General features: G+C 70.4%; 47 protein-coding genes (1 of these 47 cut by a window edge). 19 read left to right on the top strand and 28 right to left on the bottom strand.

Translation table 11 applies throughout. The features are described from left to right. Positions 1-94: transketolase-like TK C-terminal-containing protein (locus AC3WRN_RS03280; RefSeq protein ID WP_492622037.1), on the bottom strand; the 94-nt coding region annotated here is incomplete at its 3' end. A 139-nt stretch (positions 95-233) separates the two neighbouring features. Further along, complete coding sequence (tkt, locus tag AC3WRN_RS03275; protein WP_492621868.1) at positions 234-2,240, bottom strand: transketolase; 2,007 nt, start codon at positions 2,238-2,240, stop codon at positions 234-236. 228 nt (positions 2,241-2,468) lie between these two features. Between tkt and AC3WRN_RS03270 the strand changes: the two genes are divergently transcribed. After that, on the top strand, positions 2,469-3,101 hold the full coding sequence (locus AC3WRN_RS03270) for an outer membrane beta-barrel protein (protein ID WP_492621867.1): 633 nt from the start codon (positions 2,469-2,471) through the stop codon (positions 3,099-3,101). A 208-nt stretch (positions 3,102-3,309) separates the two neighbouring features. Next, on the top strand, positions 3,310-3,909 hold the full coding sequence (locus AC3WRN_RS03265; protein WP_068097256.1) for an outer membrane protein: 600 nt from the start codon (positions 3,310-3,312) through the stop codon (positions 3,907-3,909). A 221-nt stretch (positions 3,910-4,130) separates the two neighbouring features. Here AC3WRN_RS03265 and AC3WRN_RS03260 read toward each other — a convergent pair whose 3' ends face one another. From AC3WRN_RS03260 to AC3WRN_RS03245, 4 genes are all read right to left on the bottom strand, one after another. Continuing rightward, positions 4,131-5,135: a class I fructose-bisphosphate aldolase gene (locus tag AC3WRN_RS03260; protein WP_068097259.1), complete on the bottom strand. Its 1,005-nt coding sequence runs from the start codon at positions 5,133-5,135 to the stop codon at positions 4,131-4,133. A gap of 133 nt (positions 5,136-5,268) precedes the next feature. Beyond that, complete coding sequence (locus AC3WRN_RS03255) at positions 5,269-5,709, bottom strand: energy transducer TonB (RefSeq protein ID WP_068097262.1); 441 nt, start codon at positions 5,707-5,709, stop codon at positions 5,269-5,271. Positions 5,710-5,827: 118 nt separating this feature from the next. Beyond that, positions 5,828-7,300, bottom strand: a complete 1,473-nt coding sequence (gene pyk / locus AC3WRN_RS03250; protein ID WP_492621866.1) for a pyruvate kinase — start codon at positions 7,298-7,300, stop codon at positions 5,828-5,830. A gap of 95 nt (positions 7,301-7,395) precedes the next feature. Beyond that, the gene (locus tag AC3WRN_RS03245; RefSeq protein WP_492621865.1) at positions 7,396-8,214 is read right to left on the bottom strand and encodes a S1/P1 nuclease; all 819 of its coding nucleotides are present in this window, start codon (positions 8,212-8,214) and stop codon (positions 7,396-7,398) included. Between the two features lie 147 nt (positions 8,215-8,361). Here AC3WRN_RS03245 and gap point away from each other — a divergent pair, with 147 nt between their 5' ends. After that, on the top strand, positions 8,362-9,363 hold the full coding sequence (gene gap, locus AC3WRN_RS03240) for a type I glyceraldehyde-3-phosphate dehydrogenase (RefSeq protein ID WP_068097268.1): 1,002 nt from the start codon (positions 8,362-8,364) through the stop codon (positions 9,361-9,363). Between the two features lie 139 nt (positions 9,364-9,502). Here gap and fdxA read toward each other — a convergent pair whose 3' ends face one another. Continuing rightward, positions 9,503-9,826 (bottom strand): ferredoxin FdxA, encoded by a 324-nt coding sequence (gene fdxA / locus AC3WRN_RS03235; protein WP_068097271.1) that lies wholly within the window; start codon positions 9,824-9,826, stop codon positions 9,503-9,505. A gap of 143 nt (positions 9,827-9,969) precedes the next feature. On the opposite strand from fdxA, the gene azu reads away from it, so the two are divergent. Next, complete coding sequence (gene azu, locus AC3WRN_RS03230; RefSeq protein ID WP_068097274.1) at positions 9,970-10,416, top strand: azurin; 447 nt, start codon at positions 9,970-9,972, stop codon at positions 10,414-10,416. Positions 10,417-10,505: 89 nt separating this feature from the next. Beyond that, the gene (locus AC3WRN_RS03225; RefSeq protein ID WP_492621864.1) at positions 10,506-10,925 is read left to right on the top strand and encodes a group III truncated hemoglobin; all 420 of its coding nucleotides are present in this window, start codon (positions 10,506-10,508) and stop codon (positions 10,923-10,925) included. 81 nt (positions 10,926-11,006) lie between these two features. Here AC3WRN_RS03225 and tpx read toward each other — a convergent pair whose 3' ends face one another. Both tpx and AC3WRN_RS03215 read right to left on the bottom strand, forming a co-directional pair. Next, on the bottom strand, positions 11,007-11,507 hold the full coding sequence (gene tpx, locus AC3WRN_RS03220) for a thiol peroxidase (RefSeq protein ID WP_492621863.1): 501 nt from the start codon (positions 11,505-11,507) through the stop codon (positions 11,007-11,009). 26 nt (positions 11,508-11,533) lie between these two features. Continuing rightward, entirely contained in the window at positions 11,534-11,971 is a 438-nt protein-coding gene (locus AC3WRN_RS03215; RefSeq protein WP_492621862.1) for a CopD family copper resistance protein, read from the bottom strand. Positions 11,972-12,209: 238 nt separating this feature from the next. On the opposite strand from AC3WRN_RS03215, the gene AC3WRN_RS03210 reads away from it, so the two are divergent. From AC3WRN_RS03210 to AC3WRN_RS03180, 7 genes are all read left to right on the top strand, one after another. Further along, the gene (locus AC3WRN_RS03210; RefSeq protein WP_492621861.1) at positions 12,210-14,492 is read left to right on the top strand and encodes a nitric-oxide reductase large subunit; all 2,283 of its coding nucleotides are present in this window, start codon (positions 12,210-12,212) and stop codon (positions 14,490-14,492) included. A 72-nt stretch (positions 14,493-14,564) separates the two neighbouring features. Continuing rightward, positions 14,565-14,969, top strand: a complete 405-nt coding sequence (locus AC3WRN_RS03205) for a SirB2 family protein (RefSeq protein WP_492621860.1) — start codon at positions 14,565-14,567, stop codon at positions 14,967-14,969. Beyond that, the gene (locus AC3WRN_RS03200; protein WP_492621859.1) at positions 14,966-16,921 is read left to right on the top strand and encodes a pyridoxal phosphate-dependent decarboxylase family protein; all 1,956 of its coding nucleotides are present in this window, start codon (positions 14,966-14,968) and stop codon (positions 16,919-16,921) included. Before AC3WRN_RS03205 ends, AC3WRN_RS03200 begins: the two co-directional genes overlap by 4 nt. Positions 16,922-16,935: 14 nt before the next feature. Then, complete coding sequence (locus AC3WRN_RS03195) at positions 16,936-18,054, top strand: PLP-dependent cysteine synthase family protein (protein ID WP_492621858.1); 1,119 nt, start codon at positions 16,936-16,938, stop codon at positions 18,052-18,054. Beyond that, a complete protein-coding gene (locus tag AC3WRN_RS03190) occupies positions 18,051-18,815 on the top strand; it encodes a prephenate dehydrogenase/arogenate dehydrogenase family protein (protein WP_492621857.1) in 765 nt (254 codons plus the stop codon). The genes AC3WRN_RS03195 and AC3WRN_RS03190 overlap by 4 nt, the downstream gene beginning before the upstream one ends. Before the next feature lie 170 nt (positions 18,816-18,985). Then, positions 18,986-19,393, top strand: coding sequence for a DUF2946 domain-containing protein (locus tag AC3WRN_RS03185; protein WP_492621856.1), 408 nt, complete (start codon positions 18,986-18,988; stop codon positions 19,391-19,393). A 67-nt stretch (positions 19,394-19,460) separates the two neighbouring features. Then, the gene (locus AC3WRN_RS03180) at positions 19,461-21,605 is read left to right on the top strand and encodes a TonB-dependent copper receptor (RefSeq protein ID WP_492621855.1); all 2,145 of its coding nucleotides are present in this window, start codon (positions 19,461-19,463) and stop codon (positions 21,603-21,605) included. 61 nt (positions 21,606-21,666) lie between these two features. On the opposite strand, the gene AC3WRN_RS03175 is transcribed toward AC3WRN_RS03180, so the two are convergent. The 6 genes from AC3WRN_RS03175 to AC3WRN_RS03150 form a co-directional block, all read right to left on the bottom strand. Then, complete coding sequence (locus AC3WRN_RS03175) at positions 21,667-22,164, bottom strand: DnrO protein (RefSeq protein ID WP_492621854.1); 498 nt, start codon at positions 22,162-22,164, stop codon at positions 21,667-21,669. Positions 22,165-22,245: 81 nt separating this feature from the next. Next, positions 22,246-25,509, bottom strand: coding sequence for an efflux RND transporter permease subunit (locus AC3WRN_RS03170; protein WP_492621853.1), 3,264 nt, complete (start codon positions 25,507-25,509; stop codon positions 22,246-22,248). After that, a complete protein-coding gene (locus AC3WRN_RS03165) occupies positions 25,506-26,603 on the bottom strand; it encodes an efflux RND transporter periplasmic adaptor subunit (protein ID WP_492621852.1) in 1,098 nt (365 codons plus the stop codon). The genes AC3WRN_RS03170 and AC3WRN_RS03165 overlap by 4 nt, the downstream gene beginning before the upstream one ends. A gap of 35 nt (positions 26,604-26,638) precedes the next feature. Beyond that, positions 26,639-27,928, bottom strand: a complete 1,290-nt coding sequence (locus AC3WRN_RS03160) for an NAD(P)/FAD-dependent oxidoreductase (RefSeq protein WP_492621851.1) — start codon at positions 27,926-27,928, stop codon at positions 26,639-26,641. Between the two features lie 92 nt (positions 27,929-28,020). Further along, the gene (locus tag AC3WRN_RS03155) at positions 28,021-28,461 is read right to left on the bottom strand and encodes a DUF302 domain-containing protein (RefSeq protein WP_235604410.1); all 441 of its coding nucleotides are present in this window, start codon (positions 28,459-28,461) and stop codon (positions 28,021-28,023) included. Between the two features lie 13 nt (positions 28,462-28,474). Further along, the gene (locus AC3WRN_RS03150) at positions 28,475-28,681 is read right to left on the bottom strand and encodes a YgaP family membrane protein (protein ID WP_492621850.1); all 207 of its coding nucleotides are present in this window, start codon (positions 28,679-28,681) and stop codon (positions 28,475-28,477) included. Between the two features lie 155 nt (positions 28,682-28,836). Between AC3WRN_RS03150 and AC3WRN_RS03145 the strand changes: the two genes are divergently transcribed. Continuing rightward, positions 28,837-29,223 carry an ArsR/SmtB family transcription factor gene (locus AC3WRN_RS03145; RefSeq protein ID WP_492621849.1) on the top strand — a complete coding sequence of 129 codons (387 nt, stop codon included), beginning with the start codon at positions 28,837-28,839 and terminating at the stop codon, positions 29,221-29,223. Positions 29,224-29,232: 9 nt separating this feature from the next. On the opposite strand, the gene trhA is transcribed toward AC3WRN_RS03145, so the two are convergent. From trhA to AC3WRN_RS03080, 13 genes are all read right to left on the bottom strand, one after another. Next, positions 29,233-29,892, bottom strand: coding sequence for a PAQR family membrane homeostasis protein TrhA (gene trhA, locus AC3WRN_RS03140; RefSeq protein WP_068097323.1), 660 nt, complete (start codon positions 29,890-29,892; stop codon positions 29,233-29,235). 67 nt (positions 29,893-29,959) lie between these two features. Then, complete coding sequence (gene fabB, locus AC3WRN_RS03135; RefSeq protein ID WP_492621848.1) at positions 29,960-31,168, bottom strand: beta-ketoacyl-ACP synthase I; 1,209 nt, start codon at positions 31,166-31,168, stop codon at positions 29,960-29,962. 1 nt (position 31,169) lies between these two features. Beyond that, on the bottom strand, positions 31,170-31,685 hold the full coding sequence (gene fabA, locus AC3WRN_RS03130) for a 3-hydroxyacyl-[acyl-carrier-protein] dehydratase FabA (RefSeq protein WP_068097328.1): 516 nt from the start codon (positions 31,683-31,685) through the stop codon (positions 31,170-31,172). 65 nt (positions 31,686-31,750) lie between these two features. Next, positions 31,751-33,235, bottom strand: coding sequence for an L-aspartate oxidase (locus AC3WRN_RS03125; protein ID WP_492621847.1), 1,485 nt, complete (start codon positions 33,233-33,235; stop codon positions 31,751-31,753). Beyond that, positions 33,232-34,257, bottom strand: a complete 1,026-nt coding sequence (nadA, locus tag AC3WRN_RS03120) for a quinolinate synthase NadA (RefSeq protein ID WP_492621846.1) — start codon at positions 34,255-34,257, stop codon at positions 33,232-33,234. The genes AC3WRN_RS03125 and nadA overlap by 4 nt, the downstream gene beginning before the upstream one ends. A 135-nt stretch (positions 34,258-34,392) precedes the next feature. Then, positions 34,393-34,830 carry a putative zinc-binding protein gene (locus AC3WRN_RS03115; RefSeq protein ID WP_492621845.1) on the bottom strand — a complete coding sequence of 146 codons (438 nt, stop codon included), beginning with the start codon at positions 34,828-34,830 and terminating at the stop codon, positions 34,393-34,395. Continuing rightward, positions 34,827-36,080 carry a hypothetical protein gene (locus AC3WRN_RS03110; RefSeq protein WP_492621844.1) on the bottom strand — a complete coding sequence of 418 codons (1,254 nt, stop codon included), beginning with the start codon at positions 36,078-36,080 and terminating at the stop codon, positions 34,827-34,829. Before AC3WRN_RS03110 ends, AC3WRN_RS03115 begins: the two co-directional genes overlap by 4 nt. Then, entirely contained in the window at positions 36,061-36,345 is a 285-nt protein-coding gene (locus tag AC3WRN_RS03105) for a DUF2249 domain-containing protein (protein ID WP_492621843.1), read from the bottom strand. The genes AC3WRN_RS03110 and AC3WRN_RS03105 overlap by 20 nt, the downstream gene beginning before the upstream one ends. 65 nt (positions 36,346-36,410) lie before the next feature. Continuing rightward, positions 36,411-37,661, bottom strand: a complete 1,251-nt coding sequence (locus AC3WRN_RS03100) for an alginate export family protein (protein WP_492621842.1) — start codon at positions 37,659-37,661, stop codon at positions 36,411-36,413. A gap of 200 nt (positions 37,662-37,861) precedes the next feature. Beyond that, positions 37,862-38,434, bottom strand: a complete 573-nt coding sequence (locus AC3WRN_RS03095) for an SCO family protein (protein ID WP_492621841.1) — start codon at positions 38,432-38,434, stop codon at positions 37,862-37,864. 10 nt (positions 38,435-38,444) lie between these two features. After that, positions 38,445-39,209 (bottom strand): formylglycine-generating enzyme family protein, encoded by a 765-nt coding sequence (locus AC3WRN_RS03090; RefSeq protein ID WP_492621840.1) that lies wholly within the window; start codon positions 39,207-39,209, stop codon positions 38,445-38,447. Between the two features lie 2 nt (positions 39,210-39,211). After that, a complete protein-coding gene (gene nirK, locus AC3WRN_RS03085; protein ID WP_492621839.1) occupies positions 39,212-40,738 on the bottom strand; it encodes a copper-containing nitrite reductase in 1,527 nt (508 codons plus the stop codon). 127 nt (positions 40,739-40,865) lie between these two features. Next, the gene (locus tag AC3WRN_RS03080; RefSeq protein ID WP_068097357.1) at positions 40,866-42,113 is read right to left on the bottom strand and encodes an NnrS family protein; all 1,248 of its coding nucleotides are present in this window, start codon (positions 42,111-42,113) and stop codon (positions 40,866-40,868) included. 198 nt (positions 42,114-42,311) lie between these two features. Between AC3WRN_RS03080 and AC3WRN_RS03075 the strand changes: the two genes are divergently transcribed. From AC3WRN_RS03075 to hlyD, 6 genes are all read left to right on the top strand, one after another. Further along, a complete protein-coding gene (locus AC3WRN_RS03075) occupies positions 42,312-43,073 on the top strand; it encodes a glucose 1-dehydrogenase (RefSeq protein ID WP_492621838.1) in 762 nt (253 codons plus the stop codon). A 26-nt stretch (positions 43,074-43,099) separates the two neighbouring features. Further along, positions 43,100-43,537 carry a universal stress protein gene (locus AC3WRN_RS03070; RefSeq protein WP_068097363.1) on the top strand — a complete coding sequence of 146 codons (438 nt, stop codon included), beginning with the start codon at positions 43,100-43,102 and terminating at the stop codon, positions 43,535-43,537. 52 nt (positions 43,538-43,589) lie between these two features. After that, complete coding sequence (locus AC3WRN_RS03065) at positions 43,590-46,106, top strand: cation-translocating P-type ATPase (protein ID WP_492621837.1); 2,517 nt, start codon at positions 43,590-43,592, stop codon at positions 46,104-46,106. Between the two features lie 260 nt (positions 46,107-46,366). Then, the gene (locus AC3WRN_RS03060) at positions 46,367-46,975 is read left to right on the top strand and encodes a TetR/AcrR family transcriptional regulator (protein WP_492621836.1); all 609 of its coding nucleotides are present in this window, start codon (positions 46,367-46,369) and stop codon (positions 46,973-46,975) included. A 151-nt stretch (positions 46,976-47,126) separates the two neighbouring features. Then, positions 47,127-47,552: a hypothetical protein gene (locus AC3WRN_RS03055; RefSeq protein WP_492621835.1), complete on the top strand. Its 426-nt coding sequence runs from the start codon at positions 47,127-47,129 to the stop codon at positions 47,550-47,552. Positions 47,553-47,579: 27 nt separating this feature from the next. Next, positions 47,580-48,138, top strand: the 5' portion of a protein-coding gene (gene hlyD / locus AC3WRN_RS03050; protein WP_492621834.1) for a secretion protein HlyD. It continues 467 nt past the right edge of the window; 559 of the gene's 1,026 nt are visible here — the first part of the coding sequence; it begins with the start codon at positions 47,580-47,582; its stop codon lies beyond the right edge, outside the window.

The following is a 48,138-nucleotide window of genomic DNA, read 5'->3' as shown; positions in this document are numbered from 1 at the left end:
CCGCCTCCACCGCCACGCGGGCGCGGCACCAGGAAGGCAGCACGCCTTCGCGGTATTCCAGCGGCTGCGCATCGAACGCCTCGGTGCACGGCATCGACACCACGCGCACGGCCACGCCCTCCCTGCTGGGCCAGCGCGCCTGCTGCTCGCCTGATCCGTCACTGTAGGAGCGCACCCTGTGCGCGAATGCTTTTCGTCACGTGGCGGAAAAGCATCGCGCACAGGGTGCGCTCCTACACGGTGCGCTTCACCGCGTCGACCAGGTGCGCGACGGTGAAGCCGAAGTGCTCGAACAGCTGCGGCGCGGGGGCGGAGGCGCCGAACGTGGTCATGCCGACCACCTCGCCGTCCAGGCCGACGTACTTGCGCCAGAAGTCGGCACTGGCCGCCTCCACCGCCACGCGGGCGCGGCACCAGGAAGGCAGCACGCCTTCGCGGTATTCCAGCGGCTGCGCATCGAACACCTCGGTGCACGGCATCGACACCACGCGCACGGCCACGCCCTGCTGGGCCAGTGCGCGCGCGGCTTCCATCGCCAGTTCCACTTCCGAGCCGGTGGCGATCAGGATGGCCTGGAACCTGGTGTCCAGCGGATCGGACAGCACGTAGCCGCCGCGCGCGATGTCGGCCACTTGCTGCGCGCTGCGCTGCTGGTGCTTGAGGTTCTGCCGCGAGAACACCAGGCAGGCCGGGTTGCCCTTGCGCTCGATCGCCGCCTTCCACGACACCGCCGATTCCACCGCGTCGCACGGGCGCCACAGCTGGTTGTTCGGGATGCAGCGCAGCGAGGCCAGGTGCTCCACCGGCTGGTGGGTCGGGCCGTCCTCGCCCAGGCCGATCGAGTCGTGCGTGTAGACATGGATCGCATGGGCCGGGATCAGCGCGCTCATGCGCACCGCGTTGCGCGCGTAGTCGGAGAACACCAGGAACGTCGCGTCGTACGGGATGAAGCCGCCATGCAGGGCCAGGCCGTTGGCGATCGCGGTCATGCCGAACTCGCGCACGCCGTAGTAGACGTAGTTGCCCTTGCCGCCGGCGCTGTCGCCGGTGGCGGCGTCGAGGCTGCCCTTCCACTTGGTGAGGTTGGAGCCGGCCAGGTCGGCCGAACCGCCGATCAGCTCCGGCAGCAGCGGCGCGAACGCCTCGATGCTCATCTGGGAAGCCTTGCGCGAGGCCACTTCGGGACCGTCGGCCTGCAGCTTGTCGATGAACGCCTGCGACTTCGCGGCCCAGTCGGCCGGCAGCTCGCCGCGCATGCGGCGGTCGAACTCGGCGGCCAGCTCCGGATGGGCAGCGGCATAGGCCGCGAACGCCTCCTTCCAGGCCTGCTCGCTGGCCGCGCCAGCCTTGCGGTGATCCCAGCCGGCATAGATCCCGGCCGGGATCTCGAACGGCGCATGGTGCCAGCCCAGCTGTTCGCGGGCGGCGGCGATCTCGTCCTTGCCCAGCGGCGCGCCGTGGCTTTCCTCCTTGCCCTGCTTGTGCGGCGCCCCGAAGCCGATGATGGTCCTGGCGCAGATCAGGGTGGGCTTGTCGCCTTGCGCGGTAGCCTTCGCGATCGCCTGACTGATCGCCTCGGCATCATGCCCGTCCACGCCGCGGATCACGTTCCAGCCGTACGCCTCGAAGCGCGCCGGGGTATCGTCGGTGAACCAGCCGTGCACTTCGCCGTCGATCGAGATGCCGTTGTCGTCGTAGATCGCCACCAGCTTGCCCAGGCCCCAGGTGCCGGCCAGCGAGGCGACCTCGTGCGAGATGCCTTCCATCAGGCAGCCGTCGCCGAGGAAGACGTAGGTGTGGTGGTCGACCACGGCGTGGCCCGGGCGGTTGAAATGCGCCGCCAGCACCTTCTCGGCCAGCGCGAAGCCGACCGCGTTGGCCAGGCCCTGGCCGAGCGGGCCGGTGGTGGTTTCCACGCCGGGGGTTTCGCTGGCTTCCGGGTGGCCGGCGGTCTTCGAATGCAGCTGGCGGAAGCGCTTGAGCTGGTCCATCGGCAGGTCGAAGCCGGTCAGGTGCAGCAGCGCGTACTGCAGCATCGAACCGTGGCCGTTGGAGAGCACGAAGCGGTCGCGGTTGAACCACTTCGGGTTGGCCGGGTTGAACTTCAGGAAGTCGTTCCACAGCACCTCGGCGAGGTCGGCCATGCCCATCGGCATGCCCGGATGACCGGACTTGGCCGCTTCCACGGCATCCATGGCAAGGGCTCGCACGGCATTGGCGAGTTCGCGGCGGGTGGTCATCAGGCAGTCTCCGGCGGGTGCAAAAGCGCGCATTGTCGCCGATCCGGCCCCACGCTGTCGCCGGCGCCACGGGAATTAACTGCCGCTTAACCCCGGGCCATACGGTTCGAATGCCTTCAGCAAGGCCCCGTTATCAATACGCCCCGCAACGCCATCCCCAGGCGCTGCCCGACCGCGTGCGTCCTTCCCCGTGACCACCGGCCCGGCTCAAAAAAGTGGAGTATCCCCATGAAAAAGACTTTCCTTGCACTCGCCATCACCGCTGCCGCCCTGGGCACCCTGCCCGCCTTCGCGCAGGACAACCCGACCAACCCGGCGGCCGGCGGCAACTTCCAGCCGTCCCAGCCGATCGGCAGCGGCAACTGGTTCATCAACGGCAGCGTCGGCCAGGCGCACATGCGCGTGGGCCCGTACGGCGACCACCCCACCACCTACGCGCTCAACGGCGGCTACCGCTGGAAGGTGGGCCAGGATCTCGGCCTGGGCGTCGAGGTCGGCTACAACGACCTGGGCAATTTCAAGCTGAAGAACGCATTCAACAGCAACGCCGTCAACCTGACTTCGCAGCGCCAGGCCCTGCGCGGATGGACCGCCGGCGCCAACGGCAAGATCAACGTATGGCAGGGCCTGTACGTCAGCGGCCGCACCGGCATCTACGGCTGGAAGGGCGACGGCTACAGCAACCAGGACATCAATCGCCATCACCTGGATCGGGTCGACTACTACGCCGGTGCCGGCGTGGGCTACGACTTCAGCGAGCGCTTCGGCCTGGGCCTGGCCTATGACTACTACCACGCGAAGAAGGACCACATCGGCCTGAGCACCGATACGGCATCGCTGACCGCCGAGTACCGCTTCTGACGTACGGCCCGCATGGCGCGGCGCCCGCTGCCGCGCCATGCGGGATTGCCGGATTAACGAATGCTTAATACTGAACCAACCGGTATTGAATCTTCCGGCGCCCGCCCTATCTAAGCCTCAGGTGCGCCGCCCAGCCTGGGCGGCGCACCGCCAGCAGCGGCCACTCCCCCCTTGGGCCGACTGCCACGATAACAACTGGAGAAGCTCCATGAAAATGAAAAAGACCCTGCTTGCCCTCGCCCTCAGCACCGCCGGCCTGCTGGCCGTGCCCGCCGTGTTCGCACAGAGCGCGTCGACCCAAAACGGCGGCTGGTTCATCAACGGCAATGTCGGCCGCACCGCCATCAACCAGGGCCCGTACGACGGCCATGACACCGGCTATGCCCTCAACGGCGGCTATCGCTGGTCGCTGGCGCCGAACTTCTCGCTGGGTGCCGAAGTGGGTTACAACGACCTGGGCAATATCCATGCGAAGAACGTCTTCAACAGCCAGCCGGTGATCGCCCCGGGCAAGTCCCAGCTGCACGGCTGGACCGTCGGCGCGAACGGCCGCTTCGACCTCAGCCCGAACTGGTACGTCGGCGGTCGCGCCGGCCTCTACAGCTGGACCGGCCACGGCCTGAGCAACGACATCAACCCGATCAACAAGAGCCTGAGCTCCAACAGCTGGTACGCCGGTGCCGGGGTGGGCTACAACCTCACCAGCAACCTCAGCGTCGGCCTGAACTACGACTACTTCGACGCGAGCAAGCGCAACGTCGACCTGAGCACCGACATGGTCTCGGTCAGCGCGGAATACCGCTTCTGAGTTTCAATGTTCCATGCATCAAAAAAGGGCGCCTCACGGCGCCCTTTTTGCTGTAGGAGCCCGCTTGCGGGCGATGCCTTTGGGCCGAGACGACCGCACATCCGTCTGTTGAGAGCCGAGATTGGAGATTCGGCACTCGCAAAAGCCAAAGGCTTCGCCCGCAAGCGGGCTCCTACAACGCGGATCACTTGGCCGCCGTCAGGGACGGCGCTTCCGGATGATCAGCCGTTCCACTGCCCCAGCGCGGCCAGGCCGTTGTCGCGCGCACGCGCGTGCACGGTCTTCTGCGCCTCGGCGTAGTTCGCCTTCATGTCCTTCGCCCACAGCTTCAGCGCCGCCTGCTGCATGGCGCGGCCGTAGGAGAACGACAGCGGCCACGGGTGCGGGCCGATCTGGTTCATCGCGTTCAGGTGGGCGGTGGACTGCTGGTCGGTCTGGCCGCCGGAGAGGAACACGATGCCCGGCAGCGAGGCCGGCACGGTGGACTTCAGCACGCGCACGGTGGCCTCGGCGACTTCCTCGACGTCGGCCTGCTCGTCGCAGTCCTTGCCCGGGATCACCATGCTGACCTTGAGGATGGTGCCTTCCAGCATCACGTTCTGCTCGTACAGCGCGTTGAACAGGCTGCGCAGCACGGCTTCGTGCACCTCGTAGCTGACCTCGATGCTGTGGTCGCCGTCCATGATCACCTCGGGCTCGACCATCGGCACCAGGCCGGCTTCCTGGCACAGCGCGGCGTAGCGCGCCAGCACGTGGCAGTTCGCCTCGATCGCGGTGGAGCTGGGGTTTTCCTCGGAGATGTTGATCACCGCGCGCCACTTGGCGAACTGGGCGCCCAGCTTCACGTATTCCTGCAGGCGCTCGCGCAGGCCGTCGAGGCCTTCGGTGACCACGTCGCCGGGGAAGCCGGCCAGCGGCTGCGGGCCCTTGTCGACCTTGATGCCGGGGATGATGCCGTTCTTCTTCATCAGCTCGGTGAACGGCACGCCGTCGCGGGTCTTCTGGCGGATCGTCTCGTCGTACAGGATCGCGCCGGAGATGTGCTCGTTCAGGCTCGGCGTGGTCAGCAGCAGCTCGCGGTAGGCGCGGCGGTTTTCCTCGGTGTTTTCGATGCCGACGGCCTCGAAGCGCTTCTTGATGGTGTTGGTCGACTCGTCGATGGCGATGATGCCCTTGCCGGGCGCGACCATCGCCAGGGCGATGCTTTCGAGATCTTCAATACTCATGGCGACTCCGTGGCGCGGGGGCTCGCCGCCCGCACATGGTTGACGCCGCCTCGAGACCGGGGCGGCACGTTTCAAAACGGCGATTATAGGCCAGATTGGCGGCCGGACGTGCCGGGCCGCCGCGGGCCGGGGATCAGGCGCCGTAGCCGCCCAGCTTGCAGGCGTCCAGCAGATGCTGGCGCTGCGCCGGATCGGCCGGGGCGTTGAACGGCACGATGTAGTAGGTAGCCACCGGCTCGCTGATGCGGTTGGTCAGCGAGGGGCCGTAGCGGAAGTCGGACACCGCGCTGCGCGCGACCGGGCCCAGGTCGCTCTTGGGCGCCACCTTGACCACCTGCACATCCATCGGCACGCCGTCGGAGCCCACCGTGTAGGTCACCGCCGCGCAGCCCGGCTTGTCCAGGTTCAGCCCGCTGTTGGGCGCGACCGCCTTCACCTGGGTATTGAGCAGGATCCAGTAGCGGTACAGGTTCTGCTGGTCGACCTTGCGCGCCTGCGCCAGCACGGGTGCCGCGGCCCCCACGAGCAACGCCAGCAGCAGGCCCTGGCCCAGCGGACGAAACGACATTTTCATGGTGATCTCCTGTGCACGCGGCGGTCGGCCCAGAGTGTAACCGCCCCGGCGCCCGCCGGTGGTCGACGGCCGTCCGCCGGACAGCTGCGGGCCAGCCTGGGAGATCGCGAGCAGGCCGTTACAGGTCGCGCAGGCTCTCGACCGTGCCGTCGGGACCGACCGAGAGCAGCTTCAGCGTGTTGGTGCCGCCGACATGGCCGACGCGGTCGCCGTAGGTGATCACCACGCTGTCGCCCTCGACCAGCTTGCCCTGCTCGAACAGCAGCTGCACCGCGGCGCGGGTGGAGGCGGCCATGCTCTGGTTCTCGCCGTGGCTGAACTCCACCGGCTGCACGTCGCGCAGCACCAGCATGCGCCGGCGCGCCGCCCCGGACGGCGACATGCCGTAGATCGGCACCGCGCTGCGGTAGCGCGACAGCCACTGCGCGGTGGCGCCGGATTCGGTCAGCGCCACGATCGCCCGCACGCCGAGCTGGCCGGCCAGCACCATCGCGGCCAGCGCGATCGCCTGGTCGGTGCGGTTCATCTGGTGGCTGGCGCTGGCCAGGTCCTCCTTCGGTTCGAACTGGCGCTCGGCGCCGAGGCAGATCCGGGTCATCGCCGCCACCGCCTTGTCCGGGTGCGCGCCGGCGGCGGTTTCCTCCGACAACATCACCGCGTCGGTACCGTCGATCACCGCGTTGGCCACGTCCAGCACTTCGGCGCGGGTGGGGATCGGCGAGCGCACCATCGACTGCAGCATCTGGGTGGCGGTGATCACCGCGCGGTTGCGCTGCACCGTCTCGCGGATGATCTTCTTCTGCAGGCCGGGCAGCTCGGCGTCGCCGATCTCCACGCCGAGGTCGCCGCGCGCCACCATCACCACGTCGGAGGCGTCGATGATCTCGCCCAGCACCGGGATCGCGTCGGCGCGCTCGATCTTCGCCACCAGCGCGGCATTGCCGCCGGCCTCGTGCAGCAGGCGGCGGGCCTGGTGCATGTCCTCGGCCGAACGCACGAACGACACCGCGAGGAAATCCGCGCCGATCTCGGCGGCCAGCTTGATGTCAGCCTTGTCCTTGTCCGACAGCGCCGTCACCGACAGCCCGCCGCCCTGCCGGTTGAGCCCCTTGCGGTTGGACAGCTTGCCGCCGACCAGCACCTTGCAGCGCACTTCGGCGCCGGCCACCTCCTGCACGGTCAGCGCGACCAGGCCGTCGTCCAGCAGCAGCACGTCGCCGGCGTGCACGTCGTGCGGCAGGCCGTAGTAGCTCACGCCGACGCGGGTCGCATCGCCGGGCGGCGCGTCGGGGCGGCAATCCAGCACGAACGACGCACCGTCGGCGAGTTCCACCGGCCCGGCGGCGAACGTCTCGATGCGGATCTTCGGCCCCTGCAGGTCGGCCAGGATGCCCACCTCGCGCCCGGTGGCCAGCGACGCCGCGCGCACCGCGCTGGCGCGGGCGCGGTGATCGTCCGGCTGGCCGTGCGAAAGGTTCAGGCGGGCGACGTTGACGCCTTCGGCGATGATCCGCTCGAGCATGCCCGGCGCGTCGGTGGCGGGGCCGAGGGTGGCGACGATCTTGGTGCGGCGCAGGGGATTCTCGTTCATGCGCCGAGGCTAGCAGATGCCACGCGGCGCGCCATCACCCTGCATTCGTATGCATGCCGCCGATGTGTACCGGGGCACAGATGACGCCTCCGGCGCTACCGCGTCAGCGCGAGGTTCAGCACTTCGGCCAGCCGCCGCCCGGCTTCGCGCAGACGCTGTTCGGCCAGCGGCAGTTCGGCAACAACATATGCCTGATCGATCTTGTGGCCGTCCGGATAGAAACCCGCCGCGCCGGTGAACCGGCAGGACTCCTCGGCCCATTGCGCGTAGGGGTTGTCCAGCGGCGCGATCGGCGCCGGCAGGCCCACCGGCCCGGCCGCATCGAGCTGGCGCGCGTAGGCCTGCCAATCGAGGCCGCGGGTGTTCAGCAGGCCCGAGTCCCATACCTTGTGCAGGTTGCTGCCCTTGCCGGCGAACTGCACCTGGTACGTGTTGCCGCCCTTGTCGTCGCGGTAGCCGGCATGCAGCGGCTGGTGGATGTCGCCGGCGAAATGCACCACGAACTTCAGCGCCTCGCGCCGCGCCGCGTCGGGCCGGCTGCGGTCGCCCAGCACGTCCGTGTAATGCCGCAGCGCGGCCACCACGCAGCGGTCGTCGCGGCAATCGCGCGGCGGCATATAGTCGCAGTCGCTGCCGCCGCGGAAGTTGACGTAGTGCTGGCTGCGGGTCTGCTGCCACAACGCGGCCTGCGCCGGGTCGTCCTGGATCTGGTCGGCCCAGTTGGCCACGTCGGCCAGTCGCCCGGTGTGCTCCGGCGCCAGCAGCCGCTCGATCTCGGCCTCGGCCGCCGGGCTGAGGTGCCGTTGCGCCAGCTCCGCGACCACGCGGTGGCCGAGCGGCCCCCAGGCCTGCGCCAGCGGCGCGACCGCGAGCATGGCCAGTGCGATGGCGAGGGAACGGCGCAACGGGATCATGGTGTTTTCCGGCGGAAGGATGACCAGAGTCTGCCACAGCGGCCGCCGCGACCGGCCCGCTTTCATTGTAAGATTCGCGGCTGAAACGCGGCGCCGCGGTCGCGGCTGCCCGTTCGCCACCCCATCGCTATCGGAGGACGTTCCCTCATGACCATCAAGGTCGGCATCAACGGCTTCGGCCGCATCGGTCGCAACGTGCTGCGCGCTGCCGTGCAGAACTTCGGCAACGATATCGAGATCGTCGCGATCAACGACCTGCTGGAGCCGGACTACCTGGCCTACATGCTGAAGCACGACTCCGTGCACGGCCGCTTCGAGGGCGACGTGAAGGTCGAGGGCGGCCATCTGGTGGTCAACGGCAAGAAGATCCGCCTGACCCAGGAGCGCGACCCGGCCAACCTGAAGTGGAACGAGGTGAACGCCGACGTGGTGATCGAGTCCACCGGCCTGTTCCTGACCAAGGAGGCGGCGCAGAAGCACATCGATGCCGGCGCGAAGAAGGTGATCCTGTCCGCGCCGTCGAAGGACGACACGCCGATGTTCGTCTACGGCGTCAACGAAGGGAAGTACGCCGGCGAGGCGATCGTCTCCAACGCCAGTTGCACCACCAACTGCCTGGCCCCGGTGGCCAAGGTGCTCAACGATAAGTGGGGCATCAAGCGCGGCCTGATGACTACCGTGCACGCCGCCACCGCCACGCAGAAGACCGTGGACGGCCCGAGCAACAAGGACTGGCGCGGCGGCCGCGGCATTCTGGAGAACATCATCCCCTCGTCCACCGGCGCGGCCAAGGCGGTCGGCGTGGTGATCCCCGAGCTCAACAAGAAGCTCACCGGCATGAGCTTCCGCGTGCCGACCTCGGACGTGTCCGTGGTCGACCTCACCGTCGAGCTGGACAAGCCGGCCAGCTACGCCGAGATCTGCGCGGAGATGAAGGCGCAGAGCGAGGGCGCGCTGAAGGGCATCCTCGGCTACACCGAGGACAAGGTGGTGGCGACCGACTTCCGCGGCGACGCGCGCACCTCGATCTTCGACGCCGAAGCCGGCATCGCGCTGGACAGCACCTTCGTCAAGCTGGTCAGCTGGTACGACAACGAGTGGGGCTACTCGAACAAGTGCCTGGAGATGGTGCGGGTGGTGGCGAAGTAAGCCGCCGAGTCGCATGAAACAAAAAAGCCCGCATCTGCGGGCTTTTTTATGCCTCCTCTCCGTTTTGTGTAGGAGCGCACCCTGTGCGCGAATGCTCTTCGTCACGTGACGGAAAAGCATTCGCGCACAGGGTGCGCTCCTACCGCTTCAGCAGCGGCAGCTTGTCCGGCACGCCGTCCCACTTGTCGGCGTCTTCCATCGACGGGATCTTGCTGGTCAGCACCGGCCATTCCTTCGCCAGCTCGGCGTTGATCGAGAGGAACACTTCCTGCCCGGCCGGCACGTCGAGCTCGGGGAAGATCGCGCCGACCGGGCACTCCTCCACGCACAGCGTGCAGTCGATGCATTCGTCGGGGTCGATCACCAGGAAATTCGGCCCTTCGTGGAAGCAGTCCACCGGGCACACCTCGACGCAGTCGGTGTGCTTGCAGTTGATGCAATTTTCGGTGACGACGTGCGTCATCGTGCCTCCTTCCGGCTTCCGCCAGCGATGGCTAGAGTGTCGATGACAGCAGGTGCCATGGCAATGACCCAGATCAGTGCCCGCCCCGCGCCGCCATCGCAGAATCCACCCGAACTTCACCACCTCCTCCAGGAGCGACACCCATGCGCAAACTGATCGCCATTGCCCTGCTCGGCCTGCTTTCCACTCCGCTGATGGCCGCCGAGTGCTCGACCACCGTCGAAGCCAACGACGCCATGCAGTTCAACACCAAGACCATCACCGTGCCGAAGACCTGCAAGGCCTTCAAGGTGACCCTGAAGCACACCGGCAAGCTGCCGGCCACCGCGATGGGCCACAACTGGGTGCTGGCGCACTCCTCCGACGAGGCCGGCGTGATTTCCGACGGCATGAAGGCCGGTGCGGCGAACAGCTACGAGAAGCCGGGCGATGCGCGCATCCTCGCGCACACCAAGTTGATCGGCGGCGGCGAGTCCGACACGGCCACGATCGACGTGACCAAGCTCAAGGCCGGCGAGCAGTACGCCTATTTCTGCACCTTCCCCGGCCACGCCGCGCTGATGAAGGGCACGCTGAGCCTGGGCAAGTAAGCTTTCGGTAAGGCGGCGCATCCGGCTGTCATGGCCGGATGCGCTTTTTTGTTTCGGCTCCTTGCCATCGCTACGCGCACGGCCCCACCATGTCCCGCATGCAACCGGCAACATCATTCGACGAGGCGGCGATCGCCAGGCTGGTCGACCATTTCTACGAGAAGGTGCGGCGCGATCCGCGGATCGGCCCGATCTTCAACGCGGCGGTGCACGACTGGGACGAACACAAGCGCCTGCTGACCTCGTTCTGGGCCTCGGTGGCGCTGCGCGCGGGCAGCTACCGCGGCAACCCGATGGCCGCGCATCGCCCGCACCCGATCCGCGTCGAGCACTTCGACCACTGGCTCGCGCTGTGGCGCGAGACCTGCGCCGAGGAACTGGACGAGGCCCACGCCGCGCAGATGCTGGAGTACGCCCGGCGCATCGGCGACAGCCTCAAGCTGGGCCTCGGCCTGCACCCGCAGGCACGCCCGTTCGGCGTGCCGATCGTCGGCATCGAGCGGCCGTAGGAGCGCACCCTGTGCGCGAATGCTTTTCCGTCACGTGACGAAGAGCATTCGCGCACAGGGTGCGCTCCTACGCGTGGTCGCTCAGCCCAGCGCTTTCAGCGCCGCATCGTAGTTCGGCTCGTGGCCGATCTCGCCGACCAGCTCGGCGTGCAGCACCTTGTCGTGCCCGTCCAGCACCAGCACCGCGCGCGCCGCCAGTCCGGCCAGCGGGCCGCTGGCGATCGCCACGCCGTAGTCGTCGAGAAACCGGCGGCCGCGCATCAGCGACAGGTTGACCACCTTGTCCAGCCCCTCGGCGCCGCAGAAGCGCGCCTGCGCGAACGGCAGGTCGGCCGAGATGCACAGCACCACGGTATCGGCGAGCTTGCCGGCCACCTGGTTGAAATGGCGTACCGAAGCGGCGCACACGCCGGTGTCGACGCTGGGGAAGATGTTCAGCACCTTGCGCTTGCCGGCATAGGCCGACAGCGACACGTCGGACAGGTCGCTGCCGACCAGCGTGAACGCCGGCGCCGTCGAACCGGCCGCGGGAAACTGGCCGCCGACCTTGATCGGCTGGCCCTTGAACGTGACATGGGACATGGTGCACCTCGTGCGTGGAAGGATGGCTACAAGTAGAGCATGCCCTTGGCCAGGAAGACGATGCCCACCATCAGGCCCAGCACGATGCGATGGGTATGCCGGAACCGGCACAGGTCCATCCTGCCGCGGCGCATCGCCCACATCGCGTTGACGAACACGCCGAGCACGCCGAACGCCAGCAGCACCTTCAGCAGCAGCCAGTTGCCGAAGCGCGAGCCGACGCAGGCGAAGCCGTCGCAGCGGATGTCGAACAGCGCGCCGCCGCTGACGAACAGCAGGATCACCACCACCGGCATGAACCTGCGCACCCGTGCCATCACGGCCTGCTCGATGCGCTGCACGGTGGCCGCGTCGAAATGCCGGTGGAACGATTCCACCACCAGTACCTCGAACGCCACCGCGCCGACGAACACGATGGCGCAGGACAGGTGCAGCAGGACAATCCACGGATACCAGGCAGGCATGGCGAATCCCGAAGTGCGAATGAGAGGCATACAGGCTCCGCCGCGAGCCAGGCCTCCGCCATGACCTGCATCATGGCTTGCCGGATCGTGCGCCGGCAGGCGCGATGCAGGCGGTCCGGCCGGCCGCCGCTGCCTGCGACAATTCGTGCAGCACCTGACGCGGCGCAAACTGACTTGAATCAGGGAGGGCGTCCGGCCCCGCCCCCAGCATGCGCGCATCCTTACAGGGAGATGCGCAATGAGCAGTACCCGAAAACTCTGGCTTGGACTTGCGGCCTTGCTGGTCGCGTCCTTTGCCGTGCTGCTGTGGGTCGGCAGCCTGGTCCACCAGCAGGCCCCGCCCTTGCCGGCGGCGGTGGTCACCAGCGGCGATGAGACGCTGTACACGAAGGGCGACATCGAGCTGGGCCGCGAGGTCTGGCAGAGCATCGGCGGCCAGCAGCTCGGCTCGATCTGGGGCCACGGCGCGCTGCTGGCGCCGGACTGGAGCGCCGACTGGATGCACCGCGAGGCGCTCGCCATGCTGGAGCTGCTGGCGCACGACCGCGGCGCCGCATCGTTCGACTCGCTCGATGCGGAACACCAGGCCGCGCTGAAGGCGCGCGTGCAGGCGGAAATGCGCACCAACACCTACGACCCGGCCACCGACACCATCAAGGTGTCGCCGCTGCGCGCGCAGGCGATGATGGTGGTGGGCGCGCACTACATGAGCCTGTTCAGCAACGACCCGGCCACCGCCAGGCTGCGCAAGGTCTATGCGATGCGCGACAACACCATCGCCGAGCTGGACCATCGCCGCGCGGTCACCGCGTTCTTCTGGTGGGTCAGCTGGGCCACCACCGCGGACCGGCCGGACAGCACCATCAGCTACACGCAGAACTGGCCGTACGATCCGCTGACGGGCAACACCGCCACCCCGGCCAGCTTCATGTGGTCGGTGTTCAGCGTGCTGTTCCTGATCCTCGGCATCGGCCTGCTCGGCTGGCACCATGCGCGCCAGGTGAGCCACGAGCCGCTGCCGCCGATTCCGGCGCGCGACCCGCTCACCGAGCTGAAGCCGACGCCGTCGATGAAGGCCACCGGCAAGTATTTCTGGACCGTGCTGGCGCTGTTCCTGGCGCAGATCCTGCTGGGCGCCACCACCGCGCACTACCAGGTGGAAGGCCAGCAGGCCTACGGCTTCGCGCTGGCCAACTACCTACCGTACAGCCTCACCCGCACCTGGCACACCGAGCTGGCGGTGCTGTGGATCGCCACCGCGTGGCTGGCCACCGGCCTGTACATCGCCCCGCTGATCTCCGGCCATGAGCCGAAGTTCCAGCGGCTCGGGGTGAACTTCCTGTGGGTCTGCCTGCTGGTGATCGTGGTCGGTTCGTTCGCCGGCCAGTGGTTCGCGGTGATGGACAAGATGGGCCTGCAGTACAACTTCTGGTTCGGCCACCAGGGCTGGGAATACACCGACCTCGGCCGCTTCTGGCAGATCTTCCTGTTCATCGGGCTGATGCTGTGGCTGTTCCTGGTCGGCCGCGCGCTGTGGCCGGCGATGCGCGGCGACAAGGAGGGCGCCTCGATCGTGGGCCTGCTGTTCCTCTCCACCGTGGCGATCGGCCTGCTCTACGGCGCCGGCCTGATGTGGGGCGAGCACACCCACATCGCGATGGTCGAGTACTGGCGCTGGTGGGTGGTGCACCTGTGGGTGGAAGGCTTCTTCGAGGTGTTCGCCACCGCGGTGATCAGCTACCTGTTCGTCAAGCTGGGCCTGCTGCGCGTGGGCACCGCCACCACCAACGTGCTGTTCGCCACCATCGTGTTCATGGCCGGCGGCGTGCTGGGCACCCTGCACCACCTGTACTTCAGCGGCACCACCACGGCCGTGATCGCGCTGGGCGCCAGCTTCTCGGCGCTGGAAGTGGTGCCGCTGGCGATGATCGGGCTGGAAGCCTACGACACCTGGAAGAAGCAGCACGCCGCGCCGTGGATGGCGCGCTACCGCTGGCCGATCATGTTCTTCGTGGCGGTGAGCTTCTGGAACCTGGTGGGCGCAGGCCTGTTCGGCTTCCTCGTCAACACGCCGATCGCGCTGTACTACATGCAGGGCCTCAACCTCACCGCCACGCACGCCCATACCGCGCTGTTCGGCGTATACGGCATGCTCGGCCTGGGCCTGATGCTGTTCTGCCTGCGCGGCATCAAGCCGGAGGCGCAGTGGCGCGAGGGCTGGCTGCGCGGCTCGTTCTGGTGCCTCAACATCGGCCTGTCGATGATGGCCGCGCTGACCCTGCTGCCGCTGGGCATCCTGCAGCTGAAGGCGGTGCTGGAACACGGCTACTGGTTCGCCCGCTCGGCCGAGTTCATGGATCGCCCGCTGATCCACCTGCTGGTGTGGATGCGCGTGCCGGGCGACACCCTGTTCGCCGTCGGCGCCGTGCTGATCGCGGTGTTCGCCGCCGCGCTGTGGCTGGCGCCGAAGCGCCGGCCGGCCCCGGCGGCGTTGCCGCAGGCGGCCCGCGACAACGCGTGACGCAAATCAGGGCGCGCCGCGAGGCGCGCCCTGATGCTTGTCCCATTCCCCATTCCCGCGCCCGAATCCCCGATGCTCGAGTTCTATCCGCAGATCAAATGGGTGCACATCGCCTGCGTGCTGGCCAGCGGCCTGCTGTTCGCCTTGCGCGGCCTGCTGGTGCAGGGCGGCCACGCCGGCGCCGCGCAGTGGGAGCCGGTGCGCTGGCTCAGCTACGCCATCGACACCACCCTGCTCACCGCCGCGCTGATGCTGGTGAGCATCCTGCCGCACGCGCTGTACGCCAACGGCTGGCTCGCCACCAAGCTGGTGCTGCTGGTGGCCTACGTGGTGCTGGGCACGCTGGCGCTGAAGCGGGCGCGCACGCCGCGCATGCGGCGGATCTTCTACGTGGCCGCGCTGGCCACCTACGTCTACATGCTCGGGGTGGCACGCATGCATCATCCGCTGGGCTGGCTGCACGGATGGCCGGTGTGAGCGCGGCACGACCCTTTCCCACGGAAGAACCGCGCGACCACGCGCTGGATGCCTGCTTCCTCGGCCCCTACGGCGAGAACGACACGCTGCTGGAAAAACTGCTGGTGGAGTTCCTGCGCGACCACGTCTACTGGCGGCGCAACTTCCACCCCGAGGATCCGCCGGCGATCGCCACCGCCGCCGCCCATCACCCGGACTACCTCGCCTTCGAATCGCGCATGCGCCGCGAGCTGCACCAGCTCTCCGCCGCGCTGAAGAGGTCGGTGCCGTTCCACAGCCCGCGCTACATCGGCCACATGGCCTCCGACCTGCTGCTGCCGGGGCTGGCCGCGCAGATGCTCACGTTGCCGTACAACCCCAACAACGTCAGCGAGGATGCCGCCCCGGTCACCGTGGACCTGGAGGTGCAGGTGGGCCTGCAGCTGGCGCGCATGCTCGGCTACCCGCACGATCCCGCGCAGCCGGCCTGCGCGTTCGGCCACCTCACCTCCGGCGGCACCCTGGCGAACTACCAGGCATTGCGGCTGGCGCTGGCGCTGAAGGCGTTCCCGGTGGCGCTGCGCGCGGCCGGCGTGCCGGAGCTGCCGCTGCCGGCGGACGCCTGGGCCGCCTTCAATCTTTCCACCGCCGACGGCATCGCGCTGCTGGAGGCGTGGCAGCGCTGGCTGGCCGCGCAGACGCCGGCACAACGCGCGCACTGGCTGCAGCGGGTGGAGCGCGAGCGCATCGAGCAGCGCGGCCTGGCCGGCTTCTTCGCCGCGCATCCGCAGCTGCGCGTGCCGCTGGTGCTGGCTCCGGTCACCGCGCATTACTCCTGGAGCAAGGGGCTGAAGCTGCTCGGCCTCGGCCGCGACCAGCTGGAGCTGCTGTCCACCGACGGCATGCGGCTGGACCCCGCCGCGTTGCACGACACGCTGGAACGCTGCGCACGCGAGCGTCAACCCGTGCTGATGTGCGTGGCCGTGCTCGGCGGCACCGAGTACGGCACCATCGACCCGCTCGACGCGGTGCTGGCCGCGCGGCATGCATCGCGCCGGCGCGGGCTGGATTTCGCCGTGCACGTGGACGCCGCCTGGGGCGGCTACCTGGCCACGCTGTTCCGCCACGAGGACGGCTCGCTGCGCGCGCGCGACGAAGTGGCCGCCGACTACACGCAGTTCCCCACGCCCGCGGTGCATGCCGCGTTCGCCGCGCTGGGCGACACCGACTCGGTCACCGTCGACCCGCACAAGCTCGGCTACCTGCCCTACGGCAGCGGCGCCTTCATCTGCCGCGACCACCGCGCGATGGCGCTGCTGGCCGAACGCGCCGACTACGTGTTCCATGCCGCCACGCCCGCCGGCTACCTGGCGCGCTACCGCAGCCTAGGCCAGTTCATCCCGGAGGGCTCGAAATCCGGCGCGGCGGCTGCCGCGGTCTACGTGACGCACAAGGTGCTGCCGCTGGACCACGCCCACTTCGGCCGGCTGCCGCGCGCCACCGTGCGTGCGGCCGAGGCGTTCCACGCCCGCGCGCAACGCTTCGCGCTGGAGCTGGCCGACTGCGTGCACGCGCTGGTGCCGTTCGCGCCGGACAGCAACCTGGTCTGCCTGGCGCTCAACCCGCCCGGCAACGCCTCGGTGGCGACGGCGAACGCATTCGTGCGCGCCCTGCACGACGAGCTGCGCTGCGACCCGCAGCAGCCGCTGCAGACCAGGGAGTTCTTCGGCTCGGTGACCAGCCTGCGCCCGGAGATGCTCGGCGCGGCGCAGACGGCGCGTATCCTCGGTGCGCTGGGCCTCGACCCGGCCAGCTTCGTTCCCGGCGACGACCGCCTGCTGATCCTGCGCCACACGCTGATGAACCCCTACCTGATCGATCGCGAAAACGGCATCAGCTACATCGACCGCTACTTCGACTTCCTCGGCCGGCGCGTGCGCGCCCTGCGCGACGCCGCCGGCTCCCGCCCATGATCACGGAGCCTGCGATGGACACCGTCCTGCGACTGGTCAATCCGCAACGCGAGGCCGACCGGCGCTGGGTGCACACCGCGCTGGCGAAGCTGGCGCAGGAAGCGGCGCGCTCGGCCGACACCCACCTGCTGAAGCTGAACTTCCCCGGCTTCCACGGCATCGACTTCTACTTCAAGGACGAGGCCGCGCACCCCAGCGGCAGCCTGAAGCACCGCCTGGCGCGCTCGCTGTTCCTCTACGCGCTGTGCAACGGCCGGCTGCGCGGCGGGCAGACCGTGGTGGATGCCTCCTCCGGCAGCACGGCGATCTCCGAGGCGTGGTTCGCGCGCCTGCTGGGCCTGCCGTTCATCGCGGTGATGCCGGCCTGCACCGCGCCGGGCAAGATCCGCGACGTGCAGGCGCTGGGCGGCGAGTGCGACCTGGTCGAGGATCCCGCCCAGGTGCATGCGCGCGCCGCCGAGCACGCCGCGCGCGGCGCCTGCCACCTGGACCAGTTCGGCCTGGCCGAGCGCGCCACCGACTGGCGCGGCAACAACAACATCGCCGAGTCGATCATCGGCCAGCTCGCCCTCGAGGCCGAGCCCGAGCCGGCCTGGATCGTCTGCGGCGCCGGCACCGGCGGCACCTCGGCCACCATCGGCCGCTACCTGCGTTACCGCCGGCTGTACACGCAGCTGTGCGTGGCCGAACCGGCCGGCAGCGGCTTCGTGCACGGCTGGCTCACGCGCGACCCCCAGGCACGGGCCAGCCAGCCCACCCTGATCGAGGGCATCGGCCGGCCGCGGGTGGAGCCGGGCTTCCTGTTCGACGTGGTCGACCGCGTGATCGAGGTGCCCGACGCCGCCTCGATCGCCGCCGCCTGGCTGCTGGAGGAACTCATCGGCCACCGCTACGGCGGCTCGTCCGGCACCAACCTGGTCGCCTGCCTGCAGCTGGCCGCCTCGATGCGCGCCCGCGGCGAGCGCGGCAGCATCATCAGCCTGCTGTGCGATCGCGGCGAGCGCTACGCGCAGACGCTGTTCGATCCGTCGTGGCTGGCCGCCCGCGGCATCGACCTGGCGCCATGGAGCGCCGCGCTGCGCGACAGCGTGACCAGCGGCTGCCCGCCGATGGCGGCCGGCGCCGTGCCGTGACCTTCGCCATCCTCGGCTACGGCCGCTTCGGACAGGCCTTCGCCGGCTTGCTGCAACAGGCGGGATACCGGGTACGCGCCTTCGACCCGCAGGCAAAGGTACCCATCGACCTCGCCGCGCCCTCGGCCGCGGCGGCGATCGACGGCGCGGCGTGGGTGGTGCTGGCGATGCCGGTGCCGCACCTGCGTACGGCCCTGCTCGCGCTGCGCCCGCAGTTGCACGCCGGGCAGACCGTGCTCGACGTGGGCAGCGTGAAGATGCGTCCCTGCGCGACGATGGACGAACTGCTCGGCGCGGCGATCCCGCACGCCGGCACGCATCCGCTGTTCGGCCCGCTCAGCCTGGCCCGCGGCGAGCCGCTGCGCACGGTGGTCTGCCCCGCCGCGGATCATCCGCAGGCCGCCGCCCGCGCCGGCGCGCTGTTCCGCGCACTCGGCTGCGAGGTGATCGAACAGGATCCGGAAAGCCACGACCGCGCCATGGCGATGACCCACGCGCTGGCGTTCTTCATCGCCAAGGGCCTGGTCGACCTCGGCGTGGACGACGGCATGCCGGTGGCGCCGCCCTCGTTCCAGGGCATGAAGCACATGCTGGCCGCGGTGCGCGGCGACGCCGGCCACCTGTTCGCCGCGATCCAGCGCGAAAACCCGTTCGCCGCCGAGGCACGCGCGCAGCTGCTGGCCGAACTCGAACGGGTGCACCGGCAACTGCTGGCCGACGCGGACGGCGACAGCCTGGCGATCCCTGCTCCGCCGGCATGAGCTTCCACGGGCCGCGCGACTTCCTCGCGCAGCCCGTAGCGGCGGTGCCGCGGGGCCGCATGGACGAGGCTCGCAACGCCTGCTGCGGCGCCGTGCCACAACGCTTTCCGCGCCGCGACATGGCAGCATGAACCTGCCGAAAGTTCCTCGTCAGGCTGTCGGGAAAGCCCTTGCGCCGCACGCGTGAAATCCGCATCTTTTTTGCCTGGCTGGCCTGGTTCGCCCTCGGCCTGACCATCGTTGCGCCGGTGGTTTCCCGCACCCTGGCAAGCGTCACCGCAAGCGCTGCGCACGGCGCGCACCACGCCATGGACATGTCGGCGCAGATGACCGCCGGGCACGCCGACACGCACCGGCACGACAACGCGCGCGGCGACCACGACGGCATGCTGATGGAGCCGTGCGGCTACTGCAGCCTGCTCGGCCACAGTCCGCTGCTGATCGTCATCGCGTGGCTGCCCGGCCTGCTGCCGCGCGCCACGCCGCGCCAACCGGTGCCGACCGCACCCCAACGCAGTCCCGAACGTTCCACGCTGACCGCCGTACCGCGCGGCCCGCCTGCATTCCTGCCCGGCTGATCTGCACCGACCCGCGGCCGGGGCGCACTTCCGCGCCCGCCGCCCTGCCAGAACAACGAGGAATGCCATGTCTGCCCGTATCTTTTGCGAGCGCGCCCGTGCGGCTGCGCCGTCGTCAGCGCACGCCACCGCCGCGCCCCTTCCCGTCCGCCGCGCCCTGCCGCGGACGATCGGACTTGCCCTGCTGCTGGGTCCGCCGCTGGCCGCGGCGGCCGCCGAACCGCCCGTCCAGGTGTTCGCGCCCATCGTGGTTACCGCGGTGATGCAGGACAGCCCGCTCACCGTGATCACCGATCCGAAGGCACCGCGCCAACCCGTGCCGGCCAGCGACGGCGCGGATTTCCTGAAAACCATCCCCGGCTTCGCCGTCATCCGCAAGGGCGGCAGCAACGGCGATCCGGTATTGCGCGGCATGACCGGTTCGCGCCTGAACATCCTGATCGACGGCGGCCAGATCGGTGGCGGCTGTCCATCGCGGATGGACCCGCCCACCGCCTACATCTCGCCGCAGCTGTACGACCGCGTCACCGTGATCAAGGGGCCGGAAACCGTCCAGTACGGCCCCGGCAATTCGGCTGGCACCGTGCTGTTCGAGCGCGATTTCAAGCGCTATACGCAACCGGGCCATGCATTCGAGGGCAGCCTGCTCGGCGGATCGAACGGCCGCAACGACCAGATGGTCGACCTGCGCGCCGGCACGCCGGACGTCTACATGGGCATCAGCGCCAACCACACCCATGCACAGGACTACGAGGACGGCGACGGCCACCGCGTGCATTCCTACTACGACCGCTGGAACGCCGACCTGACCCTGGGCTGGACGCCGGACGACGACACCCGCCTCGAGCTGACCGCCGGCAGGGGCGACGGCAAGGCCGCCTACGCTTTCAGCAGCATGGACGGCGTGCAGTTCCTGCGCGAGAGCGCGGGGCTGAAGTTCGAGCAGCGCTACGCCGACAGCGCGCTGGAAAAGCTGGAGGCGCAGGTCTACTACAACTACGCCGACCACGTGATGGACAACTACACCCTGCGCCAGCCGGACCCCAGCGGCATGATGCCGATGGCGATGGCCAGCGACGTGGCACGCGCCACCGTCGGCGGTCGCCTCGCCGCCAGCTTCCGGTGGGGCGAGTCGCTGGAGCTGGTGGCCGGCGCCGACGGTTCGGCCAACACCCACAACGCGCGCATGGGAGGACCTGCCGGCGGGATGCTGCCGGACTATCGCAACCAGCCGCGCCTGCGCGATGCGCGCATCGGCACGCTCGGCGCCTTCGGCGAACTGCGGTGGGCGCTGGCCGAGCGCGACCGGCTGGTCAGCGGTGCGCGCCTCGATCGTGCGCACGCGCGCGGCTACCGCCTGACCGCACCCGCCACCGGCATGGGCGGCATGGGCGGCATGGGCGGCGCAGCGAAGCTCGCGGCGAGCCGCTCGTCCACCCTGCCCGCCGGCTTCGTGCGCTACGAGCACGACCTGGCCGCGGCACCGGCCACGTTCTACGCCGGCCTCGGCCACGTCGAGCGCTTCCCCGACTACTGGGAACTGTTCGGCCAGCATGTCGACAAGAGCGTCGCCGCATTCCGCCGACTGGATCCGGAGCGCACCACCCAGCTCGACGTCGGCCTGCAGTACAGCGACGACCAGCGGCTGAAGGCCTGGGTGTCCGGCTACATTGGCGTGGTCGACGACTTCATCCTGCTCGACTATGGCCGCGGCATGATGGGCAGGAGCCAGGCGCGCAATGTCCGGGCGCGCATCGCCGGCACCGAGGCCGGCCTGGTCTATGCGTTCGACCGCCACTGGAAGGGCGACGCCACGCTGGCCTGGGCCTGGGGCGAAAACCGCAGCGACCACCGTCCGCTGCCGCAGATGCCGCCGCTGGAGGCCCGCCTCGGCCTCACCTACGACAGCGGCATCTGGTCGGTGGGCGCGCTGTGGCGGGTGGCCTCGGCGCAGCATCGGGTGGCGCCGGGCAGCGGCAATATCGTCGGCCAGGATCTCGGCCCCGGCGCCGGCTTCAGGGTGTTCTCGCTGAATGCGGGCTACCGCCTCAGCCGCACGCTCACGCTGAGCGCGGGCGTGGACAACCTGCTCGACAAGACCTACGCCGAGCACGTCAACGCGGCGAACGCGGGCCTGGTCGGCTACGTCAACACGCTGCGGGTGAATGAGCCGGGCCGCACCGGCTGGCTGAAGCTGGACGTGAAACTCTGACGGTGCCGCGGCAGGCATCCCGGACGGCCCGCCTCGCGCGCGCCGTCCGGGATGGGTCGCCTCACGGCTCGTCGTGCATCGCGTGCTCGACCGGTGCCGGCTTGTCCCAGCCCGGGTCGTTGAAGTACTGCGGATAGTGCGCGATCGCCGCGCGCATGTCGGCCACCGCCGAGACCTTCTTCGGATCGGCCTTCAGCGCCTGCGCCGCGCTCAGCAGCGGGACCAGGATGCCGTGCAGCGCGGCATCGGGCTCGGCTGACAGCTTGCAGTTGGCGAACATGTAGGTCACCGCCTGTTCGACCTCGCTGGCGCGGTCCACCGCCATCGGCGCGCTCATGTGGCCCATCTCGTAGTGGGCGAGCTGGTCCACCGCCGCGTGCGCGCGGCGCATGCCCTCGGCCAGCGGCGCGTCGGGCGTCCAGCGCTGCGCCGGCAGCGGTGCGGCGGCCGCGGCGGCATGCGCCGCATGGCTTTCGTGGTCGTGCTGGGGGGAAGCCTGCACGGCCGTGGCCAGGCCCAGGCTGCACGCCAGCGCAAGTACGGCATGGAACGGTTTCATGCGAAATACTCCGGCAAGCGGCATGGTGGCCGCGGGTGCGAAAAGGCTAGCGCGACGCGCCGCGGCCCCGGCTGACCCACGTCAACCCGCCGCCACCGCCGCCGGCGCCTGCGACAAACGGCCATCCGGCCCGACCCGGCGCTGCAGCCACGCGTAGTACAGCAGCGGGATCACCAGCAGGGTCAGCGCAGTCGAGACCAGGATGCCGAAGATCAGCGACACCGCCAGGCCCTGGAAGATCGGGTCGTCGATGATGAAGAAGCCGCCGATCATCGCCGCCAGGCCGGTCAGCACGATCGGCTTGGCGCGCACCGCCGCCGCGTCGATCACCGCCTCGCGCAGCGGCTGCCCGGCCGCCAGCGCGTGGTTGATGAAGTCGATCAGCAGGATCGAGTTGCGCACGATGATGCCGGCCAGCGCGATCATGCCGATCATCGAGGTGGCGGTGTACTGCGCGCCCACCAGCGCATGCCCGGGCATCACGCCGATCACGGTCAGCGGGATCGGCGCCATGATGATCAGCGGCACCACGTAGCTCCTGAACTGGCCGACCACCAGCAGGTAGATCAGCAGCAGGCCCGCCGAATAGGCCAGGCCCATGTCGCGGAAGGTCTCGTAGGTGATCTGCCACTCGCCGTCCCACTTCACCGAGGCATCGGTGGTGTCGCCCGGCTGGGCGATGAAGTGCTGCTGCAGCAGCTGTCCCGCCACCTTGTCGTGGCCGAGCTTGCCGACCAGCGAGAACATGCCGTACAGCGGGCTGTCGGTGGCGCCGGCGTCGTCGCCGGTGACGGTGGCATAGGGCAGCAGGTCCTTGTGCCAGATCGCCTGCTCGCGCTGCGCCGGCTGCACCGCGACCACCTCGGACAGCGGCACCAGCGCGCCGCCCCGCGCCCGCACGCGCAGGGCCAGCAGCTGGCTCATCGCCGCCTGGTCGCCCGCGCCAAGGCGCAGGCGGATCGGCACCGCGTACTTGGCATGGCCGTCCAGCAGGTAGCTGGCGTCGTCGCCGGACAGGGCGGTGCGCAGCGCCTGCGCGATGGCGGCCTGGTCCAGCCCCAGCCGCGCCGCGCGGGCGCGGTCGACCACCAGCACGTCGCGCGGCGCCTGCGCCTCCACGCTGGTGTCGACGTCGACGATGTCCGGGTTGGCCTTGAAATCCCGCTCCAACCCCAGCGCGACCTTGCGCACGGTGGCGTAGTCCGGGCCGTAGACCTCGGCCACGATCGGCGCCAGCACCGGCGGCCCGGGCGGCACCTCGACCACCTTCACCGAAGCGCCGTAGCGCGCGCCGATCTTCGCCAGCGCCGGGCGCACGGCCAGCGCGATGGCATGGCTCTGGCGCTGGCGCTCGTGCTTGTCGACCAGGCTCACCTGCAGGTCGCCCACGATCGGGCCGCTGCGCAGGTAGTACTGGCGCACCAGCCCGTTGAAGGTGATCGGCGCGGCGGTGCCCGCGTAGCCCTGCCAGTCCTTCACCTCGGGCACCTCCGCCACCGCCTGCGCCAGCTCGCCGAGCAGGCGGTTGGTGCGCTCCAGCGTGCTGCCCTCGGGCATATCCACCACCACCTGGAACTCGGACTTGTTGTCGAACGGCAGCATCTTCAGCACCACCGCCTTGACCACCACCAGCCCCACCGCCGCCAGCACCAGCAGGCCCATCGCGGCGAACAGCCGGCGGCGGCGGCGCGGCGCGCGGTCGCCGTGCAGGAACGGCGTCATCACCCGCTGGAACAGCCGCGGCAGCCAGCCGCCGGCCGACTCGTGCGCAGCGGCCGTGGCGGCTTCGCCGGCAGGGTGGCCGTGGCCGAGCAGCCGCAGCGCCAGCCATGGCGTGACCACCAGCGCCACCGCCAGCGACAGCAGCATGCCGGCCGAGGCGTTGATCGGGATCGGCCGCATGTACGGCCCCATCAGGCCGGACACGAACGCCATCGGCAGCAGCGCGGCGATCACCGTGAAGGTGGCCAGGATGGTCGGCCCGCCGACCTCGCCGACGGCCTCGGGGATCGCCTCGCGCAACGTGCGCCCGCCCAGCGCCATGTGCCGGTGGATGTTCTCCACCACCACGATGGCGTCGTCGACCAGGATGCCGATCGAGAAGATCAGCGCGAACAGCGAGACGCGGTTGATGGTGAAGCCCATCGCCCACGAGGCGAACAGGGTCAGCGCCAGGGTGACGATCACCGCGCTGCCGACCACCACCGCCGCGCGCCAGCTCAACGCCAGCAGCACCAGCAGCACCACCGACAGGGTGGCGAAGATCAGCTTGTGGATCAGCTTGTCCGCCTTGTCGGTGGCGGTCTGGCCGTAGTCGCGGGTGACCGCCACGTGCACGCCGGCGGGAATCGCCACGCCCTGCAGCGCGTCCAGCCGCCGGCGGATCGCGCCGGTGATGTCGGCCGCGTTGGTGCCCGGCTTCTTCGCCACCGCGATGGTCACCGCCGGCGCGTTGCCGGTGGCCGGGCCGGCCTTGCCCGCGGGCGCGCCGAACCAGGCGTAGCTGTCGGGCAGGTCGGCGCCCTGGCGGATCGTGGCCACGTCGGAGAGGAACACCGGCTGGCCGTTCTTCAGGCCGATCACCAGCTGCGACACCTCCGCCGCGTCGGCGAGGAAGCGCCCGGCGGTCACCGGCACGTCGCGCTCGCCGCCCACGCGGTCGCCGGCCTGGCTCACCGCGTTGGCCGCCTTCAGGGCGTTCGACAGATCGCCCGGCGTCATGCCATAGGCGGCCAGCTTCGCCGCATCCAGCTCCACCACCACCGCGCGCGCGGGCGCGCCGATGGTGTAGACGTCGCGCGTGCCGGGCACGCGCTTCAGTTCGGTTTCCAGCGTGTGCGCCACCTCGGCCAGCTGCACCGGCCCCTGCGCGGGCAGGTCGCTCCACAGGGTCAGCGCCATCACCGGCACGTCGTCGATGCCCATCGGCCGCACCAGCGGCGGGCCCACGCCGAGGCCCGGCGGCACGAAGCCCTGGTTCTGGAACACCTGGTTGTACAGCCGCACGATCGCCGCCTGCCGCGGCACGCCGACCTGGAACTCCACCGTCATCACCGCCATGCCGGGCCGGCTCACCGAATAGACGTGCTTGACGCCCTCGATCTCCGCCAGCTTCTGCTCCAGCGGAAACGCCACCAGGTTCTCGACGTCGCGCACGTCGGCGCCGGGGAACGGCACCATCACGTTGGCCATGGTCACGTCGATCTGCGGCTCTTCCTCGCGCGGCGTGATCATCACCGCGACCAGGCCCAGCAGCAGCGCCGCGATCGCCAGGATCGGGGTCAGCGGCGAGTCCTGGAATGCGCGGGCGATGCGGCCGGAGAAGCCGAGCCGTGGCCCGCTCATGGCGTGGCCCCGCGCCGCTGCCCGGCCAGCCAGCGCGCCGCGGCGGCCGGGTCGGCGGCGATGCGTTCGCCGTCGTCGAGTCCGGCCAGCACCTCGATCCGGTCGCCGTGGCGATGGCCCAGGCGCAACTGGCGCAGCGCCACGCCATGCTCGCCCAGCACGTACACGCCGACCAGCTCGCCGCGCTGCACCAGCGCGTCGAGCGGCAGCAGCAGGCGCTTCGCCTCGCCGCTGGCGAACGCCACCTTCACCGTCATGCCCGGGTACAGGCCGGTGTCGCCGCCGGGCAATTCCAGTCGCACGCCGAAGCTGTGCGTCTGCGGATCGGCATACGGGAACACGGTGACCTTGGCGGCCGCCACGCGGCGGCCGTCGTCGAGCACCACCTCGGCGGCGTGGTAGCGGCGGATCGCGGCGAGCGCGCTTTGCGGCACCTGCACGCTGACCCGCAGGTCCTGCAGCGACGCCAGCGCGATCAGCTGCTGCGGCGTCGGCGGCCCCGCCTGCACCGCCTCGCCCACCTGCACGAAGCGGCGGGTGACGATGCCGTCGTACGGTGCGCGCAGCACGGTGTAGTCGAGCTGCTGGCCGATCTGGCTGGACTGCGCCCGCGCCGACTGCAGCGCCGCCTGCGCCGCGTCGCGGCGGGCGCGCTCCGCATCGAGCTGTGCCTTGGCGACGAAGCCCTGCGGGTAGATCGCGGCGAGCCGCTGGTAGGAGGCGGCCGCCTCCGTGTAGGTCGCCTGCGCCGCGGCGATCTGCGCCTGGGCGGCGCTGCGCGCGGACCTCTGCTCGACGTCGCTGAAGCGCACCAGCACGTCGCCCTTGTGCACGGCGTCGTTGACGTCGTAGGGCAGCGCGGTCACCCGCGCGTTGGTCTGCGCCGAGATCACCGCCTCGTGCACCGCCTCCACCACGCCGTCCCAGGCCTGCTCGTCGTGCGCCGGCTCGGCATGCACGGCCAGCGCGGCCAGCGGCGGCGGCGTGGCCGCCGCGGGCGGCGGCGCCGTGCGCCCGCAGGCCGCGAGCGCGGCCACGGCAAGCGCAGTGGTGGCAAGGCGCATGGCGCGCCCGATGGCGTATCGGCGATGCATGTTTTCTTTCCGTCGTCGGGGGGCGGCTGGCGTGCTCATTCGTCGCCCGTGCCGGGCCGGATGCGCGCGATGCCCAGGGCCTTCATCACGTATTTTTCGTAGACCGGCGTGGTGTTGCCGGTGCGGATCTTGCGCATGAAATATTTCTCGAACGCCACCTTGGCCAGGTGCACCCATTTGCCCTCGCGCGCCCAGGTCACGTTGCGCGGCGGGATCTGCGGCAGCGCCACGAAGGCGGCGCCGCTGTCGCCCATGTCGGCCAGGCACACCGCGTTCCAGGTCGCCTCGGCGGTGGCCGGCCGGCCCTCGATGTCGGCCTTGATGTTCGCGGCCAGCGTGCTGACCATCGACTCGATCATGAAGCCGGTCTTGGGCGCGCCGGCGGGCACCGGCGTGGCTTCCACCGGGGGAATCGCCACGCACACCCCGGCGGCGAACACGTTGCGGAAGGCGGGGTTGCGCTGGTGCCGGTCGATCAGCACGAAGCCGCGCGAATTGACCAGGCCCTCGACGCCGCGCACGGCGGCGACGCCGGTGAAGGCGGGAATCACCATCGAATACCGGAACGGCAGCGCATGCCGTTCCAGCGGCTGGCCATGCGCGTCGAGTTCGGTGGCGTGCAGGGTGGCGTCCTCGACCTTGTCGATCCGCGCGTTGCAGATCCACTTGATGTGGCGCTGGCGCAGTTGGCGCTCCAGCAGGCCCTTGGAATCGCCGATGCCGCCCAGCCCCATGTGGCCGATATACGGCTCGCTGGTGACGAAGGTCATCGGCACGCGGTCGCGCAACTGGCGCCGGCGCAGGTCGGTATCGAGGATCAGGGCGAATTCATAGGCCGGGCCGAAGCAGCTGGCGCCCTGCGCCGCGCCCACCACCACCGGTCCGGGATTCTTCAGGAACTCCTGGTAGGCCTGCCACGCGGTGGTGGCATGCGGCGTGGTGCAGACCGACTGGGTATGGCCGCCGAGCGGCCCCAACCCCGGGATCTCGTCGAACGCCAGCCGCGGGCCGGTGGTGACGACCAGGTAGTCGTAGGCCAGCTCGCGGCCATCCGCCAGCGTCACGCGGTTCTCCGCCGGGCGCACCGCGCTGGCCGGCGAATCGATGAACTCGATGTCGTGCCGGGCCAGCGCGGCGGCCACCGGCACCTGCACGTCGGCCGGCTGGCGCCAGCCGATGCCGACCCACGGGTTGGACGGCGTGAACGAGAACTGTCCGCCCTCGCCCACCACCGCCACCCGGTGCGCCGCGCCGAGGGCGGCCTTGATCTCGTAGGCGGCGCTCATGCCGCCGATGCCTGCGCCAAGAATGATGATCTGCGACATGACATGGACTCCATGGTGGAGAAGGCGGCACGCCGTGCCGCAGGGACCGCACACCCGACAAGCTCGACCGGTCGTCGCCGGTCCGCGGCGAGTCAGCCGTGGCCGGCATCCCGCCGGCCTTTTCCGTCATCCCCGCCGCCGGCCTCATCGATGCTGCGCATGACCACCGCCTGCACCTCGCGGGCGACCTGCGCCAGTGCAGGGTCGGGCGAGAGCATGGCCAGCATCGCCACCGGCTCGATCATGCCGATCCGGGTGCCGCCCGCCTCCGTGTACACCGACACGCGGCAGGGCAGCGCCATGTTCAGCCGCATGTCGACGCCCAGCACGCGGGCCGCCTGACGCGGGTTGCACACCTCGAACACCTTGCACTCGTGCTCGAACGGGACGCCCTTGCCGCGCAAGGTGGCGCCGAGGTCGTGCACGTGCAGCACGCCAAAGCCGTTGCGGGCGATCGCCGCCTCCAGGTCGGCCGCGGCCTGGTCGAAACTCTTGGGTGTTTCCACGACGTAGTACATGGCTTGCCTCGACATGCGCTGGAACGACTCAGGAAGGGAAGGCGCAGCCGGGCTTCAGGCCCAGCTTGCGCAGCAGCATGGCCAGCGGGCAGAAGCCGGTGAACGAGGACTGCAGCAGGTTGGCGCCCACGAACACCGACAGCCAGATCCAGCCGGGCGCCACGAAATGCGCCAGCGCGATACCGACCAGCACGACGGTGCCGGCGAAGCCAAGGACGAAACGATCGACGTTCATGGTGCGACTCCCGATGCGGGTTGAAACGGCCGCCGCGCCGGCAGCCATGGGTTTGTGCAATCCGCTTGTGAAGCATTAACTAATTTAGATTTATCTTAATTAGTAGATTGTAGTAAAGTCAACTCCGCAAGCGAACTTCCGAGAAGGCCCGTCCGATGAACCTGCCCGCCAACGCCGATCTCAATCTCATGCAGGCGCGCGCCGAAGAGGCCAGCCGGCTGCTCAAGGCGCTGGGCAACGCCCAGCGGTTGCGCGTGCTGTGCCTGCTGCTGGACGGCGAGATGCAGGTGAACCAGATCAACGAACGGCTGCCCGAGCTCAGCCAGTCGGCGCTGTCGCAGCACCTGGCGCGGCTGCGCGACGAAGGCCTGGTGAGTACCCGCCGCGAGGCGCAGAGCGTCTGGTACACCCTGCCCCAAGGCCCGGCCCACGACATCATGGCCACGCTCTACGGCATCTACTGCGCCACGGGCAGCGGCCGCCGCGCCGCGAAGAAGGCCCCCGCGCGCACCATGCACAACGGCCGGCGCGCCGGCAGCTGATCCGCGTACTCAGAACGCGTAGCGCAGCACCGCGACGTAGTGGCAGCCGGTGCCGGCGAGCACACACAGGTGCCAGATGAAATGGCTGTAGCGCAGCCGCTCGTGCAGCAGGAAGAACAGCACGCCCAGCGTGTAGGCCAGGCCGCCGCCGAACAGCCAGGCCAGGCCGCCCGGGGGCATGTGCTGCCACAGCGGCCGGATCGCGGCCAGGGCGGCCCAGCCCATCGCCACGTACAGCGCGGTGGACACGCGATGGAAGCGCGCCCCCACGACCAGCTTGAACACCACGCCGAGCACCGCGAAGCTCCAGATCACGCCGAGCATGGTCCAGCCCCAGCCGCCGCGCAGCACGCCCAGCGCGATCGGCGTGTAGGTGCCGGCGATCAGCAGGTAGATCGCCGCGTGGTCCAGCCGCTGCAGCGCCGCCTTGATGCGCACGTGCGCCACCGCGTGGTACAGCGTGGACGCCAGGTACAGCAGGATCGCGCTGCCGCCGAACACGGCTGCCGCCACCACCGCCATGGTGCCGCCATCGCGCAACGCGCCGATGACCAGCACCGGCAGGCCGGCGATGGCCAGCAGCAGGCCGAGGCCGTGGCTGACGCTGTTGGCGATTTCCTCGCCGAAAGTGGAGTCGCGCGAGACGGCGGCCGCGGGTGTCGATGGCATGCGTGGATGCTCGCTGCAGTGGCGGGGCGCGGCCGCCGGTCCGGCGGCCGCAGGCAAGCCGGCGCGGCTACACGCTGGCGAACACCAGGCTGGCGTTGGTGCCGCCGAAGCCGAAGCTGTTGGACATCACCGTGCGCAGCGGGGCGGGGCGGGTCTCGCGCACGATCGGGAAGCCCTCGGCGCGCTCATCGAGCCGGTCGATGTTGGCGGAACCGGCGACGAAGCCTTCCTTCAGCATCAGCAGGCTGTAGATCGCCTCGTGCACGCTGGCCGCGCCCAGCGAGTGCCCGCTCAGCGCCTTGGTCGAGGACAGCAGCGGCACGTCGGTACCGAACGTCTCGCGCACCGCCTGCAGCTCCACGATGTCGCCCAGCGGCGTGGCGGTGCCGTGGGTGTTGAGGTAATCGACCGGGCCGTTCACGCCGGCCAGCGCCATGCGCATGCAGCGCACCGCGCCCTCGCCGCTGGGCGCCACCATCTCGGCGCCGTCGGAGGTGACGCCGTAGCCGACCAGCTCGGCGTGGATGTTCGCGCCGCGCGCCTTCGCGTGCTCGTACTCCTCCAGCACCAGCATGCCGCCGCCGCCGGCGATGACGAAGCCGTCGCGGCCGCTGTCGTACGGGCGCGACGCCGCATGCGGCGTGTCGTTGTAGCTGCTGGAAAGCGCGCCCATCGCGTCGAACTGCGCGGTCATGCCCCAGTGCACTTCCTCGCCGCCGCCGGCGAACATCACGTCCTGCGCGCCGTGGCGGATCAGGTCGGCGGCCGCGCCGATGCAGTGCCCCGAGGTGGCGCAGGCGGCGGCGATCGAGTAGCTGAGGCCGAGGATGCCGAACGCGGTGGCCAGCGTGGCCGACACGGTGGAGCACATCGTGCGCGGCACCATGTACGGGCCGATCTTGCGCACGCCCTTCTCGCGCAGCAGGTCGCCGGTCTCGATCTGCCACTGTGCGGAACCGCCGCCGGAACCGGCGATCACGCCGATGCGCGGGTGGCGCACCTGCTCGATGGCCAGCCCGGCATCGGCGATCGCCGCGCGCATCGCCACGTAGGCGTACGCCGCCGCGTCGCCCATGAAGCGTTTCAGCTTGCGGTCGATCGCCGCCTCCAGGTCGATCTGCGGCACGCCGGCCACGTGGCTGCGCAGGCCGCGCGCGACGTAGTCGGGAATCGCGCGGATGCCGCTGCGGCAATCGCGCAGCGCCTGCGATACGGTCATCGGCAGGTTGCCCAGGCACGACACCATGCCCATCCCGGTCACCACCACGCGACGCATCTCAAAAGCCCTCGGTGGACTGGAACAGGCCCACGCGCATGTCGCTGGCCACGTAGATCAGGCGGTCGTCGACGAAGGTCTTGCCGTCGGCGATCACCAGCGCCAGCTTGCCGCGCATCACGCGGCGAATGTCGATCTCGTAGCGCACGCGCTTCGCGCTCGGCTTGACCTGCCCGGTGAATTTCACCTGGCCCACGCCCAGCGCGCGGCCACGGCCGGGTTCGCCCAGCCACGGCAGGAAGAAGCCGCTGAGCTGCCACATCGCATCCAGCCCGAGGCAGCCGGGCATCACCGGATCGCCGAGGAAGTGGCAATCGAAGAACCACAACCGCGGATGGATATCCAGTTCGGCGTGGATCAACCCCTTGCCGTAGGCACCACCTTCGCTGGCGATCCGGGTGATGCGGTCGAACATCAACATCGGCGGCGCGGGCAGCCGCGCGTTGCCGTCGCCGAACAATTCGCCGCGGCCGCAGGCCAGCAGTTGCTCGTAGTCGAACGAGGAAGGACGTGTCATGGAAAACTCGCGGAGTGAGGAAGCCGCAGTGTGCTGGGTGGCCGTCGCAGGCGTCTTGATCCGGGTCAGCCGCGGCGGCGACGCGCCGTTTCCTCGTGGGACATATCGTCGCAGCCGCGGTCGGACCGGTCATGCGCACCGAGGCTGCGCCGGCGCAACCGGGCGGCGCGCAGCAGGGCCTTGGCCAGGCGCATCTGCCAGCCGGCACCCGCCGCCGCGGCGCAGGTGCGCCAGGCATCGCGCAACGCCGCCCCCTCGCGTACCGGTCCCGCCGCCTGCCACAGCAGCTCGCCCAGCGCGGCCTGTGCGTCCGCGGCCAGCGCGTCGCCGCGTTCGACCCAGCGATGCTCGCCGCCGGCGCCGGGCGACGGCGCGACCTGGGCCAGCACGGCACCGAGCCGGCGACCGCAGGCCACCGCTTCCAGCAGCGAATTGCTGGCCAGCCGGTTCGCGCCGTGCACGCCGTTGCAGGCCGCTTCGCCCACCGCGTACAGGCCGGGGAGCGTGCTGCGGCCATCCAGGTCGGTGGCCACGCCGCCCATGTGGAAGTGCGCCACCGGAGTGATCGGCAGCGGTACTCGGCGCGGATCCAGCCCGTGCGCCAGGCACGCCGCCAGCACGGTGGGGAAACGCACGCGCCAGTCGCCCTCGACCGCCGTCGCGTCCAGCCACACCCGCTCGCCCGTGCGCTGGGCCTGCCACACGCGCCGCGCCACCACGTCGCGCGGGGCGAGGTCGCCCAGCGGGTGCAGGCCGCGCATCAGCGGCGCGCCCGCGGCGTCGAGCAGGCGCGCGCCGGCGCCGCGCAGCGCCTCGGTGACCAGGGGCAGGCAGTGCCCGCCGACGGCCAGCGCGGTGGGATGGAACTGCACGAACTCCAGGTCGCGCGGCAGCGCGCCGGCGGCCAGTGCCAGGGCCAGCCCCGCGCCGTTCGCGCCGGGCGGATTGCTGGTATGCGCGAACAGCGCGCCGATGCCGCCGGTGGCCAACACCACCGCCGCGGCCTCGATGTGTTCATGGCGACCGCGCACGTCGCAGGTGCGCACGCCGGCCACGCGGCCGTCGCGCAGCAACAGCGCGTCGACGTCGACGCCGCCGCGCCACTGTATGTGCCCCGCTTCCTGCACCCGCGCGCGCAGGGCGCGCACCAGGGCGGCCCCGGTGGCGTCGCCGCCGGCGTGCACGATGCGCGCCGCACCGTGGCCGCCCTCGCGGCCCAGCTGAAGGCGCCCGTCGGCGGCATGGTCGAACGCCACGCCCTGCGCCTGCAGCCAGGCGATCGCCTCCGGCGCGACGCGGGTCAGCCAGTGCACCGCCGCCGCATCGTTGTGGCGGGCGCCGGCCTGCAGGGTGTCCTCGGCGTGCGCACCGGCGCTGTCGCGTTCGTCGACGGCGGCCGCGATGCCGCCCTGCGCCAGCGCACTGGCGCTGCCGGTGCCGTCGTGCGCCCGGCACAGCAGGCGCACCGGCGCCGGCGCCGCGGCGAGCGCGGTGGCCATGCCGGCCACGCCGCCGCCGACCACCACGATGGGCAGGCGCGCGTGCCTCACACGGTCTCGCGCCGGCCCACCGCCAGCATGCGCTCCAGCGCGCGGCGCGCGCCCGCAATCGTGCCGGCGGGGATCTCGATGGCGTGCTTCATGTCGCGCAGCGCCGCATAGATGTTCGGCAGGGTGATGCGCTGCATGTGCGGGCACAGGTTGCACGGCTTGATGAACTCGGTGGCGGGGAATTGCGACTTGAGATTGTCGGCCATCGAGCACTCGGTGATCATCGCCACCCTGGCCGGCTTTTCGCGCGCCAGCCACTTGCCCATGGCGGTGGTGGAACCCACGAAATCGGCCTCGGCCAGCACCTCGGGCGAGCACTCCGGATGCGCCACCACCCGGGTGCCGAACTGCTCGCGCACGTGGCGCACTTCCTGCGCGGTGAACTTCTCGTGCACCTCGCAGCGGCCATGCCACAGCACCAGCTCCACCCTGGTCTGGCTGGCGACGTGACGGCCGAGGAATTCGTCGGGCAGGAAGATCACCCTGGCCGCGCCCATCGACTCGACCACCTGCACCGCGTTGGCCGAGGTGCAGATCGCATCGGACTCCGCCTTCACCGCGGCCGAGGTGTTGGCGTAGCTGACCACCGGCGCGCCGGGGTGCTGCGCGCGCAACGCACGCACGTCGGCGGCGGTGATCGACGAGGCCAGCGAGCAGCCGGCCTCCAGGTCGGGCAGCAGCACGGTCTTTTCCGGCGCGAGGATCTTCGCGCTCTCGGCCATGAAGTGCACGCCGCACACCACGATCAGGTCGGCGTCGCAATCGCGCGCTGCCTGCGCCAGGCCCAGCGAGTCGCCGGTGATGTCGGCCACGCCGTGGAAGATCTCCGGCGACTGGTAGCTGTGCGCCATGATCACCGCGCCGCGCTGTTTCTTCAGCTTGTTGATCGCGTCGATCCACGGCAGGTGCAGCGGGATCTCCAGGCAGGGCACCAGCGGTTCCAGGCGCTCAGCCAGCGCGGCGTACTCGTGTTCGAGCTCGTCGCGCCAGACCGGTACGGGCAGCGTTGCAGAGGCGGTCATCGTGATCGTTTTTCAGTGGGGAAAACGGATTGGCTCGGGCCGCCCCGGCGCGGTGCGGAGGAGGCGGGCTCGGACGGGGCGCTCATGGTGGCCGGCATCATGGTGGGCGATGGCATCGGCGCGCCTTGACCGGGATCAATCGCCGCCCCCTGCGGGCGGCAGGCGCCCGCGATCGTCAGGCCCGCGGGGGTGCCGCGCGGCCAGCGCATCGCGCAGCGCCTGCGCCGCCGGCAGCACCTCGGCGGCATACACCTGCTGCGCCTCGGCCGAGCTGAAATCGGCATGCAGGCGCTTCTTCACGCCGTAGTCGGAAAGCACCAGGTGCGTGTCGGCGACCACCCCCGCCCGGGCCAGGCAGGCCGCCACGCATTTCAGCACGCAACCATCCAGCGCGAGGATCGGCCGCCCGCGCTGCGCGGTGCGCACCAGGCCGGTCACGCCGCCGCCGACGCCGCCGATGCAGGACATCTCGGCCACGCCGGCACGATCCAGCGTCAGCGCCAGATGGTTGGTCATCTGCGCCGCGCTGGAGCAGCCGGAGCAGGCATAGACGAGCGGCAACCCGGCACTCATGGGCGGTACTCCACTTTCAGCAGGAAATCGTCGGCGCGCCGGCGCACGCCGCGCAGTGCCGACCATGCGGCCAGCCATGCCAGCAACAACGCCAGCCCGGCCGCGCAGGCCAGCCACGGCCGCGGCCACAGCACGGCGGCCGGCAACAGCAGCAGCGGCAGCTGCGCCAGCAGTACGCCGAACTTGTCGCCATCGGGCAGCAGGCGCTGCACGCCCGGCAGTTGCACGCCGCGGCCGCAGCGCCGGTGCAGCTCGATCCAGTCGACAAAGGGGACGATCTCCATGGCCATGCCGAGCAGCAGCAGCGGCAGCGCGATGCCCAGCCCCAGCGCGGCGGCCAGCAGGCCGCCGCATGCGCCGAAGGCCAGCGCCGGCGCCGCCAGCGCCAGCGCGACCAGCCCGGCGCGCCAGCTCCACACCAACGGTCCGCGGCGCTGGCGCGAGGCGCGCCACTGCAGCCACAGCGCGGCGATCGCGAACAGCAGCGCGTGCAGCGCCACCGCGCCGGCCAGCCAACGGCCGTCCGCGCCGGCCAGCCGCCCGCCGCCCGCGCCGAGCAGGGCCAGCCAGGCGCTGCCCAGCCACAGCGCCTGCACCCGCGCATCGACCGCGGCGGTGCCCTGGAACATCGGCATCACCACCCGCGCCACGCTGGCCAGCAGCACGATCACCCAGCCCAGCACGCCCCAGCCGGCATGCACGTCCACCCACGCCGGCGCCGGCGGCATCCACCGGCCGGCCAGGCCCAGCGCCAGCACGCCGCCGAGCAGCGCGACCGCCATGCCCGTGCCGATCGCCGCGCCGATGCCGGCGCGCAGCAGCCGCTGCCCCGCTGCCTGCACCAGGCCGGGCAGGGTCATCGCGGCCAGCGTCGCGAACGCCAGCGGCAACAGCACGCCGGCGCCGAGCAGGCCGCCGCGCCAGCCCTGGTGCAGCCCCGCCACCAGCAGCAGCACGCCGAGGTTGAACGCCGCATGCAGCGGCGGCCCGAGCCGCGCGCCGCCGCGGACCCGCACGCCGGCGGCCGCGGGCAGGAACTGCAGCACGCTGCCGAACATCACGTTGCCCAGCACGCCGAGCGCAAACACGTGCGCCAGCGCCAGCGTGCCCGGCTGCCAGCGCGTGCGCAGCAGCGCGTCGCCATCGACCAGCAGCAGCACGCCGGCGAGCATCCCCCACGGCGGCGCGCTCAGCAGGAAGCGCCGCGGCAGCGAGGCGGCGGGCGCGCGGTCAAGCGCCAGCCGCGCCATCGTCGTCCGGGCGGCGGATCAGCACGCGCGCGCCGCCGGCGGGCAGCGCGGATGCCGACGCGTGCAGCCCGCGTGCGGCCAGCGCGTCGAGCAGCGGCACCGGCAGCAGCGGGGTGAGCACCCGCACCGCCTGCCCCGGCGCCAGCGCATCGGCTGCCGCCAGCGCGCGCAGCATCGGCTCCGGCGACGGCAGCCGGCGCAGGTCCAGTTCGGGCGGCGCGTCGTGGTCGACGCGGCAACCGGGCGATGGCGGATCGGCTCGCATGGGCGTCATCTCAACGCAAGCGCCGCGCGGATGCGCTGACCTGCATCAGGCGCGGCGCCGGTCGCTCAGCGTGCGTCCGCCAGCGCCTGCCGCCCCTTCCATTCGAGCTGCAGCCATACCTTGGCGCTGTCGCGGCCGAAGCCGTCGGCGCGATAGTCCGCCAGCTTGACCAGGCCGCTCAGGCCCGCCGCCAGCGGGAAGCTCAGCGACGCGTTCCACTCGCTGCCGTAGCGGCCGCCGCGGTCGGCACGGTAGTCGTGCCAGGCCAGCGCCCAGCCCAGCTTGCCGGCGAAACCGCTGCGGCCGAGCTTGCCGGCGACGCTCGCGTAGCGGTCCTCCAGGCCGCCGGGCGGCGTCACCGCGAACTGGTCATCCCAGCCGTTGAACGCGTGCAGCGTGGCCAACGGCGTCTGCAGCGCATGGCGGCCGTTGCCGCCCAGATGTTCCCAGCCCAGCTTCGCGGTAATGCCGGCCTGGGTCCAGGCCGGTTCCAGCAGCCAGTAGTCATGGCCGAAGTGCAGCGGGTTGTTGGCGTAGTCGTCCTGCCGCGCCGCCTCCAGCGTCCAGCCCGGACCGTTGCCGCCGCGCAGGGCGCTGCCGCTCCAGCGCACGCCCCAGGTGGCGGTGGACGCGCTGGCCACGTCGCGGTCCTCGTGTAGGTAGGCATAGCCCGTCCACTGCTGCGCGCCCTGCGTCCAGGCGAGGTTGAACAGGTGCGTGTCCAGCCGGCGCTCGCGCGCCAGCGGGCTGAGCGCGTCGGGGCCGGCCACCCGGTGCACGCGGTCGAGCCAGGCGTAGCGTACGTTCAGCGCCGACAGCGGCTGCCATTGCAGCGACAGCGCATCGAAGGTCTGCTCGTACTGGCGCCAGCCGCTGTTGCCGACCCAGCGCTGGTTGTCCAGCAGCAAGCGCTGGCGGCCGAGGATCGCGCCGAACGTGCCGTTCTGCCAGCCCAGCCAGGCCTGGTTGAGTTCGCCGCCGTGCGGGTCGGTGATCGCCGGGTACTGCGTGCGGCCATTCGCGCCGCTGTTGTAGTGCTCACCGGCGCTGGCCACGCCGGCGCCTTCCAGCAGCCCGCTCCAGCCGCTGCCGAAGTTCGCGCGCAGGCCCAGCCGCAGGCGCAGGGTATCGGCGCGCGCGTCGCGGCTGAAGGCATCGTCGTCGACCTGCTCGTGGCGCAGACGCGCGTCCCATTCCAGCTGCAGCGGCGCGCTGGCCGGCGTCGCCGGCAGGTTGTCGGCACTGGCCCGGGCCGCTGGCGCGGCTGTTGCAGCCAGCAGGCAGGCGACGGGAAGCAGCTTGCGTGTCATGTTCATCGTGTGACCCCTTGTGGACTGCGCGCAGTCTGCGCATGCCGGGGCGGCACGGGCTTGACCGCGGTCAGCCGGTCGTCACCAAAGCGCCGACTGTGACAACACGCCACGCGGGCACCCACGAACACGCCGCCATGACGGCGGCGTGTTCGTGGGGCGACGGATCGTTGCAGGACGTATGGACGTCCATTTGCCGGTGCGGCTCACGGCGCGACGGCTGTCTCGTTGACGGCCTTGACGAAGGCCGGATCGAGCCGGCCGATCACCGTGGTGCGCGCCGCGATGCGGCCCTCGGCATCGAGCAGGATCAGCTCGCTGCTGTGGTTGAATTCGCCGTCCGGCAGGCGCCGGTACTGCAGGCCAAGCACGCCGGAGAGCTGGCGCACCTGCGCGGGCTCGGCCCGGGCCAACGTCCAGATGCGCGGATCGAGCTTGCGCTTCTCGGCGTAGGCATGCAGCGTGGCCACGTCGTCCCTGGCCGGGTCGAAGCTCACCGCCAGCAGGTCGATCCGCGAACGCGCCGCCGGGTCCAGCGCGTTGCGGGTCAGCCGCAGGCTGTCGATGATCATCGGGCAGACCATCTGGCACGAGGTGTAGAACATCGTCACCAGCTGCGGCCGGCCGCGCCGGGCGGCCAGCAGCTGCGGCCGGCCGTTCTGGTCGGTGAGCTGCACCGCCAGCTGGTAGACCGAATCGCCGGGCAGCGGCGCGGCGGCCCGCACGGTGCCGCCGCCGAACAGCAGCAGCATCGCGAGCAGGGGCAACAGGCGTTTCATGGCGTATTCCTCACTCGGACTTCGCGCAGCGGAAGCCCATGTTGTTGGTGGTGTCGGACGCCTTCAGCGCGGACAGCATCGCGATGCGCATCAGCACCGCGTAGTTCTCCTTCTCCTGCAGGCTGATCGCGCCGGCGCCGCAGAATTTCAGCAGGTCGGGATCGCCCTGCTGGCGGCTGTCGCTGGCGACCATCAGCGCGTTGAAGTCGTCCACCCATTCCCACACCAGGTTGTTGAGATCGCGCACGCCGTAGGCGTTGGGCGGGCCGCCGACGGCCGGCAGCGCCGCGCTGGAGGGGCGCGAGTACCAGCCGAGGATGCCCTCGCGCCAGGCCGGATCGGCGCGGGCGTCGCGGCGGGTGGCATCGGCCGCCGCCGCGTACTCCCACTCGTACCAGCTCGGCAGGCGCGCCTGTTCGCTCTCGCAGTACGCCTGCGCGGCGAACCAGCTGACCCGGGTGACGGGCTGCTGCGGCAGCGCCTGCTCGCCCAGCGTGTCGGCGCTGGTCCAGTGGCTGAGGTAGCGCGCGTCGGCCAGGATGCTGGCGACGCGGTCGCGCCGCCATTGCGGATGGGCCTTCACGAAGGCCAGGAACTCGGTGTTGGTGACCGGCTCGGTGCGCAGGCGGAACGGCGCCACCTGCGCCGCTGCCGCCTTGCCGTCCGCCGGCAGCACGCTGCTGAAACTGCCTCCCGGCAGGGCGGCATAGTCCGCCGCCGCCACCGGGAGTGCCAGCACCAGGCCGAACCACGCCAGTGCCAGTCGAACGCGCATCGTCAGTGCCCCGCCGCCGGCGCCGGGGTCGCCGCGGCACGTGCCTTGGCCACCTCGTCCTTGCTGAACTGGCCACCGGGGTTGCCCCAGCTGTTCAGTACGTAGGTGAGGATGTTGGACACCTCGTCATCGGTCAGCTGGCTCATCGGCGGCATCACCGAGTCGTACTCGTGCCCGTTGACGGTGACCTTGCCGGTCAGGCCGTGGGTGACGATGGTCATCGCCCGCTTCGGATCGGCCGCGAGGAAGTCCGACTTCGCCAGCGGCGGGAACACGTTGGGCAGGCCCTCGCCGTTCGCCTGGTGGCAGACCGAACAGGTGCCGGCGAACAGCTGCTTGCCCGCGGCGATCTGCTCTTCCTTGGTCAGCGTGCCGGCCGCATGCGCCTTCGCCGCCGTGCTCACCGCCTGCAGGTTGGCGCCGGCACGGTCGCCCAGGTACACCGAGTCGACCTCCTTGCCCGAGTAGATCGCCTTGTTCTCCGGGCCGTCCACCTTGAGGATGCCCAGCGCACCCTTGTTGAAGGCGCGGAAGATCGAGTGGTCGACCAGCACGTAGCTGCCCGGCACGTCGGTGTGGAACTCCACGATCGCGGCGCCGCCGGAGGGGATCAGCGTGGTCTGCACGTTGTGCTGCGCCACCGTGCCGCCCTCGGGCTGCACCTTGTCGAAGATCTCGCCGATCACGTGGAAGCTGGAGACTAGGTTCGGGCCGCCGTTGCCGACGAACAGGCGCACCTTCTGGTCGATCTTGGCGGTCAGCGCGTTGTCGCCGGTGATCGCACCTTCCCTGCCGTTGAACAGCACATAGGTCGGGTGCTCGTCGATCGCCTTCTCCATGTCGAACGGCTGGTGGCCCTTCTCGCGGTACTTGCCGGTGGTGTAGAAGTCGCCCTGCATCACGTAGTACTCGTGGTCGACCGGGCTGAGGCCTTCCGGCGGCTCGACCAGGATCAGGCCATACATGCCGTTGGCGATGTGCATGCCCACCGGCGCGGTGGCGCAGTGGTAGACGTAGATGCCCTGGTTGAGCGCCTTGAAGGTGAACTGCGACTCATGCCCCGGCGCGGTGAAGCTCGACGCCGCGCCGCCGCCCGGCCCGGTCACGCCGTGCAGGTCGATGTTGTGCGGCATCTTGCTGTCCGGCGCGTTCTTCAGGTGGAACTCCACCGTGTCGCCCTGGCGCACGCGGATGAAGCTGCCCGGCACGGTGCCGCCGAAGGTCCAGAACGTGTAGCTCACGCCCTCGGAGATCGGCATCTCCTTCTCGACCACTTCCAGCTCGACGATGACCTTCGCCGGATAGTTGCGGTGGATCGGCGGCGGCACGTGCGGCGGGCTGGTCAGCACCGCGTGGATCGGCTCGCCCTGCGGCGGACCGAAGTCGCCGCGCTCGGAGGCGACCGAGGTGCTGGTGACCGGCGCGGTCGCATTGGCGGCCGGGCCGGAGGATGAAGCGGATGGTTTGCCTGAACAGGCTGCCAGCGCCAGCATGGCGGCAGCAGCGACGTAGAGGTATGGACGTGTCATGGAACGTTCTCCCTGGGTACTGGTGCCAGCGTAGGGAAACGTAACATGTTGCGTTTGACCTGAGTCAACCGACCTCCATTCGAAGCGCTTCTGCGTCACCCTGCCACAGCGGCGAAGCGCCCGGATTTCAGCCCGGCTTGCCGTCGATCCGCGGGGTCAGGTAGATCCATGCCGAGCGCAGCACCCACGGCAGGAACGCCAGCAGCCAGCCGTACGCGGCGATCACCAGCCAGAGGTAGACATCGCCACCCAATTCGGCGCGGATGCGTACCAGCGCCACCAGCTGCAGCAGCGCGAAACACAGCCAGGGGATCGCGCTCATTTCCAGCGGCCGGCCGGAATGGCCCTGGGTCACCCGGGTCACCATCGCCACCAGCATCGAGCCGAAGTAGCCGATCGCCAGCGCATGCAGCGGCGCGCGGCCGAGGATGTGGTGGCCGCCCACGGCATAGACCACGTCCTGCACCGCGTACAGCACGAACGCCACCGGCAGCCACGCGAACGCCAGGTGCAGCACCGCCAGCAGTCCGGGGCGCATCGCCTTCCACGGCTGCCAGGCCAGCGCATGCCAGGCGAACACCAGCGCCAGCGGCACGTCCGCCAGCCACAGCCAGCCCAGCGCGCTGCGCCACTCCAGCAGCAGGTGCGCCAGCAGCAGCAACCACACCACCTGCAGGCTCCAGCGCGGGCGCACCACGACGTAGCCCTTCGCCACGTTGCCGCTGAAGAACGGCAGCATGCGGTGGGTCACCGTGAAATAGATCGGCAGCAGCAGGCCGTAGGTGCCCAGCTTGATCGCCAGCAGCGCGCACTCCGCCGGCGCACCGAACAGGAAGGCCAGGAACACCGCCAGCCCCAGCGTGCCCAGCGTGAGCGCCGCCAGGCAGGATTTCGCGTGGTGCAGCTTGTCGTCGCCCCCGCGCAACACCCCGGCCAGCGTGACGACGCCGACCAAGTAGCCCGCCAGCATCAGCGCCACGCCCAGCCGCAGCAGCCACATCAGGTCGAGCAGGCCCACGTTCGCCAGCACGTAGCCGCCGAAGATGCCGCCGGCCACCGGCACGTAGCGCGAGCGCGGCAGCGCTGGCCGGCCCAGCCAGCGCGGGAACGTGGTCAGCAAGAAGCCGAACATGAACAGCGGGAACAGCCCGTACTGGATCAGCATCGCGTGCGCCCAGCCCGGCGGGATCGGCGGCTGCGGCCAGCCGGCCAGCCCGAAGCGCATCCAGGTCAGTTCCACCGCCCACCACGCCATGCTCAGCATCACCGCCACCGTGCCGGCGAAGAACAGCAACCGGTGCGGCGCGGAGGCCAGCAAGGCCGGCAGTTCGGCGAAGGTCGCCGGCTTCGCCGTCGACGTCGGTGATTCGGCCATGGTGTGCTCGCCTGAAATGAGAATGATTCGCCATGCTGGCAGATCGCCGGAGGCGCTCGCCATGATTTGTATCAGACCCGCCGCCCGCAGGCGTGCGGGACGCCGCGGCCGCACGGACCCGCCGTGCAATTGACTCCGGTCAACGCCGACCCGTGCCGACTCGCGCACCCTGTCGGCATGCAACCGGGAGGCACGCTGATGGGCAGGCTCGATGGCAAGGTGGCACTGGTGACCGGCGGCGCCGTGGGCATCGGCGCCGCCTGCGCGGCGCGGCTGGCGGAGGCGGGGGCGCGGGTCGCCATCGTCGACCTGCACGACGAACCGGGGCGGCAGCTGGCTGCCCGCCTCGGCGCGGCCGCGCGCTTTTTCCACGCCGACGTATCGGTGGAGGCCGAGGTGGCGGCGGCGGTCGCCGGCGCGGTGGCGGCGTTCGGACGTCTGGACGTCCTGGTCAACAACGCCGGCATCGCCGGAGCGAACAAGCCCACCCACGAACTCACCGAGGCGGAATGGGACCGGGTACAGGCGATCAACGTGAAGGGCGTGTTCTTCTGCACCAAGCATGCGATCGCGCCGCTGCGCGCGGCCGGCGGCGGCAGCATCATCAACCTGTCGTCGATTTACGGCCTGGTCGGCGCGGCGGACTCGCCGCCGTACCATGCGTCCAAGGGCGCGGTGCGGCTGATGAGCAAGACCGACGCGATGCTGTACGCGGCCGACCGCATCCGGGTCAACTCGATCCACCCCGGCTTCATCTGGACGCCGATGGTGGAGCAGCACCTCGCCTCGATGGGCGGCGACCCCGCGCAACACCGGCGCGAGGTCGGCGCACTGCATCCGCTCGGCCACCTGGGCGAGCCGGACGACATCGCGTGGGGCGTGGTCTATCTTGCCTCCGACGAATCGAAATTCGTCACCGGCAGCGAGCTGGTCATCGACGGCGGCTATACCTGCCGCTGACGCTTTCCCCCACGGAGTATCCCCTCATGTTCAAGCACATCCTGCTGCCCACCGACGGCTCCGAGCTGTCGCTGCGCGCGGTCGACACCGGCATCGAACTGGCGGCGCGGCTGGGCGCCCGCGTGCACGCCTTCCACGTGCTGGTGCCGTTCCCCGCCACCGTCTACTTCGCCGAGTTCATCCAGGCCAGCGAGGCGGCCTATACCCGCGAGGCGGTGGCCAACGCGGAAGGCTACCTGGCGGAGGTGCGCCGGCGGGCGGAAGCGGCCGGTGTCCCCTGCGAGAGCAGCCACGAAACGGATGCGCGCCCCTTCGCCGCCATCGTCGGCGCCGCCAGGAAGCACCAGTGCGACCTGATCGTGATGGCCTCGCACGGCTGGCGCGGCTTCGACCGGCTGCTGCTGGGCAGCGAAACGCACAAGGTGATCTTGAACGGCGACGTGCCGGTGCTGGTTTGCCGCTGAGCCGTTCCCGCGCGCCGCACGCCTTGCCGCCCGGCGCGCGGCGCAAACGCGCATGAGCGCCACCAGGCCGCCCCGCCCCGCCAACCTGGCCGGGCTGGACCCGGCGGAGGCCGCACGCCGGCTGGCCGAACACGGACCGAACCTGCTGCCCGGCAGCGCGCCGCGGACGCTGTGGTCGATGGTCGCCGGCGTGTTGCTGGAACCGATGTTCCTGATGCTGCTGGTGGCCGGCGGCCTGTACCTGGCGCTGGGCGACCGTGCCGAGGCGGCGTTCCTGCTGTCGTTCGTGTTCGTGATCATCGGTATCACGCTGGCGCAGGAGCGCAAGACCCAGCGGGCGCTGGAATCGCTGCGCGAGCTGTCCGCCCCGCGCGCGCTGGTGATCCGCGGCGGCGCGGAGATCCGCATCCCCGGCCGCGAGGTGGTGGTGGGCGACCTGCTGGTGCTGCACGAAGGCGACCGCGTCGCCGCCGATGCCGTGCTGCTGGACGGCCACCTGGACGTCAACGAGTCGCTGCTCACCGGTGAGGCGGTGCCGGCCACCAAGCTGCCGGGCGGGGAGGCCGGCCAGCTGTTCGCCAGCACCGTGGTGACCAAGGGCGTGGGCGTCGCCGAGGTGCATGCCGTGGCCGGCGCCACCGCGGTGGGCCGCATCGGCCAGGCGCTGGCCGATACCGTCGAACCGGTGTCCGGCCTGCAGCAGGCCTCGCGCCGGCTGATCCGCAATCTCACCGTCGGCGGACTGCTGCTCGCCGCGGCATATGCCCTGCTCGGCTGGCTGTGGGACGGCCACGGCCTGCTGCAAAGCGTGCTGGCCGGCATCGCGCTGACCATGGCGATCTTGCCGGAAGAGATCCCGGTGATCCTCACCGTGTTCCTCGCGCTGGGCGCGTGGCGGATCTCGAAGCAGAAGGTGCTGACCCGCCGCGTGCCGGCGGTGGAGGCGCTGGGCGCGATCTCGGTGCTGGCGGTCGACAAGACCGGCACGCTGACGCAGAACCGCATGCAGGTGGCCGAGCTGCGCCTGGTCGACGACAGCTGCCACGGCGAGGAGGCGGCTGAGCTGCCCGAGCCGTTCCACGAACTGGTCGAGTTCGCCATGCTGGCGACGCCGGCCGACCCGTTCGATCCGATGGAGAAGGCGATCCAGCAGTTCGGGCTGTACTGGCTCACCGATACCGAGCACGTGCACGCCGAGTGGACGCCGGAATTCGGATACGCGCTGTCGCCCGACATCCTGGCGATGACCCACGTGTTCCGCGGCGACGCGCGCCACGCGCACCTGCTGGCCACCAAGGGCGCGCCGGAGGCGGTGATCGACCTGTGCCACCTGGGCGATGCCGACGCCGCGGCCATCCTGCGCCAGGTGGAGGCGATGGCCGAACGCGGCCTGCGCGTGCTCGGCGTGGCCCGCGGCGAATGGCAAGGCGCGGCATGGCCGCGCAGCCAGCACGATTTCAACTTCCGCTTCCTCGGCCTGGTCGGCTTCGTCGATCCGCCGCGCCCGGAAGTGCCGGTGGCGATCGCCGAATGCCGCGATGCCGGCGTGCGCATCATCATGATGACCGGCGACCATCCCGCCACCGCGCGCGCGATCGCCCGCCAGGTCGGGCTGAGCGAACGCGCCGAGGTCATCACCGGCGCGGAGATGGCCGTGCTGGACGACGCCGCGTTGCGCGAACGCCTGCGCCAGGTCGACCTGTGCGCGCGGCTCAAGCCCGAGCAGAAGCTGCGCCTGGTGCAGCTGCTGCGGGACGGCGGCGAGGTGGTGGCGATGACCGGCGACGGCGTCAACGATGCCCCCGCGCTGAAGGCCGCCGACGTCGGCGTGGCGATGGGCGAGCGCGGCACCGACGTGGCGCGCGAGGCGGCCGCGCTGGTGCTGCTGGACGACAGCTTCGCCAGCATCGTGGCGGCGATCCGCCAGGGCCGGCGCATCTACGACAACATCACCAAGGCCACCCGCTTCGTGTTCGCCGTGCACATGCCGATCATCGTGCTGGCGCTGGTGCCGACCCTGCTGCACTGGCCGGTGCTGCTGATGCCGGTGCACATCGTGCTGCTTGAGCTGCTGATCGACCCGGCCTGCTCGGTGGTGTTCGAGGCCGAACCCGCCGCCGCCGACATCATGCGGCGACCGCCGCGCGCGCCATCGGATTCCCCGTTCGCCGCTGCCAACCTGCGCCATGCGGTGATCCAGGGGCTCGGCTTCGCCGGCATCCTGCTGCTCGGCTACGGCCTGCTGCTCGGTCGGGGCCTCGACGCCGCGCAAGGCCGCAGCGCGGTGTTCATCGCCCTGGTGCTCGGCCTGTTCCTGCTGACCCTGGCCAACCGCGACGTGTCGCGCCCCGCACTGAGCCGCATGCCAGCGCGCAACCCCTGGCTGCCACGGATGTTCGGCGGCGTGGCGCTGATGCTGGCGATCGTGGTCGGAGTGCCGTTCTTCCGAGGCGTGATGGGGCTGACGGTGCCCGGCACGTTCATGCTGCTCGCTACCGCCGGCATGCTGGCCGCCGCCATCGCCTGGCTGGAACTCTTGCGCCGCACGACGCGCGGCAACCTGCGCTAGGCCGTGGCGCACTGATGCGACCGTGTGCGCCCGGCACCGCAAACACGGCAACTTACCGATATTTGTCAGCCGGCACCCGGCCATCATGGCGTGCCATCCCGGTCACCGGACTCCCCGCACGTGGCGAGCGTGGCGCCACTACCCGTCCGTCGTCCTGACAAAAATCCGGCGCACCTGAATCCCTCGTACCGGCTCCTGTTGACAGCAGTCCTTGTCTTGATAAGATAGTAATTACTTACTTACTTTTATGGACCACCTCGATGGATACCCACCGCAAACATCTGCCTGCGGACGAGCGCCGCGCGGTCACGGTCGAGGCAGTCATCAAGCTAGCGGCCAAGCAGAACCCCAGCGAGATCACCACGGCGGCGATCGCCACGTCGATGAAACTGACCCAGGGTGCCCTGTTCCGCCACTTCCCGAACAAGGAAGCAATCTGGCAGGCGGTCATGGAGTGGGTGGCCGATCACCTGCTGGCGCGGGTTGAACGCGCCGCGCGTGGTGCCACCAGCCCATTGGCTGCGCTCGAGGCGATGTTCATGGCACACATCGCGTTCGTCGCCGAGCATGCGGGCGTGCCGCGGATGCTGTTCGGCGAACTGCAGCGAGCCGAGGACACCGCCGCCAAGCGGATGGTGCAGACCATGATCCGTCGTTACAGCGAGCGCCTGCGCGCATTGATCGAGGACGGCAAGGCCGCCGGCGAACTGGATCCGCAGCTGGACCCGGCCGCGGCGGCCACGCTGTTCATCGGCAGCATCCAGGGCCTGGTGATGCAGGCCCTGCTGGCCGGCGACACCCGCCGCATGCGCAAGGAAGCTCCGGGCGCGTTTGCGATCTACCGCCGCGGCATCGCGCGTGCCCCATGAAGCGCTTTCCACCCTTGCGGCCACACGGTGGCCTGGTCGGCTGCGAAACCGGCCGTGGTCATTCCGCTCCTGGCCCGACCACCCAACCGGACGTGCATGCACGCCGCGACTGCGACCGAGGCCGGAAACTTTCCCCGGCGAACCGAGGGCCATGACGATGACTACCCACCAGCAACGCGGCGTTTGGACCTGGCCGATTTCCCTGCTCGCCATCGGCTTCGGCCTGCTGACCCTCAGAGAAGGTGCGGCGGTGCTGTTCGTCGATGGCGCCGCACGCCATGCCGCCGGCCACTACGTGCCGTTCGTGCTCTGGTTCAATTTCCTGGCCGGGTTCGCCTACGTCGCCACCAGCGTCGGGCTGTGGCTGCGCCGGCGCTGGGCGGCATGGCTGGCGTCCGCCATCGCGCTTGCAACCGCGCTCGTCTTCCTCGCCTTCGGAGTGCATGTGGTTCTGGGTGGCGCCTGGGAGCATCGCACGCCGATCGCCATGATCCTGCGCATGCTGGTGTGGACCGGCATCGCGACCGTGGCATGGCGCGCGTCGGCGACCGCTGCGCCGGTGGCGCCCACGCACTGAACGCCTCTCTCACGCGGAAACCCATCGATGAAAACCCCGAGCCCCCCCACTGGAAAGACCCGCTGGATCGTGATCGCCGTCGCCGGGCTCGCCATGGCTGGCGCACTGGCGTTCTGGCTGTTGCGCGACCACGGCAACCCGGGTGCGCTGCGTCTGTACGGCAACGTCGACATCCGCGAGGTGGAGCTGGCCTTTCGTCAGTCCGGCCGCCTGACCCACATGGCTTTCGACGAAGGCGACGCGGTTGCCGCCGGCGCGGTCATGGCGCAGCTCGACGCCACACCTTACCGCGAGAAGCTGGCGGTGGCCGAAGCCGAACTGGCGGCGGCGCAGGCGCAGCTGGACAAGCTGCACAGCGGCAACCGTCCGCAGGAAATCGCCCAGGCCCGCGAGCACGTGCGCCAGGCGCAAGCCAGCGCGGACGAGGCCGCGCGCAACTTCAGGCGCCAGGACACCTTGCTCAAGTCGGGCGCCAGCAGCCAGCGCGCCGCTGACGCCGCACGCGCCGCACGCGACCAGTCCGCCGCCAACCTGGCCGCGGCGCAGGCCTCGCTGTCGCTGGCCAGCGCAGGCTTTCGTCGCGAGG

This window comes from Rhodanobacter sp. FW101-FHT13A11, from assembly GCF_058790335.1.
The sequence above is the reverse complement of the archived record's forward strand: the minus strand, read 5'-3'. Positions and strand labels throughout refer to the sequence as shown.

Bases quoted from the DNA above. Each gene is read 5' to 3' on its own strand.
- AC3WRN_RS03055 (WP_492621835.1), top strand. From the start codon at position 47,127: ATGACGATGACTACCCACCAGCAACGCGGCGTTTGGACCTGGCCGATT.
- AC3WRN_RS03090 (WP_492621840.1), bottom strand. From the start codon at position 39,209: ATGCGCGTTCGACTGGCACTGGCGTGGTTCGGCCTGGTGCTGGCACTC.
- AC3WRN_RS03165 (WP_492621852.1), bottom strand. From the start codon at position 26,603: ATGCATCGCCGATACGCCATCGGGCGCGCCATGCGCCTTGCCACCACT.
- AC3WRN_RS03080 (WP_068097357.1), bottom strand. From the start codon at position 42,113: ATGGCCGAATCACCGACGTCGACGGCGAAGCCGGCGACCTTCGCCGAA.
- nadA (WP_492621846.1), bottom strand. From the start codon at position 34,257: ATGACCGCCTCTGCAACGCTGCCCGTACCGGTCTGGCGCGACGAGCTC.
- fabB (WP_492621848.1), bottom strand. From the start codon at position 31,168: ATGCGTCGCGTGGTGGTGACCGGGATGGGCATGGTGTCGTGCCTGGGC.
- AC3WRN_RS03245 (WP_492621865.1), bottom strand. From the start codon at position 8,214: ATGATCCCGTTGCGCCGTTCCCTCGCCATCGCACTGGCCATGCTCGCG.
- trhA (WP_068097323.1), bottom strand. From the start codon at position 29,892: ATGCCATCGACACCCGCGGCCGCCGTCTCGCGCGACTCCACTTTCGGC.
- AC3WRN_RS03075 (WP_492621838.1), top strand. From the start codon at position 42,312: ATGGGCAGGCTCGATGGCAAGGTGGCACTGGTGACCGGCGGCGCCGTG.
- AC3WRN_RS03225 (WP_492621864.1), top strand. From the start codon at position 10,506: ATGTCCCGCATGCAACCGGCAACATCATTCGACGAGGCGGCGATCGCC.
- AC3WRN_RS03070 (WP_068097363.1), top strand. From the start codon at position 43,100: ATGTTCAAGCACATCCTGCTGCCCACCGACGGCTCCGAGCTGTCGCTG.
- AC3WRN_RS03215 (WP_492621862.1), bottom strand. From the start codon at position 11,971: ATGCCTGCCTGGTATCCGTGGATTGTCCTGCTGCACCTGTCCTGCGCC.
- nirK (WP_492621839.1), bottom strand. From the start codon at position 40,738: ATGACACGTCCATACCTCTACGTCGCTGCTGCCGCCATGCTGGCGCTG.
- AC3WRN_RS03095 (WP_492621841.1), bottom strand. From the start codon at position 38,434: ATGAAACGCCTGTTGCCCCTGCTCGCGATGCTGCTGCTGTTCGGCGGC.
- AC3WRN_RS03265 (WP_068097256.1), top strand. From the start codon at position 3,310: ATGAAAATGAAAAAGACCCTGCTTGCCCTCGCCCTCAGCACCGCCGGC.
- azu (WP_068097274.1), top strand. From the start codon at position 9,970: ATGCGCAAACTGATCGCCATTGCCCTGCTCGGCCTGCTTTCCACTCCG.
- tpx (WP_492621863.1), bottom strand. From the start codon at position 11,507: ATGTCCCATGTCACGTTCAAGGGCCAGCCGATCAAGGTCGGCGGCCAG.
- AC3WRN_RS03175 (WP_492621854.1), bottom strand. From the start codon at position 22,164: ATGAAACCGTTCCATGCCGTACTTGCGCTGGCGTGCAGCCTGGGCCTG.
- AC3WRN_RS03210 (WP_492621861.1), top strand. From the start codon at position 12,210: ATGAGCAGTACCCGAAAACTCTGGCTTGGACTTGCGGCCTTGCTGGTC.
- fabA (WP_068097328.1), bottom strand. From the start codon at position 31,685: ATGACACGTCCTTCCTCGTTCGACTACGAGCAACTGCTGGCCTGCGGC.
- AC3WRN_RS03100 (WP_492621842.1), bottom strand. From the start codon at position 37,661: ATGAACATGACACGCAAGCTGCTTCCCGTCGCCTGCCTGCTGGCTGCA.
- AC3WRN_RS03155 (WP_235604410.1), bottom strand. From the start codon at position 28,461: ATGTCGAGGCAAGCCATGTACTACGTCGTGGAAACACCCAAGAGTTTC.
- gap (WP_068097268.1), top strand. From the start codon at position 8,362: ATGACCATCAAGGTCGGCATCAACGGCTTCGGCCGCATCGGTCGCAAC.
- AC3WRN_RS03205 (WP_492621860.1), top strand. From the start codon at position 14,565: ATGCTCGAGTTCTATCCGCAGATCAAATGGGTGCACATCGCCTGCGTG.
- AC3WRN_RS03060 (WP_492621836.1), top strand. From the start codon at position 46,367: ATGGATACCCACCGCAAACATCTGCCTGCGGACGAGCGCCGCGCGGTC.
- AC3WRN_RS03195 (WP_492621858.1), top strand. From the start codon at position 16,936: ATGGACACCGTCCTGCGACTGGTCAATCCGCAACGCGAGGCCGACCGG.
- AC3WRN_RS03110 (WP_492621844.1), bottom strand. From the start codon at position 36,080: ATGGCGCGGCTGGCGCTTGACCGCGCGCCCGCCGCCTCGCTGCCGCGG.
- AC3WRN_RS03180 (WP_492621855.1), top strand. From the start codon at position 19,461: ATGTCTGCCCGTATCTTTTGCGAGCGCGCCCGTGCGGCTGCGCCGTCG.
- AC3WRN_RS03260 (WP_068097259.1), bottom strand. From the start codon at position 5,135: ATGAGTATTGAAGATCTCGAAAGCATCGCCCTGGCGATGGTCGCGCCC.
- fdxA (WP_068097271.1), bottom strand. From the start codon at position 9,826: ATGACGCACGTCGTCACCGAAAATTGCATCAACTGCAAGCACACCGAC.
- AC3WRN_RS03115 (WP_492621845.1), bottom strand. From the start codon at position 34,830: ATGAGTGCCGGGTTGCCGCTCGTCTATGCCTGCTCCGGCTGCTCCAGC.
- AC3WRN_RS03160 (WP_492621851.1), bottom strand. From the start codon at position 27,928: ATGTCGCAGATCATCATTCTTGGCGCAGGCATCGGCGGCATGAGCGCC.
- AC3WRN_RS03065 (WP_492621837.1), top strand. From the start codon at position 43,590: ATGAGCGCCACCAGGCCGCCCCGCCCCGCCAACCTGGCCGGGCTGGAC.
- AC3WRN_RS03145 (WP_492621849.1), top strand. From the start codon at position 28,837: ATGAACCTGCCCGCCAACGCCGATCTCAATCTCATGCAGGCGCGCGCC.
- AC3WRN_RS03255 (WP_068097262.1), bottom strand. From the start codon at position 5,709: ATGAAAATGTCGTTTCGTCCGCTGGGCCAGGGCCTGCTGCTGGCGTTG.
- AC3WRN_RS03105 (WP_492621843.1), bottom strand. From the start codon at position 36,345: ATGCGAGCCGATCCGCCATCGCCCGGTTGCCGCGTCGACCACGACGCG.
- AC3WRN_RS03270 (WP_492621867.1), top strand. From the start codon at position 2,469: ATGAAAAAGACTTTCCTTGCACTCGCCATCACCGCTGCCGCCCTGGGC.
- AC3WRN_RS03150 (WP_492621850.1), bottom strand. From the start codon at position 28,681: ATGAACGTCGATCGTTTCGTCCTTGGCTTCGCCGGCACCGTCGTGCTG.
- pyk (WP_492621866.1), bottom strand. From the start codon at position 7,300: ATGAACGAGAATCCCCTGCGCCGCACCAAGATCGTCGCCACCCTCGGC.
- tkt (WP_492621868.1), bottom strand. From the start codon at position 2,240: ATGACCACCCGCCGCGAACTCGCCAATGCCGTGCGAGCCCTTGCCATG.
- AC3WRN_RS03170 (WP_492621853.1), bottom strand. From the start codon at position 25,509: ATGAGCGGGCCACGGCTCGGCTTCTCCGGCCGCATCGCCCGCGCATTC.